The organism is Pseudodonghicola xiamenensis DSM 18339, from assembly GCF_000429365.1.
Taxonomy (GTDB): domain Bacteria; phylum Pseudomonadota; class Alphaproteobacteria; order Rhodobacterales; family Rhodobacteraceae; genus Pseudodonghicola; species Pseudodonghicola xiamenensis.
In genome coordinates this window covers 1-54,172 of the sequence record NZ_AUBS01000027.1, presented here as the reverse complement: position 1 = coordinate 54,172, position 54,172 = coordinate 1, and the positions used below count along the sequence as shown (strand labels likewise).

General features: G+C 62.7%; 56 protein-coding genes (1 of these 56 cut by a window edge). 29 read left to right on the top strand and 27 right to left on the bottom strand.

Annotated features, from left to right (window positions below; all coding sequences use genetic code 11):
* Positions 1 to 383: the 3' end of a lytic murein transglycosylase gene (locus G455_RS0116965; protein WP_028094787.1), read on the top strand. The gene continues 847 nt to the left of window position 1, outside the view; the window shows 383 of its 1,230 coding nt (coding positions 848-1,230); its start codon lies off the left edge, out of view; the stop codon is at positions 381 to 383.
* Positions 384 to 478: 95 nt separating this feature from the next.
* Here G455_RS0116965 and G455_RS0116960 read toward each other — a convergent pair whose 3' ends face one another.
* Together G455_RS0116960 and G455_RS0116955 are read right to left on the bottom strand one after the other, a co-directional pair.
* Entirely contained in the window at positions 479 to 1,441 is a 963-nt protein-coding gene (locus G455_RS0116960) for an acetyl-CoA carboxylase carboxyltransferase subunit alpha (protein ID WP_028094786.1), read from the bottom strand.
* 188 nt (positions 1,442 to 1,629) lie between these two features.
* Complete coding sequence (locus tag G455_RS0116955; RefSeq protein WP_028094785.1) at positions 1,630 to 2,226, bottom strand: LysE family translocator; 597 nt, start codon at positions 2,224 to 2,226, stop codon at positions 1,630 to 1,632.
* Between the two features lie 73 nt (positions 2,227 to 2,299).
* Between G455_RS0116955 and G455_RS0116950 the strand changes: the two genes are divergently transcribed.
* Positions 2,300 to 2,752, top strand: a complete 453-nt coding sequence (locus G455_RS0116950) for an Lrp/AsnC family transcriptional regulator (RefSeq protein WP_028094784.1) — start codon at positions 2,300 to 2,302, stop codon at positions 2,750 to 2,752.
* 94 nt (positions 2,753 to 2,846) lie between these two features.
* Positions 2,847 to 3,428 (top strand): PA14 domain-containing protein, encoded by a 582-nt coding sequence (locus G455_RS0116945; RefSeq protein WP_028094783.1) that lies wholly within the window; start codon positions 2,847 to 2,849, stop codon positions 3,426 to 3,428.
* A gap of 6 nt (positions 3,429 to 3,434) precedes the next feature.
* Here the strand turns inward: G455_RS0116945 and G455_RS0116940 are convergent, their stop codons facing one another.
* Together G455_RS0116940 and G455_RS0116935 are read right to left on the bottom strand one after the other, a co-directional pair.
* Positions 3,435 to 4,052: a hypothetical protein gene (locus G455_RS0116940; RefSeq protein ID WP_028094782.1), complete on the bottom strand. Its 618-nt coding sequence runs from the start codon at positions 4,050 to 4,052 to the stop codon at positions 3,435 to 3,437.
* A gap of 66 nt (positions 4,053 to 4,118) precedes the next feature.
* A complete protein-coding gene (locus tag G455_RS0116935) occupies positions 4,119 to 5,078 on the bottom strand; it encodes an L-malyl-CoA/beta-methylmalyl-CoA lyase (protein ID WP_028094781.1) in 960 nt (319 codons plus the stop codon).
* A gap of 278 nt (positions 5,079 to 5,356) precedes the next feature.
* Between G455_RS0116935 and dgcN the strand changes: the two genes are divergently transcribed.
* The 3 genes from dgcN to G455_RS0116920 all read left to right on the top strand — a co-directional run bounded on the left by dgcN (position 5,357) and on the right by G455_RS0116920 (position 8,448).
* Entirely contained in the window at positions 5,357 to 6,358 is a 1,002-nt protein-coding gene (dgcN, locus tag G455_RS0116930; RefSeq protein WP_028094780.1) for an N-acetyltransferase DgcN, read from the top strand.
* Between the two features lie 168 nt (positions 6,359 to 6,526).
* The gene (gene dgcA / locus G455_RS0116925) at positions 6,527 to 7,492 is read left to right on the top strand and encodes an N-acetyl-D-Glu racemase DgcA (RefSeq protein WP_028094779.1); all 966 of its coding nucleotides are present in this window, start codon (positions 6,527 to 6,529) and stop codon (positions 7,490 to 7,492) included.
* Positions 7,493 to 7,587: 95 nt separating this feature from the next.
* Positions 7,588 to 8,448: a D-amino-acid transaminase gene (locus G455_RS0116920; protein WP_028094778.1), complete on the top strand. Its 861-nt coding sequence runs from the start codon at positions 7,588 to 7,590 to the stop codon at positions 8,446 to 8,448.
* 62 nt (positions 8,449 to 8,510) lie between these two features.
* On the opposite strand, the gene G455_RS0116915 is transcribed toward G455_RS0116920, so the two are convergent.
* Positions 8,511 to 10,094 (bottom strand): ABC-F family ATP-binding cassette domain-containing protein, encoded by a 1,584-nt coding sequence (locus G455_RS0116915; RefSeq protein WP_028094777.1) that lies wholly within the window; start codon positions 10,092 to 10,094, stop codon positions 8,511 to 8,513.
* A 148-nt stretch (positions 10,095 to 10,242) separates the two neighbouring features.
* Positions 10,243 to 11,139, bottom strand: coding sequence for a LysR family transcriptional regulator (locus G455_RS0116910; RefSeq protein ID WP_028094776.1), 897 nt, complete (start codon positions 11,137 to 11,139; stop codon positions 10,243 to 10,245).
* 84 nt (positions 11,140 to 11,223) lie between these two features.
* Here G455_RS0116910 and G455_RS0116905 point away from each other — a divergent pair, with 84 nt between their 5' ends.
* On the top strand, positions 11,224 to 11,697 hold the full coding sequence (locus tag G455_RS0116905; RefSeq protein ID WP_028094775.1) for a DMT family transporter: 474 nt from the start codon (positions 11,224 to 11,226) through the stop codon (positions 11,695 to 11,697).
* A 109-nt stretch (positions 11,698 to 11,806) separates the two neighbouring features.
* On the opposite strand, the gene G455_RS0116900 is transcribed toward G455_RS0116905, so the two are convergent.
* On the bottom strand, positions 11,807 to 12,604 hold the full coding sequence (locus tag G455_RS0116900) for a DODA-type extradiol aromatic ring-opening family dioxygenase (RefSeq protein ID WP_028094774.1): 798 nt from the start codon (positions 12,602 to 12,604) through the stop codon (positions 11,807 to 11,809).
* Between the two features lie 139 nt (positions 12,605 to 12,743).
* On the bottom strand, positions 12,744 to 13,727 hold the full coding sequence (locus G455_RS0116895) for a zinc-dependent alcohol dehydrogenase family protein (RefSeq protein WP_028094773.1): 984 nt from the start codon (positions 13,725 to 13,727) through the stop codon (positions 12,744 to 12,746).
* Positions 13,728 to 14,011: 284 nt separating this feature from the next.
* Between G455_RS0116895 and G455_RS0116890 the strand changes: the two genes are divergently transcribed.
* Both G455_RS0116890 and G455_RS0116885 read left to right on the top strand, forming a co-directional pair.
* Positions 14,012 to 14,575: a bifunctional transcriptional activator/DNA repair enzyme AdaA gene (locus tag G455_RS0116890; protein WP_028094772.1), complete on the top strand. Its 564-nt coding sequence runs from the start codon at positions 14,012 to 14,014 to the stop codon at positions 14,573 to 14,575.
* The gene (locus G455_RS0116885; protein WP_028094771.1) at positions 14,572 to 15,078 is read left to right on the top strand and encodes a methylated-DNA--[protein]-cysteine S-methyltransferase; all 507 of its coding nucleotides are present in this window, start codon (positions 14,572 to 14,574) and stop codon (positions 15,076 to 15,078) included. The genes G455_RS0116890 and G455_RS0116885 overlap by 4 nt, the downstream gene beginning before the upstream one ends.
* A gap of 27 nt (positions 15,079 to 15,105) precedes the next feature.
* Here G455_RS0116885 and G455_RS0116880 read toward each other — a convergent pair whose 3' ends face one another.
* On the bottom strand, positions 15,106 to 15,417 hold the full coding sequence (locus G455_RS0116880; protein WP_028094770.1) for a DUF1244 domain-containing protein: 312 nt from the start codon (positions 15,415 to 15,417) through the stop codon (positions 15,106 to 15,108).
* A gap of 94 nt (positions 15,418 to 15,511) precedes the next feature.
* Positions 15,512 to 16,249, bottom strand: coding sequence for an N-formylglutamate amidohydrolase (locus G455_RS0116875; protein WP_028094769.1), 738 nt, complete (start codon positions 16,247 to 16,249; stop codon positions 15,512 to 15,514).
* 138 nt (positions 16,250 to 16,387) lie between these two features.
* On the opposite strand from G455_RS0116875, the gene pyk reads away from it, so the two are divergent.
* The 4 genes from pyk to rplT all read left to right on the top strand — a co-directional run bounded on the left by pyk (position 16,388) and on the right by rplT (position 18,827).
* Positions 16,388 to 17,833 (top strand): pyruvate kinase, encoded by a 1,446-nt coding sequence (pyk, locus tag G455_RS0116870; protein WP_028094768.1) that lies wholly within the window; start codon positions 16,388 to 16,390, stop codon positions 17,831 to 17,833.
* A 24-nt stretch (positions 17,834 to 17,857) separates the two neighbouring features.
* The gene (locus G455_RS0116865; RefSeq protein ID WP_028094767.1) at positions 17,858 to 18,082 is read left to right on the top strand and encodes a hypothetical protein; all 225 of its coding nucleotides are present in this window, start codon (positions 17,858 to 17,860) and stop codon (positions 18,080 to 18,082) included.
* A gap of 163 nt (positions 18,083 to 18,245) precedes the next feature.
* Positions 18,246 to 18,446, top strand: coding sequence for a 50S ribosomal protein L35 (gene rpmI, locus G455_RS0116860; RefSeq protein WP_028094766.1), 201 nt, complete (start codon positions 18,246 to 18,248; stop codon positions 18,444 to 18,446).
* 15 nt (positions 18,447 to 18,461) lie between these two features.
* The gene (gene rplT, locus G455_RS0116855; RefSeq protein ID WP_028094765.1) at positions 18,462 to 18,827 is read left to right on the top strand and encodes a 50S ribosomal protein L20; all 366 of its coding nucleotides are present in this window, start codon (positions 18,462 to 18,464) and stop codon (positions 18,825 to 18,827) included.
* Positions 18,828 to 18,897: 70 nt separating this feature from the next.
* On the opposite strand, the gene G455_RS0116850 is transcribed toward rplT, so the two are convergent.
* Positions 18,898 to 20,106: a YbfB/YjiJ family MFS transporter gene (locus G455_RS0116850; protein WP_051312589.1), complete on the bottom strand. Its 1,209-nt coding sequence runs from the start codon at positions 20,104 to 20,106 to the stop codon at positions 18,898 to 18,900.
* Complete coding sequence (locus tag G455_RS0116845; protein WP_035366930.1) at positions 20,093 to 21,238, bottom strand: serine hydrolase domain-containing protein; 1,146 nt, start codon at positions 21,236 to 21,238, stop codon at positions 20,093 to 20,095. The genes G455_RS0116850 and G455_RS0116845 overlap by 14 nt, the downstream gene beginning before the upstream one ends.
* A 132-nt stretch (positions 21,239 to 21,370) precedes the next feature.
* Between G455_RS0116845 and pheS the strand changes: the two genes are divergently transcribed.
* The gene (gene pheS / locus G455_RS0116840) at positions 21,371 to 22,444 is read left to right on the top strand and encodes a phenylalanine--tRNA ligase subunit alpha (RefSeq protein ID WP_028094762.1); all 1,074 of its coding nucleotides are present in this window, start codon (positions 21,371 to 21,373) and stop codon (positions 22,442 to 22,444) included.
* A gap of 198 nt (positions 22,445 to 22,642) precedes the next feature.
* On the opposite strand, the gene G455_RS0116835 is transcribed toward pheS, so the two are convergent.
* Both G455_RS0116835 and G455_RS0116830 read right to left on the bottom strand, forming a co-directional pair.
* Positions 22,643 to 22,849: a cold-shock protein gene (locus G455_RS0116835; RefSeq protein ID WP_028094761.1), complete on the bottom strand. Its 207-nt coding sequence runs from the start codon at positions 22,847 to 22,849 to the stop codon at positions 22,643 to 22,645.
* Between the two features lie 277 nt (positions 22,850 to 23,126).
* Positions 23,127 to 23,690 carry a L,D-transpeptidase gene (locus G455_RS0116830; protein WP_028094760.1) on the bottom strand — a complete coding sequence of 188 codons (564 nt, stop codon included), beginning with the start codon at positions 23,688 to 23,690 and terminating at the stop codon, positions 23,127 to 23,129.
* Between the two features lie 177 nt (positions 23,691 to 23,867).
* Here G455_RS0116830 and trxC point away from each other — a divergent pair, with 177 nt between their 5' ends.
* Positions 23,868 to 24,293 (top strand): thioredoxin TrxC, encoded by a 426-nt coding sequence (trxC, locus tag G455_RS0116825; protein WP_028094759.1) that lies wholly within the window; start codon positions 23,868 to 23,870, stop codon positions 24,291 to 24,293.
* A 55-nt stretch (positions 24,294 to 24,348) separates the two neighbouring features.
* Here trxC and G455_RS24470 read toward each other — a convergent pair whose 3' ends face one another.
* The 3 genes from G455_RS24470 to ettA all read right to left on the bottom strand — a co-directional run bounded on the left by G455_RS24470 (position 24,349) and on the right by ettA (position 27,679).
* Positions 24,349 to 25,038 carry a hypothetical protein gene (locus G455_RS24470; protein WP_051312588.1) on the bottom strand — a complete coding sequence of 230 codons (690 nt, stop codon included), beginning with the start codon at positions 25,036 to 25,038 and terminating at the stop codon, positions 24,349 to 24,351.
* Positions 25,039 to 25,205: 167 nt separating this feature from the next.
* Positions 25,206 to 26,027: a GIY-YIG nuclease family protein gene (locus G455_RS25715; RefSeq protein ID WP_051312587.1), complete on the bottom strand. Its 822-nt coding sequence runs from the start codon at positions 26,025 to 26,027 to the stop codon at positions 25,206 to 25,208.
* The gene (ettA, locus tag G455_RS0116810) at positions 26,024 to 27,679 is read right to left on the bottom strand and encodes an energy-dependent translational throttle protein EttA (RefSeq protein ID WP_028094758.1); all 1,656 of its coding nucleotides are present in this window, start codon (positions 27,677 to 27,679) and stop codon (positions 26,024 to 26,026) included. Before ettA ends, G455_RS25715 begins: the two co-directional genes overlap by 4 nt.
* Before the next feature lie 200 nt (positions 27,680 to 27,879).
* On the opposite strand from ettA, the gene G455_RS0116805 reads away from it, so the two are divergent.
* From G455_RS0116805 to dacB, 3 genes are all read left to right on the top strand, one after another.
* A complete protein-coding gene (locus tag G455_RS0116805) occupies positions 27,880 to 28,701 on the top strand; it encodes a siderophore-interacting protein (RefSeq protein ID WP_035366928.1) in 822 nt (273 codons plus the stop codon).
* A gap of 72 nt (positions 28,702 to 28,773) precedes the next feature.
* The gene (locus G455_RS0116800) at positions 28,774 to 29,367 is read left to right on the top strand and encodes a nicotinate-nucleotide adenylyltransferase (RefSeq protein WP_028094756.1); all 594 of its coding nucleotides are present in this window, start codon (positions 28,774 to 28,776) and stop codon (positions 29,365 to 29,367) included.
* A 117-nt stretch (positions 29,368 to 29,484) separates the two neighbouring features.
* Complete coding sequence (gene dacB, locus G455_RS0116795) at positions 29,485 to 30,978, top strand: D-alanyl-D-alanine carboxypeptidase/D-alanyl-D-alanine endopeptidase (RefSeq protein WP_028094755.1); 1,494 nt, start codon at positions 29,485 to 29,487, stop codon at positions 30,976 to 30,978.
* A 19-nt stretch (positions 30,979 to 30,997) separates the two neighbouring features.
* Here the strand turns inward: dacB and G455_RS0116790 are convergent, their stop codons facing one another.
* A complete protein-coding gene (locus tag G455_RS0116790; protein ID WP_051312591.1) occupies positions 30,998 to 31,366 on the bottom strand; it encodes a tellurite resistance TerB family protein in 369 nt (122 codons plus the stop codon).
* A 175-nt stretch (positions 31,367 to 31,541) separates the two neighbouring features.
* Between G455_RS0116790 and G455_RS0116785 the strand changes: the two genes are divergently transcribed.
* Both G455_RS0116785 and G455_RS0116780 read left to right on the top strand, forming a co-directional pair.
* A complete protein-coding gene (locus G455_RS0116785) occupies positions 31,542 to 33,116 on the top strand; it encodes a lysine--tRNA ligase (RefSeq protein ID WP_028094753.1) in 1,575 nt (524 codons plus the stop codon).
* A 189-nt stretch (positions 33,117 to 33,305) separates the two neighbouring features.
* A complete protein-coding gene (locus tag G455_RS0116780; protein ID WP_028094752.1) occupies positions 33,306 to 35,591 on the top strand; it encodes a glycosyl hydrolase family 28-related protein in 2,286 nt (761 codons plus the stop codon).
* On the opposite strand, the gene G455_RS0116775 is transcribed toward G455_RS0116780, so the two are convergent.
* Positions 35,588 to 36,082: a HugZ family pyridoxamine 5'-phosphate oxidase gene (locus tag G455_RS0116775; protein WP_028094751.1), complete on the bottom strand. Its 495-nt coding sequence runs from the start codon at positions 36,080 to 36,082 to the stop codon at positions 35,588 to 35,590. The genes G455_RS0116780 and G455_RS0116775 overlap by 4 nt on opposite strands.
* A 126-nt stretch (positions 36,083 to 36,208) precedes the next feature.
* Entirely contained in the window at positions 36,209 to 36,883 is a 675-nt protein-coding gene (locus tag G455_RS0116770; RefSeq protein ID WP_051312586.1) for a hypothetical protein, read from the bottom strand.
* Between the two features lie 150 nt (positions 36,884 to 37,033).
* On the opposite strand from G455_RS0116770, the gene parA reads away from it, so the two are divergent.
* From parA to G455_RS0116755, 3 genes are all read left to right on the top strand, one after another.
* Positions 37,034 to 37,669, top strand: a complete 636-nt coding sequence (gene parA / locus G455_RS0116765; RefSeq protein ID WP_028094749.1) for a ParA family partition ATPase — start codon at positions 37,034 to 37,036, stop codon at positions 37,667 to 37,669.
* A gap of 37 nt (positions 37,670 to 37,706) precedes the next feature.
* A complete protein-coding gene (locus tag G455_RS0116760; RefSeq protein ID WP_028094748.1) occupies positions 37,707 to 38,027 on the top strand; it encodes an antibiotic biosynthesis monooxygenase family protein in 321 nt (106 codons plus the stop codon).
* A gap of 206 nt (positions 38,028 to 38,233) precedes the next feature.
* A complete protein-coding gene (locus G455_RS0116755; RefSeq protein WP_028094747.1) occupies positions 38,234 to 38,641 on the top strand; it encodes a universal stress protein in 408 nt (135 codons plus the stop codon).
* Between the two features lie 72 nt (positions 38,642 to 38,713).
* Here G455_RS0116755 and adh read toward each other — a convergent pair whose 3' ends face one another.
* Both adh and G455_RS0116745 read right to left on the bottom strand, forming a co-directional pair.
* The gene (gene adh, locus G455_RS0116750; protein WP_028094746.1) at positions 38,714 to 40,234 is read right to left on the bottom strand and encodes an aldehyde dehydrogenase; all 1,521 of its coding nucleotides are present in this window, start codon (positions 40,232 to 40,234) and stop codon (positions 38,714 to 38,716) included.
* Between the two features lie 134 nt (positions 40,235 to 40,368).
* Positions 40,369 to 41,226 (bottom strand): helix-turn-helix domain-containing protein, encoded by an 858-nt coding sequence (locus G455_RS0116745; RefSeq protein ID WP_035366934.1) that lies wholly within the window; start codon positions 41,224 to 41,226, stop codon positions 40,369 to 40,371.
* 693 nt (positions 41,227 to 41,919) lie between these two features.
* Between G455_RS0116745 and G455_RS0116740 the strand changes: the two genes are divergently transcribed.
* From G455_RS0116740 to G455_RS26455, 4 genes are read left to right on the top strand one after another with little or no spacing between them, the layout of a single operon-like run.
* Complete coding sequence (locus G455_RS0116740; protein WP_028094744.1) at positions 41,920 to 42,324, top strand: hypothetical protein; 405 nt, start codon at positions 41,920 to 41,922, stop codon at positions 42,322 to 42,324.
* Entirely contained in the window at positions 42,321 to 42,695 is a 375-nt protein-coding gene (tnpB, locus tag G455_RS0116735; RefSeq protein WP_028094743.1) for an IS66 family insertion sequence element accessory protein TnpB, read from the top strand. Before G455_RS0116740 ends, tnpB begins: the two co-directional genes overlap by 4 nt.
* Position 42,696: 1 nt before the next feature.
* Positions 42,697 to 43,785, top strand: coding sequence for an AAA family ATPase (locus G455_RS0116730; RefSeq protein WP_028094742.1), 1,089 nt, complete (start codon positions 42,697 to 42,699; stop codon positions 43,783 to 43,785).
* Between the two features lie 39 nt (positions 43,786 to 43,824).
* A complete protein-coding gene (locus G455_RS26455) occupies positions 43,825 to 44,082 on the top strand; it encodes a hypothetical protein (RefSeq protein ID WP_154664415.1) in 258 nt (85 codons plus the stop codon).
* Here the strand turns inward: G455_RS26455 and G455_RS0116725 are convergent.
* From G455_RS0116725 to G455_RS0116710, 4 genes are read right to left on the bottom strand one after another with little or no spacing between them, the layout of a single operon-like run.
* Complete coding sequence (locus G455_RS0116725) at positions 44,030 to 44,770, bottom strand: M48 family metallopeptidase (protein ID WP_028094741.1); 741 nt, start codon at positions 44,768 to 44,770, stop codon at positions 44,030 to 44,032. The two genes, G455_RS26455 and G455_RS0116725, sit on opposite strands and share 53 nt — an antisense overlap.
* Complete coding sequence (locus G455_RS0116720; RefSeq protein WP_028094740.1) at positions 44,757 to 47,825, bottom strand: type I restriction endonuclease subunit R; 3,069 nt, start codon at positions 47,823 to 47,825, stop codon at positions 44,757 to 44,759. Before G455_RS0116720 ends, G455_RS0116725 begins: the two co-directional genes overlap by 14 nt.
* A 41-nt stretch (positions 47,826 to 47,866) precedes the next feature.
* Complete coding sequence (locus G455_RS25710; RefSeq protein WP_084437112.1) at positions 47,867 to 49,096, bottom strand: restriction endonuclease subunit S; 1,230 nt, start codon at positions 49,094 to 49,096, stop codon at positions 47,867 to 47,869.
* Positions 49,093 to 51,546 carry a type I restriction-modification system subunit M gene (locus G455_RS0116710; protein ID WP_028094739.1) on the bottom strand — a complete coding sequence of 818 codons (2,454 nt, stop codon included), beginning with the start codon at positions 51,544 to 51,546 and terminating at the stop codon, positions 49,093 to 49,095. Before G455_RS0116710 ends, G455_RS25710 begins: the two co-directional genes overlap by 4 nt.
* A gap of 446 nt (positions 51,547 to 51,992) precedes the next feature.
* Here G455_RS0116710 and G455_RS26110 point away from each other — a divergent pair, with 446 nt between their 5' ends.
* Both G455_RS26110 and tnpC read left to right on the top strand, forming a co-directional pair.
* A complete protein-coding gene (locus G455_RS26110; RefSeq protein ID WP_229861823.1) occupies positions 51,993 to 52,247 on the top strand; it encodes a helix-turn-helix domain-containing protein in 255 nt (84 codons plus the stop codon).
* A gap of 203 nt (positions 52,248 to 52,450) precedes the next feature.
* Complete coding sequence (gene tnpC / locus G455_RS26105; RefSeq protein ID WP_161629406.1) at positions 52,451 to 53,911, top strand: IS66 family transposase; 1,461 nt, start codon at positions 52,451 to 52,453, stop codon at positions 53,909 to 53,911.
* Here the strand turns inward: tnpC and G455_RS24455 are convergent.
* Positions 53,880 to 54,172 (bottom strand): IS256 family transposase (locus tag G455_RS24455; RefSeq protein WP_028095545.1); only part of this gene is annotated, 293 nt, incomplete at its 5' end. The two genes, tnpC and G455_RS24455, sit on opposite strands and share 32 nt — an antisense overlap.

The following is a 54,172-nucleotide window of genomic DNA, read 5'->3' as shown; positions in this document are numbered from 1 at the left end:
GGATTCTGCCCGATCATGGCTCCGCATCGGTGCTGGCCCCTGCCGGGCTGAATGCGCCGGCCTTTCTGGTCTATCGCAACTTCCAGGTGATCCTGCGCTATAACAATTCCGAGAAATACGGGCTGGGGATCGGCCATCTGTCCGATCGGATCGCCGGGGGCAGGCGTCTGCGCGGAACCTTCCCTCCGGATGCCAATGGGTTGACTCTGGCGGATCGCAAGGCGTTGCAACAGCGGTTGACCCGGGCGGGCTTCGATACGGAAGGGGCCGATGGGGTGATCGGCGACAAGACCCGTGCCGCGATTGCCGGTTATCAGCGACGGCAGGGACTTGGCGTGACGGGAGAGCCCTCGGTGGCGTTGTTGCGGCGACTGGGCGGATAGCGGCAGGGGCTGAGCGCCCCCTGCGCCGGCGGCCTTGGCAAGGCGCGGCGTGCGGCCTCGCTGTCGGAGTGTCGCGTGGGGCCTGAGCCGCGGGCTTAGGCCGCCAGCCCCTTGCTGCCGATGTCGAGGAATTTCTGCCGACGCTCTTTGATCAGCTCTTTGGGCTTCTTGTCGGCCATCTCGGTCAGCATGGCGCGCAGGGTGTCGCCTACCGCGGCGATAGCGGCCTCGCGGGCGCGATGGGCGCCGCCGAGGGGCTCGGGGATCACCCGGTCCACCACCTTGAGCTTGAGCAGATCTTGCGCGGTGATGCGCATCGCCTCGGCCGCCTCACGCATCTTTTCGGCGTTCTTCCAGAGAATCGAGGCGCAGCCTTCCGGCGTGATCACCGAATAGACCGAATGTTCCAGCATCGCCACGCGGTCGGCGGAGGCCAGCGCCACGGCGCCGCCCGAGCCGCCCTCTCCGACGATGACCGAGATCAGCGGCACGCCGATCTGCAGGCATTTCTCGGTCGAGCGCGCGATCGCCTCGGATTGGCCGCGCTCCTCTGCGCCCTTGCCGGGGTAGGCGCCGGGGGTGTCGACCAGGGTGATCACCGGCAGGCCGAACTTGTCGGCCATTTCCATCAGGCGGACCGCCTTGCGATAACCTTCAGGGCGGGCCATGCCGAAGTTGTGCAGGATGCGCCCCTTGGTGTCGTCGCCCTTTTCCTGGCCGATCACCATCACCGGCTTGTCGTCGAAACGGGCAAGCCCCCCCATCACCGCGTGATCGTCGGCAAAGTTCCGATCGCCGGCCAGCGGGGTGAATTCGGTGAACAGCGCTTCGATGTAATCACGGCAATGCGGTCGCTGAGGATGGCGTGCCACCTGACATTTTCGCCAGGGTGTCAGGGTCTGATAGAGGTCGGCCAGCATCTTTTCAGCCTTGGCGTCGAGGGCGCTTGCCTCTTCCTCGACATCCATCTCTTCGTTGGCACGGGCGAGCGCACGCAGCTCTTCGGCCTTGCCTTCGATTTCGGCCAGGGGTTTTTCGAAATCCAGATATTGGGTCATCGGGCCTCTCGCTGCGGAACCACATGCGCGTTGTTGCAGGCGCTATATGACCCTGCGACCGCGCAGATGCAACTCGGCAAGAGTTGTTTGGGGGCTATGGCGACGACTTCGCGGCGGTCCCGGGGCGGATCAGTGGTGTCTGAACGCCACGGCAACCGGATTTTGCGGGGGCGTGGTCTTGCACGGTTTCAACCGGCCCGCAGCACCGGATAGAGCGAGGCCACCAGCAGTGCCGCCATGGTCCAGTTAAAGGCCGTCAGCCGGCGCGGATTGGTCAGCAGCCGGGCCATCTGCTGGCCCAGAACAGTCCAAGTGCTGACCGAAGGCAGGTTGATCGCCCCGAAGGTCAGTGCGACCAGAGCGACTGCGGCGGTCGAATGATCCGGCGTATAGGCGCTGATCGCGGTCAGCGCCATCGCCCAGGCCTTTGGGTTGACCCACTGAAAGGCGGCCGCCTGCAGAAAGGTGAAGGGGCGGCCGGCGGCCTCTCCGGTCTGGATCGGGGCAGCATGGGCGATCTTCCAGGCGAGCCAGAGCAGATAGACGACCGAGACAATCTTGAGGCCCGTATAGCTGTAGGGCACGGCGTCGAACACCTGCGCCAGTCCGGCGCCGACCAGCAGCACCATGAAGGTGAAGCCCAGCCCGATCCCCAGCATATGCGGCAGGGTGCGGCGAAAGCCGAAATTGGCACCCGAGGCCATCAGCATCAGGTTGTTGGGCCCCGGGGTGATCGAAGAGGCGAGGGCGAAGAGCGCCAGGGCAAGGAAGAGATCGTAAGTCATGGTGCGAAATCTTGCGGATGAATGCCGGAATTAAATTGCGTTTTGTCGAATGATTACAGAAGTTGCGCAACTAATGGCGAAGATGGATCAGATAAACCGCCGGATATTGCGAGAGCTGACGCGCGATGGGCGGATCAGCAATCTCGATCTGGCTGAGCGGGTGGGGTTGTCGCCCTCGGCCTGTCTGCGCCGTGTGCAGGAGCTGGAACGGGCCGGTGTCATCGCTGGCTATCGTGCGGTGCTGCAACCGGCGGCGATGGGGATCGGCTTTGTCGCCTATCTGGCGGTCGGGCTGGGCGAGCATAGCAAGGCGGCGCAAGAGGCGTTTGAACGCGCGGTGGCGCAGGCGCCGGAGGTGGTCGAGTGCCACAATGTCACCGGCACCATCGAATATCTGCTGCGCGTCGAATGTGCCGATCTCCCGTCTTACAAGCGGTTCCACACTGATGTGCTGGGCACTCTGCCGCATGTCACCTCGATCACCTCCTATGTGGTGATGGAGTCACCCAAGGACTTACGCGCCTGAGCGTGGTGCAAGGGGCTTGTCCGACAGCTTTGGTCTGCCTAGGCTCCAAGGATCGTCAGACCCGGGGTGGCCGGGTGCGAGGAGAGGTGTTTTGATGAAAATCGCGAGTGTCGCGGCGTTGGCCGCTTGGGGCCTGGGGGCGGCGGGAGCCGTCGCCGCGCCGTTGAAACTGACCCCGGCGGAGCCGCAGCCCACTGGATTGAAGGCGGGGCTGGCGGTGAAATATGCTTATCTCGGCCCGCCGCCGCAGAAGATTCAGAGCATGTCGATGGCGATGCAGATGCTGAATTCGGCCAAGCCGGGCCAGCCGCTGCGGGGGCTTGATTACCGGGACACGGATGAAGGCGATCCGGTGCTGACCCATAAGTATCCCTATAATGTCGCTGCCGACATTACCGGTTTCATTCGTTTCGACGCTCCCGGTGTCTATGAGATCGAAACCTGGTCAAACGACGGGATCAATGCGCAGATCGGCGGGGCCCTGGTGGGCGATTTCGACGGGCGCCAGGGTTGCGAGGCCAACCAGCGGGTCGAGGTGCAAGTGCCCAAGGCGGGCTGGTATCCGCTGAAATTCGCCTATTTCCAGAAATACGGCAGCTCCTGCCTGATGATGAAATGGGGCAAGTCGGGGCAAAAGCTGAAATGGGTGCCGAACGAGGTGCTCGGCTGGAAATAGGTCAGGCTATTCCAGGCCCAATGCGTGGAGCAGGGCGGTTTCGGGCGAGCTGAGCACCGGAACCGTTGTTTCCAGATGGGGCGCGGCCCCGGCCATCGAAGCTTGTGCCAGCACCGCGCAGGCAATGTCGGGGGCCGCTTCCAGCGCCATGCTCACCTGCCTTGCGATCTCCTGCGTGAAACGCCGGGTCTCTCCGTTTTCGAACAGCGGCCAGAGCTGGCGCAGGTCCAGCAGCCGGATATCGGCAGCCTTGCCTTCGGCCGCAAAGGCTGCCTCCAGCAGCGCCACCGAGGGCGCGCGGGTGCTGTTCAGGCAGTAGGCCAGCAGGACCGGCCCGCGGATCCGTGCCGCCCGCGCCATCATCGGCGCGTCGATGCGCAGTGCGCCGGCTTCGGCGGCGAGCGGCCCCAGCGTGGAGCAGCTGCACAGCACAGGGCCAGAGGCGGAGCGGATGGCCTCGGTGACCTCTGCCTCAAGATCTGCGTCGATGCCGGTCTGCGCGCGGACGAGCCAGTCGGGCCGCAGGATATGGGCCAGCCGTGCCCTGGGCACGAGCCGGGCGGCCAGATCGTCGAAGGTGGTGCGATGCACCTCGGCGGTATGGATCAGTGTGAGATCGGTCATGCAGCCCCCAATGGAAAGGGGGCGCCGGCTGGGCGCCCCCTGACAATACTTGCGGTTCGGTTGCGCCTATTTCCCGGCGATCAGCTCGGCCTGGGCGACGATCACCTCGGCTTGCTTGATGCTGGCGATATCGACCAGTCGGCCCTTGTAGACGGTGGCGCCTTCGCCGCGCGCCTTGGCGTCTTCCATCGCGGCGAGGATTTCGCGCGCCTCTGTCACGGCGGCCTCCGAAGGAGTGAAAACCTCGTTGGCGAGCGCCACCTGTTTCGGATGGATCGCCCATTTGCCGACCATGCCCAGCGTCGCCGAGCGCAGCGCCTGGGCGCGGAAACCGTCGTCATCCGAGAAATCGCCGAACGGCCCGTCGACCGGCAGCACCCCATGGGTGCGGCAGGCGGCGACGATGGCGGCCTGGGCCCAATGCCAGGGGTCGGACCAATGTTTTACGCCTTCGCGCAGCATGTAGTAGTTTTCTTGCGTCCCGCCGATGCCGGTAGTCTGCATGCCCATCGAGGCGGCGAAATCCGCGGCCCCGAGGCTCATCGCGACAAGGCGGGGCGAGCTGGCGGCGATCTCCTCGACATGGGCGATGCCGGCGGCCGACTCGATGATCACCTCGAAATTGATCTTCTTGGTCCGGCCCTTGGCTGTTTCCACTGCGGTGGCCAGCGCGTCGACGGCATAGACATCGGCGGCGCAGCCCACTTTGGGGATCATGATCTGATCGAGCCGCTCGCCCGCCTGTTCCAGCAGGTCGACGACGTCACGATACCAATAGGGGGTGTCGAGCCCGTTGATCCGTACGCTGAGGGTTTTGTTGCCCCAGTCGATTTCCGAAATCGCCTGAATGATATTCGCGCGTGCGGCATCCTTGTCGGAGGGGGCAACCGAATCCTCGAGATCAAGGTTGATCACGTCGGCGGCGCTGGCGGCCATCTTCGGGAAAAGCGCGGGGCGCGCGCCCGGGCCGAACAATTGGCAGCGGTTGGGGCGTGCCGGCGCGGCGGGCTGGATGCGGAAGCTCATGGGCCTATTTCTCCGGGTAAGGATGTTACCTATTTCATGTCTCTGGAAGTATTAAATTGCGCGCCATCCTGCAAGTAGATTGTGCTGGCGCAGCAATGCTGGCGCGGCATGGATGTGTGTCTTTTCTCGAAATGGTGGGATAGGCGCTTAGTTGTTCGTTTTGACTGTTGAATTGTGGGAGAAATTTGCGTGAATTTGTGATTTGTGTGTGGAAAACGCGATACAATCCATCTGTGTTTTCGATAGCGTAACGGGGAATCAGGATGGAGACACATGCGATGATCGAGACCCCATATCTCTTGTTCCTTGGCGACGCCCCCGATCAATTGGCGGCCAAGGTGGCGCAAGGTATCAAGGACTGGCGTCCGGAGAATGCCGTGGGCCAGTTCCGCATGGACGGCTGCAAGGCTGATCTGGGCCTGACCGACATGACCTTGGCCGAAGCCAAGGCTGCCGGCGCCAAGACGCTGGTGATCGGTGTTGCCAACCGTGGTGGCCTGATCAGCCAGGAATGGAAAAAGGTTCTGGTGGCGGCGCTGGAAGAGGGCTTCGATCTGGCCTCTGGCCTGCACAACCTGCTGCGCGACGAGGCTGACCTGGTCGCCGTGGCCGAAGCTACCGGCCGCACCCTGCACGATGTGCGGATCCCGTCGGTGCAATATCCGATCGCCAATGGCGTGAAACGGACCGGCAAGCGCTGTCTGGCGGTGGGGACCGACTGTTCGGTGGGCAAGATGTACACCGCCCTGGCGATGGACGCCGAGATGCGCGCGCGCGGCATGCAGTCGACCTTCCGCGCCACCGGTCAGACCGGTATTCTGATCACCGGCAACGGCGTGCCGCTGGATGCGGTCATCGCCGATTTCATGGCCGGGTCGATCGAATATCTGACCCCGAATAACGATGCCGATCACTGGGACCTGATCGAAGGCCAGGGCTCGTTGTTCCACGTGTCCTATTCCGGCGTCACCATGGCGCTGGTGCATGGCGGTCAGCCCGATGCGCTGATCCTGTGCCACGAACCGACCCGCCCGCATATGCGCGGCTTGCCGGGCTATACCCTGCCGTCGCTGGAAGATCTGCGCGACGTGGCGCTGAAACTGGCGCAGGTCGGCAACCCCGCTTGCGTCGTGGCCGGGATTTCGGTCAACACCCAGCACATGGGGGAAGACGAGGCGCAGGCCTACCTGGCCAAGCTGGAAACCGAAATGGGCCTGCCGGCAACCGATCCGTTCCGCTATGGTGCGGGCAAGTTGGTGGACGCGCTGGCGGCGATCTGAGCTCTCGGGGAACGGTCTGATCCTGCCGGGGGCGTCTCTGGCAGGGTCTTCTGGCCCAGAAGAAGGCAAAGGCGGCGTGCCGCGATCGGTGGCGCGCCAGCATCCCTTCGGGGGATTGAATTCCAAGTAAAGAGGGGGCGCCTGCAGGTGCCCCGACAGGGGGACCGGATGACCATTGATGTGACGCGCGACGTCTTCAAGCTGGCGCAGGTATTCACCATCAGCCGCGGCTCGCGCACCGAAGCCAAGGTGCTGACGGTGCGGGTGACCCGGAACGGCGTCACCGGCTGGGGGGAATGCGTGCCCTATGCCCGTTACGACGAGACGCTGGAAAGCGTCGAGGCGGAAATCCGCGGTCTGCCGACGGACGTGACCCGCGCGGCGCTCTATGATCTGTTGCCGGCAGGTGCTGCGCGCAACGCGGTCGATTGCGCGCTGTGGGACTGGGAAGCCAAGAGCGCCGGCAAGCGGGTCTGGGACCTTGCCGGGCTGGCCGCGCCGGGGCCTGAGATCACCGCCTATACGCTGTCGCTGGATACGCCTGAGGCGATGCAGGCGCAGGCCGCAAAAAACGCGTTTCGTCCGTTGTTGAAGATCAAGCTCGGCACGCCGGACGACATGCCGCGGCTTGAGGCAGTGCGCGCCGGCGCGCCGAAATCGCGGATCATCGTTGACGCCAACGAAGGCTGGTCAGCCGAGGTCTATGCCGATCTGGCGCCGCATCTGGTGCGGCTGGGGGTGCAGCTTGTCGAACAGCCACTGCCGGCGTCGCAGGACGAGGCTTTGATCGGGATGGAGCGTCCGGTGCCGGTCTGTGCGGATGAGAGCTGCCATGACCGTGCCTCGCTGCCCGGGTTGAAGGGCAAGTACGATGTAATCAACATCAAGCTGGATAAGACCGGCGGGTTGACCGAGGCCCTGGCGCTGCGCCAGGCGGCATTGGCCGAGGGCTATGACATCATGGTCGGCTGCATGGTGGGCAGCTCGCTCGCCATGGCGCCGGCGACGCTGGTGGCGCAGGGCGCGACGGTGGTGGATCTTGACGGGCCGCTCCTGTTGGCAGAAGACCGCGATCATGCGCTGTGTTTCGACGACAAGGGTGTGCATCCGCCGGATGCAGCGCTTTGGGGCTGAGAGCAGCCTCATTCGGGATTTTAAACAGCCCCCGCCTTGACCCTTCTCCTGTCAGGGAGAGGGGAGAGCGAAGGACCAAAGGTTAGGAACGCGAAATGAGCCGGACCATCTATCTGAACGGAACCTATATGCCCGAGGAAGAGGCCACCGTGTCGATCTTCGATCGGGGCTTTGTCATGGGCGATGCGGTCTATGAGGTCACCTGTGTGCTCGACGGCAAGCTGACCGAATTCGACGGCCATATGGCGCGTCTGGAGCGGTCGCTGAAAGAGCTGGAGATCGTCTGTGACATCACCCGCGAGGAATGGCTGGAAATCCACCGCAAGCTGATCGAGCTGAACGGGGTCGAAGAGGGCGGCGTTTATCTGCAGGTGTCGCGGGGAACCGCCGGCGATCGCGATTTCCACTATCCGCCCGCCGGCACGCCGCCGACCGTGGTGCTTTATACCCAGTCTAAGCCGGGGCTGGTCAACGACCCCAAGGCCGACAAGGGCATCAAGGTGATCTCGGTTCCCGATCTGCGCTGGCACCGTCGCGACATCAAGACCGTGCAACTGCTTTATGCGTCGATGGCGAAGATGGCCGCCGAAAAGGCAGGCAAGGACGACGCATGGTTCGTCGAGGACGGCTATGTCACAGAAGGCTCGTCGAACAACTGCTATATCGTCAAGGGTGGCAAGATCATCACCCGAGATCTGTCGCATGACATTCTGCACGGCATCACCCGCGGATCGGTCCTGAAGATGGCCAAGGAAGCACAGATGGAGATCGAGGAACGCCCCTTCACCATCGACGAGGCGCAGGCCGCGGATGAGGCTTTCTATACCTCCGCCTCGGCCTTCGTGATGCCGATCGTCGAAGTCGATGGCGTGGTTCTGGGCGATGGCAAGCCGGGCCCTGTCTCCAAGCGGCTGCGCGAGATCTACATTGACGAAAGCCGCAAGTCGGCGATCTGATCCGATCCGGTCTGAACGCGGAAAGGGCAGGCGGTTCGCCTGCCCTTTTGCATGTCTGGCGGTCAGCCTGTCAGGTCGATGCTCCGGTGGAGGCCGAGGCTTTGCAGAAACGCCGTGTCGTGACTGACCGCCAGCACCGCCCCGTCATAGGCCGAAAGCGCGGTCTCGAGGGCGGCGATACCGTCCAGGTCAAGGTGGTTGGTGGGTTCGTCCAGGATCAGCAGCATCGGCGGCGGGGCCGCGCCGAGAGTGCAGGCGAGGCCGGCGCGCAGGCGTTCGCCGCCGCTCAGATCGGCCGCCCGGCGCAGGGCGTCACCGGCGCGAAAGCCGAAGCGGGCAAGCGCGGCATGGGCGGCTCTGGTCTCGGCCGCAGGATGCAGCCGGCGGAAATTCTCGTGCAGCGACTGGGCGGGGTCGAGCAACCCCACGTGTTGATCCAGAAATGCCGTGGGAACCCGCCGCTCCACCTGACCCCGTTGCGGCGCCATCTCTCCGGCGATCATCTTGAGAAGCGTTGTCTTGCCGCTGCCGTTGGGGCCGGCGATGACGAGACGCTCGGGGCCGGTGACGATCAGTGACAGCCCCTTGATCACAGGGGCCTCGGCATCGTGGCCGCCAGTTACATCGTCTAGCCGCAGCACCAGCTTGCCGGGCGGCAGACCGGTGGGGGAGATATCCATCTGGATCGGGGTCAGAACCTCGATTCGGTCGCGGGCAGCGCCATGGGCGGTTTCGGCAGCCTCGTGCCGGGCCGCGCGCAGGCGGGCGTTGCCGGCGTCCGAGGCCTGGGCCCGGTCCTTTGCCGCATCCATCACGATCTTCGGTTGATCGCCCTTGGTGCGCGTCTTCTGCCCGGCGCGATCCTTGCGTGCCTTACGTTCGGCAGCCTGCTGGGCGCGGCGGGCGGTCTCGGTCCGGGTCTTCTCCGCTTGGGCCAGATCTCGGTGGGCTGCCTCCAGCTCGATCGCCTTCTGCTGGCGGAAGGCGCTGTAGGGGCCGCCGTATCGCGTCACGCCAAGCGCGGTCAGCTCGACGATGGCGTCCATCTCCTCCAGCAATTCGCGATCATGGCTGACGACGATGGCGCCGCCCGTCCAGCCCTGGATGAGGTCGATCACCGCCTGGCGCCCGGCGCGGTCGAGGGTGTTGGTGGGTTCGTCGAGCAGCAGAAGTTTCGGCTGGGAAAGAAGGGCCGCGGCAAGGCCCGCGCGGGTGCGCTGCCCGCCGGAGAGCTGCGCCAGTGGTGTCTCCGGGGGCAGCGACAGGCCTGCACGCAGCAAGGCGGCCTCGATCCGGGCAGGTAGCGTCCAGTCCGCCCTGGTCAGCTCCTCGACATCGGCAAGGCCCGCCTCCGCCCGGTCGAGCAGGTCAAGTGCGGATCGCAGGCCGAAGAGATCGGCGAGGGTGTCATCGGGGTGGCCGGCCACATCCTGCCGCAGCATGGCGACCGAGGCGGGGGCGATGATCCGGCCGGTCACTGGCCGCAGCTCCCCCGCGATCAGCTTCAGAAGGGTGGATTTGCCGGTTCCGTTGCGCCCGACGATGCCGGTGCGCTCGGCGCCGAAACTCAGGGTCAGGTCGTGGAAAAGCGGGCTGCCGTCAGGCTTGGTCCAGGTGAGGTTGGAAAGGCAAACAGATGCAGGCATGGGTCAGAACGTCTCGCAGCGATACCGAAGGGGTGAGGGCGGCGAGGGTCTGGTCCATGTCGAAATGTCTCCTTGGTAAGTCTCCGTCGGAACATAGGGGGCGCCAGCCGAGTTGCAAGTGGAGCGCCGGTGTCGCGGTCCGGCCGTGTCAGCCGGGAAGGTCGATCCTGATCTGTTCCAGAAGCCACCGCAGCGCCGGGTCGGCGCGACGCCGACGGTGGTGGATCGCCACGAAGGAGATCGGGGGGAGCGTGAAGGGCGGCGGCAGCAGCGCCAGATCATCAGCGGCGGCCTCGAGGCTGCTGCGGGCCGCAGTCAGGATCAGATCGGTGCCGGCAATGACCCGCGGTGCGACGCTCCAATGCGGCAGGATCAGGGCGATGCGCCGGGCCCGGCGGTGGTGGCGCAGATGCAGGTCGATCTCGGTCGCGGCCTCGCCATGGACGGCGACCAGCACATGTGGAGCCGACCAGTAGAGATCCTGGGTCAGGCCCCGGAAGGGATGCGGCTGGCTTCCGGGGTCGAGCAGGCAGGCATAGCTGTCTTGGAACAGGGGATGGCTTTGGATTTGCGGCGGAAGGGAGGGGAATACGCCAAGCGCCAGGTCGATCGCGCCATCCACGACTGCAGCGATCATCGCCTCGCGGCTGTGCTGCGTCACCGTCAGGTCGATCCCCGGCGCGATGCGCCGCAGCCGGGGCATGAGCTTTGGCAACAACAAGGTGGTGCCATAGTCCGAGGCCGCAATCCAGAACTGGTGACGCGCCGTCGGATCGAACTGGTCCGGCGTCAGAACCGTCCTGATCTGGCTGAGCGCTTCTGTCAGCGGCACGGTCAGTTCCAGCGCCCTCAGCGTCGGCTGCAGGCGCCCGCCCTCGCGGGTGAACAGAGGATCATCCAGCGTGCGCCGCAGCCGCGCCAGCGCATGGCTGACGGCGGGCTGGCTCATGTTCAGCCGTTCGGCCGCGCGGGACAGGTGCTGTTCGGCCAAAAGCGCGTCCAGAACCACCAGCAGATTCAGATCGACGGATCGAAGATTATTCATATCGTGCATGTTAGGCGATGAAATATGAATTTCAAATGCACAAGTCGGAAGCTTAGCAGGGCGGAAAACGAGAAAGGAAAGATCATGCAACTTTCGGTCGTTCTGCTGTTGTCTGCCGTTCTGGCTGGTGCCGTCGTTCCCTTTCAGGGCGGGGCGAATGCGGCGCTGGGGCGTGCGCTGGGCCATCCGCTGTGGGCGACGCTGGCGTCGCTGGCGATCAGCCTGCTCTGTGTCATTCCGGCCTTGATCGCGCTGCGGGTTCCGCTGCCGAACCTCAGTGCCCTGGCCGGGCAGCCCAAGTGGATCTGGTTTGGCGGTGTCGCGGGGGTGATCTATGTTACCGCCGCAATTTTGTTGGTGCCGCGGCTGGGGGCGGCGGGCTTCATGATGGCCGTGATCGCCGGGCAGGTCATCGCCTCGGTCGCCATCGACCATTTCGGAGCGGTCGGCCTGCCTGTTCGTCCGGTCGAGCCGGCGCGGCTGGTCGGGGTTGCTCTGGTGAGTCTTGGCGTGGTGCTGGTGCAGTGGCCGGCGCTGGCCCGGCTGTCTGGCGGCTGAGGTACGCTTGGGGCAAAATGGGGCGCGGTCTTGGCCCCGGTTTTTACCCCGGTGGCGCCCGTGGCGCCTGGCCCGGGGCCGCCCTAACGGCCCCGGGCAGTTTGCTCTCTCAGCCGAACCGGAAGCTCGACGCGGTGACGCCGCCGAAGATATTGGTCTGGTGATAGGTCCGGGTGACCGGCGCATCCTCCGCCGCACCGAGCGCGGTGAAGAGCGGCACCAGATGATCCTCCTGGGCGTGACACCTGCGGGCCGAGGGGGCCTGTTCCCAATTCAAGATGGCTTTGGTCCGCTCTTCCGGGGCCAGCGCCAGGGCCTGGTTCAGCCAGCTATCGAACTCGGCCGAGGGGATGCGGGCGCGGGGGCCGAACTCCCGCAGGTTATGATAGCTGAGGCCGGAGCCGACAATCAGCACGCCTTCCTCGCGCAGCGGTGCCAGGGCACGGCCCAGGGCCATATGCTGCGCCGGGTCGTAATTGTGCCGGATCGACACCTGAAACAGCGGCATATCCGCTTCGGGGTACATCAACGCCATTGGCACGAAGGTGCCGTGGTCATACCCCATTTCATTGTCCAGATGCGTGGGCAGACCGGCGCCGGCGATCAGATCGGCCGTCTTCTCCGCCAGTCCCGAGGCGCCGGGGGCAGAATACTTGATCTCGTAGGTATGCGGCGGGAAGTTGTAGTAATCATAGACCATCGGCGGATGGGCCGCATGCATCACCGCGAAATCGTCGGCCTCCCAATGGCCCGACACCATGAGCACCGCAGTGGGTTTGCGGGGCAGCTCGGCGGGGATATGGGCAAGCGATTTCGCCAGCGGGGCCAGATGTTCGGCCATATCCGGGATCCAGGGCCAGGGGCCGCCGCCGTGCGAGATGAAATAGGTGGGCATCAGGTTGGTCATGTCAGGCACTCCTCAGGGGGTTGCGTTGCATGGAATGTAGCGAGTGCCGACCGGGGGGATAAGGCGCTTGCGCGAACAGACCCTGTGCGGATCGCCGCAGAATACGCCCGGGGCGTGGCGGCGGCGCCTGACGGGCGGGTCATGGCACCAGCACGGCGGCGCCCTGCAGCCGGCCCGCGCGCAGATCGTCCAGCGCTTGGTTCGCCTGGTCCAGCGGATAGGGGACCGTTTCTGTTTTCACCTGAGCGGCTGCCGCCAGTGGAAAGAATTCCTCACCGTCCTGGCGGGTCAGATTGGCGACAGAACGGATCTCACGTTCCTCCCAGAGATCGGCGTAGGGAAAGCTTGGAATGTCGCTCATGTGGATGCCGCCGCAGATCACGCGACCGCCCTTGCGCACTGCCTTCAGTGCCAGCGGAACCAGCGCGCCGACCGGGGCGAAGAGGATCGCGGCATCCAGCGGCTCGGGCGAGGGGGCCGAGGAATTGCCGGCCCAGACCGCGCCCAGACGGCGTGCGAAGTCCTGTGCCGCGATATCGCCGTCGCGGGTGAAGGCCAGTACTCGGCGGCCCTGGTGAAGGGCGATCTGGCACAGGATATGCGCCGCAGCGCCGAAGCCGTAGAGACCCAGCACCTCGGCGTCGCCCGCCATCGACAGGCTGCGATAGCCGATCAACCCGGCGCAGAGCAGCGGGGCGAGTGCCACCGGGTCAGCCTCGTCGGGCAGGGGAAAGGTGAAATCGGTATGCGCCAGACAATATTCCGCATAGCCACCGTCAAAGGTGTAGCCGGTGAAGAGCGGCTCGTCGCAGAGGTTTTCCCGCCCCATGTCGCAATAGGGGCAATGGCCGCAGGCATGGCCCAGCCAGGGCACGCCGACGCGCTGGCCTTCGGTGAGCCCGACGACCCCGGGCCCGAGCGCGGCGATGCGGCCGACGACCTCATGTCCCGGCACCAGCGGCAGCTTGGGCTGGGTCAATTCGCCATCGACGATATGCAGATCGGTGCGGCAGACACCGCAGGCCTCGACCTTCAGCAGGATTTGCCCCGGCCCTGGTGTCGGGCGTGGCAGGTCCCGCAGCTCCAGAGGTGTACCGACCTGTTCGAAAACCATCGCGCGCATGATGTTGTCCCTGTTTCTGCCCCGGTTATGGTCAGCCTATCACGACTGCACGCGGGGCGTTTGAGATGAATCAAAGCTGCCGGGTGTCATCGCCTCCGGAGCGGCTGCGGCGCAATGTTCCGGCGATCCAGCGCAGCTTGGGGATGCAGGACCCGTCGTTGATCGGCAGGCAGGCTGATCACGATCGGCGTCGTGCCGGCAGCGGCGCGGGTTGGCTGGCCGTTTTCGGACCTCATACTCCGGGCGATATCGTCTTGAGGCAGCGGGTTTGCTAAATTGGCATCATGCTTGATTTCGACACATGCAATGCGGCGCGGCTGCGACGCGATCCCGAGTTCGATGGCAGGTTCTTCACTGCCGTCCGGACGACGATGATCTATTGCCGGCCGGTTTGTCCGGTCAAACAGCCGTTGACGAAGAACGTCAGCTATTTCCCGACCGCGGCGGCGGCGGAACGGGCCGGTTATCGCCCCTGCCTGCGCTGCCGGCCAGAGACCGCGCCCTTCTGTGCCGCCTGGAATGGCACCCGGACCACAGTGGAACGGGCGTTGCGGTTGATCGAGGCCGGCGCGCTCGATACCGGAACGGTGGAGGACCTCTCCGGGCGGCTTGGTGTCGGGGTGCGGCATCTGTCGCGGCTCTTTGCGAAACACGTCGGGGCATCGCCACTGCAGGTGGCGCAGACGCTGCGGATCGGGCGGGCCAAGCGGTTGCTGGACGAGACGGCGCTACCGATCTCCGAGGTCGCCTTTCGGGCCGGTTTCGGCAGTGTCAGGCGGTTCAACGCGGCCTTTTCCAAGCTTTACGATCGGTCGCCCTCGTCGATCCGCAGGGCGGTGCGGGGATGAGGCTCTGTTATACTCATATCGACAGTCCGATCGGGCGGCTTCTGGTCGCAGGCGACGGGCGCGCGCTGCATTTCCTGAGTTTTCCGTCGGGTAGCAAGGCCTTTGGTCCGCGCGCGGACTGGCGTCAGTCGGACAGCCCCTTTGCCGAGGTGCGGCGTCAGTTGATCGCCTATTTCGCCGGGGAGCTGCGCCGTTTCGATCTGCCGTTGCATCTGGCGGGCACTACGTTTCAGAATGATGTCTGGCGATATCTTGCGGATATCCCTTTCGGGGAAACGCGCACCTATGGCCAGATTGCCAACGCGCTCGGTCGCCCGAAGGCGAGCCGGGCGGTGGGAGCGGCGAATGGCAGCAACCCTTTGCCGATCATCCTGCCGTGTCATCGGGTCATCGGATCGAACGGGGCGCTGACCGGGTTCGGCGGTGGGGTGCCGGTCAAGGCCGGTCTTCTGCGTCTGGAAGGCGTGCTGCCCGCCGGGGTCGCGGCAGGCGGACAGGGCTGATCCGGCGGTCGGGGGCCGGAAGGCGCCTCAGCTCTTGCCCACGTTCTCGGCAAAGGCGGTCTTGAAGGCCTCTTGTTTCTCGGTGCTGGCCTCGGTCTGGTTGAGGGTCTTCCAGTCGTCATATGGCATGCCGTAGAAGGCTTCGCGCGCCTCTTCCTTGGTCATCTCGATGCCGCGCGCATTTGCGGCTTCCTGATACCAGCGGCTCAAACAGTTGCGGCAGAAACCGGCGAGGTTCATCAAGTCGATGTTCTGTACATCGGGCCGCTTTTCCATCAGGTGATCGCGCAACGCGCGGAAGGCGGCGGCCTCAAGTTCGGTTTCGGTCTGCTTGTCCATGACGAAGGAGCCTCCTGTTGCTGAAACAGATCTAGGGCGTACCGGTGGGTTTGTCACCGGCCGGTACTTTTGAAAAATTCCGGTCGGTGCAGGGTCAGAGACCGGAAATTTCCAGGGCGCGGGTCAGGATCGGGGCGAGCCGTCTGGCCCAGTCCTGCTGTCCCGTCTCTTCGGCAATCAGATCGTTGCGGATTTCGATCAGGACGTTGGGACGGCCCTGTTTCAGGGCATGTTGGTCGATCGAATCGCCAGGCAGATGGCCGCCATAGGGTTCATTCTCGCCCACCACCAGATCGGGCTCGGCGCGCAGCAGTTCCAGCAGCGGCGCGGCCAGCCGGGTATCGCCCGCATGCAGGACGCCGATATGCCAGGGCCGGGGATCGCGGCCACGCAATTGCCGGGTGAAGGAATGCATGGCCAGGATAGCCGTATGGGGCAGGGCGGCAAATCGTGCCAGTTCCCGGTGATAGGGCCGGTAGCAAAGCTCAAGCCGGCGCTCGACTTCGGTGGCGTCGGCGTCGCGGTTGGCCGGGATCACCGAGCCGTCGTAAAGCTTCATCACCAGCGTCGGGTCGTCCTCGCCCCGGTTGGGGTCGATCACCAGACGCGAGAAATTGCTGGCGATCACCGGACCGTCCAGCAGCGTGCCCAGATGGCGCGACACCCCCCAGGCGCCGACGTCATAGGCGATATGGCGTTCCATATCCGTGCGCGGCAGCCCCAGGTCGCCATTGCCCACCTGGGGAGGGACCGTATTGGTCGCATGGTCGCAGGTGATCAGCCAGCGGCCGGTGCGGGTTTCGCCTTCGAGGAAATACGGGATATATGTCATTGGCCTGTCATCGCTTTGCCCCCACATTTAGGGGAGTTGTGCCGGAATGGGAATTGGGCAAAGACAGTGGGGCCCGGAACATGCGCTCTTTGCCGCCGGATGCGGCAGGGCGGCGCGGAAGACTGCAAGGAGAGGCCGATGAGACGGCAGCGTAACGTGAAGATTGTCGCAACCCTGGGGCCGGCGTCTGAGACCTATGACACCATCCGCGCGCTGCACGAGGCCGGCGCCGATGTGTTCCGGTTGAACATGAGCCATGGAAGCCACGACGATATCCGCGCCAAGCACCATGTCATCCGCGAGGTGGAGCGCGATCTGGGCAGTCCGATCGCCATCCTGGCTGATCTTCAGGGGCCCAAGCTGCGCGTCGGCACCTTTGCCGATGGTCCCCACGCGCTGCAGGACGGGGCTGCCTTCCGCTTCGATCTCGACCCGACCGAGGGCGACATCAACCGCGTCTGCCTGCCGCATCCGGAAATCTTTCAGGCGCTGGAACCCGGTGCCACGCTGCTGGTCAATGACGGCAAGATCCGCCTGATGGTCGAGGCCTGCGGTGACGACTTCGCCGATTGCGCGGTGATCGCGGGCGGAGAGATTTCTAACCGCAAGGGGGTGAACGTTCCGGACGTGGTGTTGCCGTTGGCGGCGCTTTCGGAAAAGGACCGGGCCGATCTCGAATTCGTTTGCGCGCTGGGCGTCGATTGGTTGGCGCTGTCCTTCGTGCAGCGGGCCGAAGATGTGGCCGAGGCGCGCGCGCTTGCCAAGGGGCGCGCCGCAATCCTCGCCAAGATCGAAAAACCGGCGGCGGTCGAACATTTCAACGATATCCTTGCGGTCTCGGACGGGATCATGGTGGCGCGTGGCGATCTGGGGGTGGAGCTGCCGGTGCAGAAAGTGCCGCCGATCCAGAAACGGCTGATCCGCCAATGTCGCGCCGCCGCCAAGCCGGTGATCGTGGCGACCCAGATGCTGGAAAGCATGATCGAAAGCCCGATGCCGACCCGGGCCGAGGTCTCGGACGTGGCCGCTGCCATCTATGAGGGCACTGATGCGATCATGCTCAGCGCCGAATCCGCCGCGGGCCATTATCCGGTGGAGGCGGTGAGGACGATGGACAACGTCGCCATCGAGGTCGAGGCCGATCCGAATTACCCCACGATCCTGGCGGCCTCGCGCCGGGCAGACGGGCATTCGGTGGCCGATGCCATCGTCGCCGCCGCCCGTGAGATCGCCGAAACCACCGATATCAAGGCGATCTGCTGTTTCACCCAGTCGGGGACGACGGCGCTTTTGACTGCGCGAGAACGCCCCGGCGTGCCGATTTTCGCCATGACCAGCCTTCTGGGCACCGCCCGGCGGCTGTGTCTGAGCTGGGGGTGTAACTGTGTGATGACCGGAGAACTGGAGCGGTTCCGGGGGGCGGTGGTCAGCGCGGTGCGCGCGGCGCGCGATGGTGGCTTTGCCGCGCCCACGGATCAGATCGTGGTGATCGCCGGGGTGCCCTTCAATATGCCGGGCACCACCAATATCCTGCGGATCGCGCCCTGTGACGAACGGTTGATCTATACCACGGATCCCGGCTAGGCCTAGGGCAGCAGGGAGCGCGGCATGGATACCGATCTTATTCTGGTTCTGGGGCTGATCGTGGTCTTCTTCGCGATCCCGGCCCTGGTTTCGGCCTTTAGCGACAACCGCCGGCTGACCGCGCCGGCGATCAGCCTGCTGATCGGAGTGTGCATTGCGGCCTATGCCTATGTCTCGCATCCTGGCGGCTATGCGCTGGCGCAGATACCGGATGTCCTTTTCGGGGTGGTGGGGCGCTATTTGCCTTGAAAGGGCGGCTCGGGGCGGGGAAATGGCCAAAAATCCGAAAAACCCGGCCTGAGGCTCTTGCCAGATTTATCGCTTTTGCCTAAACGGCTCTCCTGATCGCGCGACCGGCCGGAGTGGCATGCCGAGTCGCGTTTGTAACCGACCCGTAAGACAGGAGACGGAAATGCCCAAGATGAAGACCAAGTCGAGCGCTAAAAAGCGCTTCAAGGTGAGCGCGACCGGAAAGGTCATCACCGCCCAGGCCGGCAAGCGCCACGGCATGATCAAGCGCCACAAGAAATTCATCCGCAACGCCCGCGGCACCACCACCATGTCCGCCCCCGACGCCAAGATCGTCAAGGGCTTCATGCCCTACGACCGCTAATAGGAGGTTCGAGAGATGTCCCGCGTTAAAGGTGGTACCACGACCCACGCCCGCCACAAGAAAGTCATCAAGGCCGCAAAAGGCTATTACGGCCGTCGCAAGAACACCTTTAAGGTGGCGCGTCAGGCTGTTGACAAGGCGAACCAATATGCAACCCGCGACCGGAAGGCGCGTAAGCGCAATTTCCGCGCTCTGTGGATCCAGCGCATCAATGCCGCCGTGCGTGCGCATGACGAATCGCTGACCTATTCGAGCTTTATCAACGGTCTGTCGAAAGCCGGGATCGAAGTGGACCGTAAGGTTCTGGCCGATCTGGCCGTGCACGAGCCGGCCGCTTTCGCCGCGATCGTCGATCAGGCCAAGGGCGCTCTGGCTGCCTGAGCCAGCGTCTGAGAGGTTACGGAAAGGCCGCCCTGAGGGCGGCCTTTTTGTTTTATGGTGGCCTGCGGGGTCAGAGCAAATCCCCGCCGATCCGCCGCTGTGCCAGCGCAACAAACGCGCCCGCGCTGAGGATACCGGCGGCGCCGAGCAGCCCGTTGCCAATGTTTCCAGTCGCATCCCCAAGCCAGCCGGCGGCCACCGGCCCCACGGTCTGCGTGATGGCGAAGACCACGGTATAAAGGCTGATCGCGGCGCCCCAGCTTTCCGGTGTCAGGTTCTGGCGGGTGAAATTGGTCACCGCCCCTGGCGCCATGAAAACCGACAAACCGAAGATCACCGCCGAAACGGCGAGCCCCGGGCCGGCCGGAAACACCACCGCCAGGGCCGACCCCGCAGCGATGCAGATCAGGATCAGCGCCAGCGGCAGGCCGGTGGCGAAACGGGCGAAGACGGGGCGCCAGACGAAGGGTGACAGGCACAGGCAAGCCCCCAGCAGCGCCCAGACCGAGGCGATCAGCCCGGCGCCCGATCCCTGTTCGGTCATCCAGGCGCTGAGGAAGGTCAGATAGACGATATAGCCCATGCCGAATGAGGCATAGCCGGCGATTTCGGGCAGCATGCGCCCGACCGGTAGTGGTGTCCTTGCCGGTCGGGCGGCGGTTCTGGGTGGTCGCAGGCTTTCGCCCGCCCAGAGTGACAGCGGCGCGAATGCGGTGCAGGTGAGCCCCACGAGGACCCAGCCCATCGGCCAGCTTCCCGGGCCGTAGTGATCCAGCATCAGCGGCAGCACGCCGCCAGCCAGCATGATCCCGAAGCCGCCGCCGAAGCCGAACAGAAAGGCGATCGCCAGCGCGTTCTTTCTGGGGCTCTCGGGGAAGAGCTGCGCCGCCAGTGCCCCACCTGAGGAGAAAGACAGCGCCCCGAAGGCTCCGGCCAGAACCCGCCACAGTGTTTGCCACCAAAGCGCTGGTTCCAGCCCCGTGGCTAGCAGGGCCAGCGTGGTGGTGACAAGGCCGATGCTGAACAGCCGGGCGGCGCTGATCCGGCCGATCAGGATCATCGTCGCCACCGCGCCGGCCAGATACCCCAGCGCGTTGGCGGTGTTGAGCCAGCCCGCCTGGGCATAGCTCCAGCCCATTTCGGCCTTCATCGCCGGCAGCAGCAGGCCATAGGAAAAGCGCGCGAAGCCGTTGGTGATGCAAAGCCCCAGCGCCAGCCCCAGCAGAACCAGCCAGGGGTGACGCTCTGCCGCGCTGCCGCGCCACTCAATGCCCGGCATAGACCGCCCGTTCGAAGGCCTCATAAGTCGCGGCCATCGCCGGATCGAGGAAGGGCAGGGATTGCGTCATCAGCACGGCGCAGAGGTCGCGCGCCGGGTCGATCCAGTAATGGGTGTTGCAGACCCCCGCCCAGCCAAGCGATCCGGCACTGCGGCGACCGGGAATATCGGCCTCGTTGCGCAGGAAGGCCATCGAATGGGTGACCCGGTTGCCGGGGAAAAGATCGACATCGGCGCTGACCGACGGCGCCGCCGTGATCATCTTCTGAAACGCCAGTCCCTGCATCTGGTCCTGCATCATCAGCGCCATGGCCTCGGGCGAGAGGATGCGGGTGCCGTCCAACTCGCCACCGTTCAGCACCATGCGCAGGAACCGCATGTAATCAGGCGCGGTGGAATAGAGCGCATGACCCATACCATAGGCTTCCGGCTGTGCCGGCGGCGACAGGCGGGTGGGGCGGAAGGTGCCGTCTTCCGTGCGCATCTTGACATCGGCCAGCCGGTGTTCGCGGCCCTCGGGTTCGAACACCGTGTCTGTCATGCCGAGCGGTTCGAAGATCTCTTCGCGGCAGAACCTGTCGATCCTCCGACCGTCGGCGGCCTCGACCATGCGGCCCAGCCAGTCGATCGACAGCCCATAGCCCCAGCGGGTGCCGGGATCGGAGGTCAGCGGATAGCGCAGCCCCTCCAGTTGGCCCGACAGCGCCGGCGGCCGGGTCTGGCTGGCCAGGTATTTCGCCACATCGGCATTCCAGAATTCGTATTCGATGCCGCTGGTGTGGGTCACTAGATGCCTGAGCGTCGCGACGCCGCGTTGCGGGCGCAGGATCGGCTCATCTCCGTTCCAGCCGTCAAGCACCGGAAGATCGGCCCAGTCGGGCAGCAGGTCGGCCACCGGGGTCTCAGGGGTCAGGGTGCCGCGGTCGATTAGGATCAGCGCGGCGAGCGAGCCGATCGCCTTCGTCATCGAAAAGATGCGAAACAGCGTATCCTCTGCCGCCGGTTGCCCATCGGCGGCCTCGCCGATGCTGGCACTGAAGTTGATCCCCTTGGAGCCTCCCACCATGGCCACCGCAAAGGGCAACGCAGCCGTCTCCACCGCGTGACACAGCACGCGTTTTGCCTCTTCCATGCGCTCCTCCCTCGCATTTCGTTGCGTCGAAGCCTAGGTGCGGTCCCGGGGGCTGTCCATCGCGCCGTCGCGTGACTTGCATTCGCGGAGCAGCGGGGCTAGCAGGACCTGAGCAAGCAGCAGAGGGCCGTCATGGACGATCTTAAGGCAAAATATCTGACGCAGATCGCAGATGCCGGCGACGAGGCCGCGCTTGAGGCGATCCGTCTGGCCGCAGTGGGCAAAAAGGGCGAAGTCAGCCTGAAGATGCGCGAACTGGGCAAGATGTCGCCAGAAGAGCGCCAGGTCGCGGGCCCGGCGCTGAATGCGTTGAAAGACGAAATCAACAGCGCGCTGTCCGCGAAGAAATCGGCGCTGGCCGACAAGGCGCTGGACGAGCGGCTGCGCAGCGAGTGGCTGGATGTCACCCTGCCGTCGCGTCCCGCGCGTCATGGTACGCTTCATCCGGTCAATCAGGTCACCGAAGAGGTCACCGCGATCTTCGCCGAGATGGGCTTTTCCGTCGCCGAAGGCCCGCGGGTGGAAACCGATTGGCACAACTTCGATGCGTTGAACATTCCCGGCCATCACCCCGCCCGGGCCGAGATGGACACGTTCTACATGCATCGCGCGCCGGGCGATACCCGACCGGCACATGTGCTGCGCACCCATACGTCGCCGGTGCAGATCCGGTCGATGGAGGCGCAGGGTGCGCCGTTGCGCATCATTTGCCCGGGCGGCGTCTATCGCGCCGACTACGACCAGACCCATACGCCGATGTTCCATCAGGTCGAGGGGCTGGCGATCGACACCGATATCTCCATGGCCAACCTCAAGTGGGTGCTGGAAGAGTTCGTGAAGGCCTTCTTCGAGGTCGACGATGTGGAGTTGCGCTTCCGCGCCTCGCACTTCCCCTTCACCGAACCTTCGGCCGAGGTCGACATTCGCTGTTCCTGGGAAGGCGGTACGCTGAAGGTGGGCGAGGGCGACGACTGGCTGGAAATCCTCGGTTCCGGCATGGTGCACCCGAAGGTCCTGCAGGCCGGAGGCATCGACCCCGATCGCTATCAGGGCTTCGCCTTCGGCATGGGGATCGACCGCATCGCGATGCTGAAATACGGCATCCCCGACCTGCGCGCCTTCTTCGACAGTGATCTGCGCTGGTTGCGGCACTATGGCTTTGCCAGCCTCGATGTGCCGACACTGCACGGTGGTCTCAGCCGCTGAGGGGATGGCCGCCCGACACGTCGGGCGTGTGGGGCACAGACGAATGAATTCTGAGGGGCGCTTGGTGGCGCCCCTTGTTCTTCGTTGCGGGGCTGCATTTCGGGCTTGGGCACTGTCATGCCCGCGGGCAAAAGAAAACCCCCTCCCAGCAAGCCGGAAGGGGGCGAAATCTCGGGGTCGGGCGCGTGGCCCTGTGGCTTATGCCAGTGCCAGGTTGATCGCCGATTCACGACCGTCACGGCCGGATTGCAGATCGTAGGTCACTTTTTGGTTGTCGGCCAAGCCGGTCAGGCCCGAGCGCTCGACAGCGGAAATGTGCACGAACACATCTTTGCCGCCATCTTCGGGCGCAATGAAGCCGTAGCCTTTGGTGGAATTGAACCATTTGACGGTGCCGTTGGCCATCGTCGTTTCTCCTGTTTTACATCTCTGCCCGCGGAATGCGGCAGATAGGCTCGGTCGTAGCAAGATCGAAGGCTGAGCCTGTTTGTAGAAGCAGCAGAGTCGATAGCGTAACGTTGCGGGGAATAGATAGGAGTGGCGCAGGCCACTTGGCAAGGGGGCAAAATATTGAATTTTTGTGTCGTGGTCATTCCGACCCACCCCGGCGCATGTGCCGGGGCCCTGCCCTGGAAGGGCGGGCAGGGGATGCGGGGGGAGAAACCGGAGCGGTCAGGCGTTGTCAGAGCACGGTGACCACGGTGCCCAGGGGCACCCGCTGATAGAGGTCGATCACATGGTCGTTCAGCATCCGGATGCAGCCATTCGACCAGCTTTGACCGATGCTGTCGGGCTGATTGGTGCCATGGATGCGGAAATAGGTGTCGACCCCGTTCTGGAACAGATAGAGCGCCCGTGCCCCGAGCGGATTGTCCGGTCCGCCGGGTTGGACGTATTTGTTGCCGGCGAACCGGGCATAGGTGTGGGGCGCGCGTTCGATCATCTCGTCGGTCGGGCGCCAGGTGGGCCATTCCCGTTTGGCGTCTATGGTGGCGGTGCCGGTGAATTCCAGCCCGGCCTTGCCGACGCCAACACCATAGCGGATTGCCTGTTTCGGTTCGGTCACCCAATACAGATAGTAAGAACGCGGCAGGATCAGCATCTGGCCAGGCAGGAACTCTTTCCGGATGCGCACATATTGCGGGGTCGGGTCGAAATCCTGGGGTTGCGCCGGGCTGACCTCGGGCCAGATCAGCGGCAGGCCAGCAGCGGCGGCGGTGGTGAGAAAGGAGCGGCGTGTCAGCATGGAGCTCATCGCAGGTTGAGGGGTGAGCCCCATTTTGACCGCTTGTCGGAAGAGGTCAATGATGGGCTGGGCAGAGTGGCTCACAATCCTGCGGAGCTGTCTTCTGGATGGCTTGTGGTGCCGCAATGGCTTCCTATATGATTTGTTGAATGTGATGCTTTGCGAAAGGAACCGAGCATGGCGGGCAAGAAACTGACCTGTCTGGACTGCGGTCAACTCAACCGGGTGCCAGAGGAAAAACTGCTGGCGGGCGCAAAATGCGGCACCTGTGGGGCGCCGCTGCTGCCGGCGAAGGCGGTCGAGGTTGATCCCGAGACCTTGGCGAAGGCGGCGAAGAACGACGATCTGCCGCTGGTGGCGGATTTCTGGGCGCCTTGGTGCGGGCCGTGCCGTATGATGGCGCCAGAGTTCACCAAGGCGGCGGCGAGCCTGCAGGGCAAGGCGCGTCTGGTGAAACTGAATACCGAGGATCATCAGGCCGCTGGCATGAAGTACGGCATCCGCGGTATTCCGACGATGGTGGAATTCGCAGGTGGGCGCGAGGTGAAGCGCCAGTCGGGCGCCATGCAGGAACGCCAGATCCTGAGCTGGATCGGGGTGTAGGCACCTGCTGCATCCTGACACGTCCCCAACCTTCTTCTGACAGGGGGGGCGGGGGTCAGAAGCTGAGGGTGGTGATGATCCGCGCGGGCGCCAGTGGTGCACCCTTGGCGTCGGTCATTGCCCGCAGCTTGCGTTGGCCGGCGCCTGGGATCGCGGCCTCGACCTGGGCGCGATGCACATCGCTGACCCGGTCGGCGGCGCAGGCCCCTTCCGCCCGCCAGCGACTGTAGGAGATCGGCCCGGCCACGGCGCCGGCGATCACATGCGGCGCCACATCGTTCGCCGAGACCTGGCCCGAGGCGATCAGGGCCTTGATCGCCTCGCCGATGATCTCGGCGCTTTCGTGAAATTCCATCTTGGCTATGACGCGCTCGGTTTCGGTCGGGGTGTCGTCGGTCAGGCAATGGCGCGCCACGAACAGCCAGTCGTGGATCATATAGGCCGGCGCATAGCCCCAGGGTGAGAACCCCTTGAACATCTGCGCCGGTTTCGGGATCGAACCTCCATCGGTATAGATCATCTCGGGCCGGATTTCCGTCGGGGACGCCCCGCCGCCCCGGATCAGCCGCAGCGGATCGCGCGGATTGGGGACATAGACGAATTTCCCGTCCCCCTCGGTGGCCGATCCTTCCCCCACCCACATGACGAAGACGGTGCCCTTGATCCGGCCTTCGGGCAGCGCGTCGTAGTCCACCCAGCCGCAGGCGGCGAGGAGGAAGGGGAGAAGGAGGGCAAGGCGTGGCATTCGGGGGCTCCGGTGATTGGTGGAACTGTGCCGGAGTTGGGAAAGCTTGGGAAGGTTTTTCGCGTATGGGTTGAAACGAGGGGGGCTGTGCCTGGTCCAGGCGAACAAGGGTCAATTGCTCGAGACGATCAAAGCTCGCCTGCTGCGATCCCTGCGAAGGCGCTGGTTCAGGCGGTGAAGGGGGATTTCATGATTTCCCGAACCGCGTTCGAGTTATGATGTCGCGCGTGCAAACTGACGGCTCCGTTCTCCCTCGAGCGGATAAGATGATCCATCCAATAGGCGACAATCGCTCGCCTGACATCCTCTTGTGCCAAATAGTTGGCGGCCCTCTCGGTTGAGGACCTGAAACTAATCATCTTCAATCTCTCCGAGGCGCTGGTGTAGAGAAGCCCCGATGGAATGAGGTCAGCCCAATGCCTTGGCAACCGCAGGCCGATCAGCTTGTCGACACCCAAAACGAAGGTCGTTTTCTCTTCGCCCCTAGGATCGACGGCATAGGCGACTTCATGTTTTCCGATGTTCAATGTGAACAGGCGCCCTCCGGCAGTGGAGGGGTAGAGTGAAAGTGTCCAGTATCCCTGCAAGTCCAGCATCAGATCCAGGCCGGATACATGGAAGAGACGGCGGAGATAAGCCTTCAGACCAAGGTCGAGCGACAGCCTTTGCAGTTTGGCGGCCCCGACGAAAAACTCCGATGGGCTATCTTCAAACAGTTGAGTTGCCTGCGACGCGGTGATGCGAAACAGTTCCTTGGTGTTGGGAATATCCCGCACCAGAAACTCACGAAGGCTGCGATGAAAATACGTCTCCGAGGTGCGGATATCGTTGACGTGAATAAAGTCGTGAATGTGCCAAGGCGCGAATTGGCCGTAGGCGATGCTTTTGTTTATTTCTGACAGTCTGAGCGGTGGGAGCCGCTCAGACATGCCGATCTTGATATGTGGCGTCTTGGGGGAAGTCAGAGCATAGATATAGCCCTTCGTCACCTGGTAAACTTCTTGTATTTCAGCCGTTTGGGCTCCAGCGCGTCCGGTCCCAGCCGGCGCTTCTTGTCCTCTTCATAGGCACTGAAGTCACCTTCGAACCATTCCACATGGGCCTCGCCCTCGAAGGCGAGGATATGGGTACAGATGCGGTCGAGGAAGAAACGATCGTGCGAGATCACCACGGCGCAGCCGGCGAAATCGACCAGCGCGTCTTCCAGCGCCCGCAGGGTTTCCACGTCGAGGTCGTTGGTCGGTTCGTCGAGGAGGATGACGTTGCCGCCTTCCTTCAGCAGCCGCGCCATATGGACCCGGTTGCGTTCCCCACCCGACAGCAGACCGACCTTCTTCTGTTGATCTCCGCCCTTGAAGTTGAAGGCCGAGCAATAGGCGCGGGAGTTCATCTGCGCATCGCCCAGCTCGATCAGCTCGGCGCCGCCAGAGATGGCTTCCCACACGGTGTCGTCGGCGTTCAGGTCGTCACGGGATTGATCGACATAGGCCAGTTTCACGGTATCGCCGCATTCGACGGTGCCGGCATCGGGCTGTTCCTGCCCGGTCAGCATCTTGAACAGGGTCGATTTACCGGCACCGTTGGGGCCGATGACACCGACGATGCCACCTGGCGGCAGGCTGAAGGACAGATCCTCGATCAGCTGCTTGTCACCCATGTGTTTGGACAGGTGTTCGACCTCGATCACCTTGTTGCCCAGGCGCGGGCCGTTGGGGATGACGATCTGGGCGCGGGAGATCTTTTCGCGTTCGGACTGGCTGGCCAGATCGTTATAGGCGTTGATCCGCGCCTTCTGCTTGGCCTGACGCGCCTTGGCGCCCTGCCGCATCCAGTCGAGTTCACGTTCCAGCGTCTTCTGGCGGGCCTTGTCTTCCTTGGCCTCATGCTCCAGCCGTTTGGCCTTCTGTTCCAGCCAGGCGGAATAGTTGCCCTCATAGGGGATGCCGCGGCCACGATCGAGTTCGAGGATCCAGGAGGTGATGTCATCCAGGAAGTAGCGGTCGTGGGTGACGATCAGAATGGTGCCCTTGTACTCGATCAGGTGCTGTTGCAGCCAGGCGATGGTCTCGGCGTCGAGGTGGTTGGTCGGTTCGTCGAGCAGCAGCATGTCGGGCGCTTCGAGCAGCAGCTTGCACAGCGCCACCCGGCGGCGCTCGCCGCCCGAGAGAGTGGCTACATCGGCGTCGTCCGGCGGGCAGCGCAGCGCCTCCATCGACACGTCGACCTGGCTGTCCAGATCCCAGAGGTTCTGGCTGTCGATCTCGTCCTGAAGCCGCGCCATTTCGTCCGCGGTCTCGTCCGAGTAGTTCATGGCGAGTTCGTTATAGCGGTCGAGGATGTCTTTCTTGGCCTTGACCCCCAGCATGACGTTTTCACGCACGCTCAGGTTTTCGTCGAGCTGCGGCTCCTGCGGCAGATAGCCGACCTTGGCGCCTTCGGCCGCCCATGCCTCGCCCGAGAAATCCTTGTCGATCCCGGCCATGATGCGCATCAGGGTGGATTTACCGGCGCCGTTGACGCCGACCACACCGATCTTCACCCCGGGCAGGAAGTTCAGGTGAATGTTCTCAAAGCATTTCTTGCCACCTGGGTAGGTCTTGGAGACACCCTGCATGTGGTAGACGTATTGATAGGCGGCCATCTGGTCAGCTCCGGCTTTGGGACATGGGCGTTGGTTGGCCTTGGTGTCTAGCCAAGCTGGGGGGCAAGGGCAATATCGCAAGGGCAATATCGGTGGATGCCGGTCGGGCGGGGAGGCGGCAGAAGCGATGCCTCTTGTATCTTGAGTGAAATTATCGGAAATAAGGGCGTCGCGCCTTGCCGCGCAAAAGGAGAGATGTCATGCCCGCAACGCCCCCGCCTGTCCCCGATCTGAAACGCCCAGCCCAGAAGCGCCCTGGCGCGCGCGTGGTCACGGTGCTGGCTCGGCGGCGGCTGACGCCCAACATGATCCGGCTGACCGTGACCGCGCCGGAGTTGGCCAATGTGGCACCGGGGTGCGAGGGGGCGAATTGCAAGATCCTGCTGCCCGAGGTGGGGGAAAGCAGGGAAGCCTTTTCCGGGCGGCTGACCGAGGGGCAGCGGCCGGTGACACGGACCTATACCGTGCGCCATTGGCGGCCCGAGGTGCTGGAGATGGACATCGACTTTGTCGATCATGGCGACGGCGGCCCGGCCAGTGCTTTCGCGTTGCGGGCGCAGCCGGGGGATTTCTTTGGTCTGGCCGGCCCCGGCCCGGTGAAGATGAGCGATTTTTACGCCGATTGGTATCTGATCGCTGCCGATATGTCGGCCCTACCGGTGGCCGCCGCCGCGCTGGAGGCAATGCCGCGTGATGCCAAAGGCGTGGCTGTCTTTGAGATCACCGTACCGGAGGACCGGCAGGAGATCGACGCGCCCGAGGGAATCGAACAGCATTGGCTGATCCAGTCAGATCCGCATGAGCCGTCGACCGCGCAGGAAGAATTGATCCGGGCGCTGCCCTGGCCTGAAGGGCGGGTGCAGACCTGTATTGCCGGCGAAAGCGGGGTCATCAAGGCATTGCGCGGGTTCCTGCATCAGGAAAAGGCGTTGGATCGCAAGGACACCTATATCTCCGGCTATTGGAAGATCGGGCTGGTCGAGGACGAGCATCAGAAGATGAAGCGGGCCGAACAGAGCTGATCGGGGAACGAGGGTTTCGGCTGGATCCTCTGGCGTGCCCGCCTTAGGGTCGCGCGCCAGAGGAGACGGGGCATGAGATGTGGTTACCCCCCCGCCGGGTGCGGGCAGTCTGTTGGCTTGCTGGGGGGATCCTTCGATCCGCCCCATGAAGGTCACGTGCATATCACGCTTGAGGCGTTGAAGCGGTTCGGGCTGGATCGGGTCTGGTGGCTGGTCAGCCCCGGCAATCCATTGAAAACACGCGGTCCCGCGCCCTTGTCCGAGCGGTTGGAACGGGCCCGGGCGATTATGCGCCATCCCCGCGTCAGCGTCACCGATATCGAGGCACGGCTGGGCACCCGGGCGACGGCGGATACTCTGGCGGCGCTTCGGGCGTGCTATCCGGGGGTGCGGTTCGTCTGGCTGATGGGGGCCGACAATCTGGCGCAATTGCACCGCTGGCAAAATTGGCGCGACATTGCCGATAGCGTTCCGGTGGGGGTCCTGGCGCGACCGGGTGACAGGATTTCGGCGCGGATGTCGCCGGCGGCGCGGATTTATGGCGCCAGCCGGATCGCCGGCGGGGCGAGCCATCTTCTGGGGCGGGCCGGGGCTCCGGCCTGGTGTTTCGTCAATGTGCCGATGCTGGATATCAGCTCGACCCAGATCCGCGAGGGAGCTGGTTGATCCTTCTGCTACAGACAGGCGGTGTGGTGCGAATTTTGCGATCTTCGTCTTGTTCGGCGCGGAAAGCTGCGATTTTATGGACACGTTGGAAACCGGATTTTACAGCGTGATCTTGCAATGAATGATGGGGTTTCGCGGCGCCGGGCGCTGGGATTGCTGGCAGCGGCGATGACCGCGCCGGGCGCGGCCATGGCGGGGGCGCCGGCAGTGTCGGTACGGCCGCATTTGCGCGGTGGCGAAATTGCCACCCGGGCGGTCGGTGGCGCAAAAGGCGTGATCGCCCGTTTCGGGTTGCCGGGCGAGGTGGTCTGTGCGGTGGCCGATGTGAGATCGGGGCGCCCGCTGGAGGCCGTGCAGGATCAGGACGCCTTGCCGCCGGCGAGTGTGGCGAAAATTCTGACGACGCTTTACGCGCTGGACCGGCTGGGGCCGGGCTATCGGTTCCGGACCCGGCTGATCGGCACGGGGCCGGTGGAGGGCGGGGTTCTGAAAGGCGACCTGGTGCTGGCGGGGGGAGGAGACCCGACGCTCGACACCAATGACCTTGCGGCCCTGGCGGCAGAGCTGAAACAGAAAGGTTTGCGCGAGGTGCGCGGGCGGTTTCTCGTCTATGACGGTGCCTTGCCCTATGTCCACAGCATCGACGAAACTCAGCACGAACATCTGGGCTATAGTCCCGCAGTGTCGGGCATCGCGCTGAATTTCAACCGGGTGCATTTCCAGTGGGCACAGGGCGCCAAGGGTTATGCGGTGGCGATGGATGCGCGCAGCGATCGCTATCGCCCCGAGGTGGCCATGGCCCGGATGCGGGTCGTGAACCGGGCGGTGCCGATCTATACCTATGCCGATCGCAAGGGGATCGACGATTGGACCGTGGCGAGCGGCGCCTTGGGGAAGGAGGGGTCGCGCTGGTTGCCGGTGCGGCGGCCGGCCGAATATGCTGGTGATGTCTTCCGCACCATGGCCGCCGCATATGGGATCACCTTGAAACCGGCCGATGTTACCCGCAACCTGCCCGGCGGTACGGTTCTGGTCAGCCATGACAGCGAGCCGCTGCACGAGATTCTGCACGACATGCTGAAGTATTCGAACAATCTGACCGCCGAGATGGTGGGCATGACCGCCAGCGCGAGCAGCGGGCAGAGGCCGGAAAATCTGAGGGATTCGGCGGCGGCGATGAATGGTTGGGCGGCGGCCAATCTGGGAATGCGCCACACCCGGATGGTGGATCATTCGGGCTTGGGCGATGCCTCTCGCATGACGGCAGGGGATCTTGTTACCGCGTTGGTGCAAGTGCGCCGGACTGGCACGCTGCGCCCGTTGTTGAAGCCCTTTCCGATGCGCGACGCCAAGGGGCGCGTGGTCAAGAAACATCCGATCAAGGTGGATGCAAAGACCGGGACGCTGAATTTCGTGTCCGGGTTGGGCGGGTTTCTGACTGCGCCCAACGGCACTGAACTGGCCTTTGCCATCTTCGCCTCCGACCCTGGGAAACGGGCGCGCTCAAAGGGAGCTGAGGGGGATATCCCGAAGGGAGCCCGCGCCTGGAACCGCAAGGCCAAGCAATTGCAGCAAAGGCTGATAGAGCATTGGAGCGCGGCCTATAGCTGAGGCCGCGCCGGGGCTTTGATCAGGTCAGGTGACGGGCGCGGGCGCCGCGTTCGATGGCGGCGGCATGAAGCCGGTCGATATTCAGCTCATAGCGGATTTCTTCCAGCAAGCGCAGCTCGGGTTCGGCTAGGGTGCCGTCAGCGGCGGCCACATCGCAGGCCAGCGCATAGGCGGTTTCGAACAGCCGTTCCGGCAGGTCGCCGCGAATCAGGCCGAATAGCGCATCCAGCCCGTCCTCTTGTTCGAGCAGGTCGAACACGGTTTGCGAGATCTGCTTGATCCGGTCGATGTCGTAATCGGCGAAGACTGGCAGATGGTTTACGGCGGATTGGATCTTGACCAGTTCCGCGGTTCGGATGTTTTCGTCAGAGGCGGAAACGGCGACCATCAGCGCGATAAGGCAGTCCTGGGCGCTGAGCACATGCTGTTCGGGGTTCGACACGGGGGTGTTCCTCAGGTTTTTAAGGCGTCGCAGCTCAAAATATTGACGCCGCAGCGCCAGCACAATAGGTAGCGGCCTCAGGTCGCGCGGGGTGCGCGGCCCTTCTTTTTCGGAGTTTGAAATGTCCCATCTGCGCGAAGCCGCCCTGGAGTCGAAAGCCTGGCCTTTTGAAGAAGCGCGCCGGGTCCTCAAACGCTATGAAAAGAAGCCGCCCGAGAAGGGCTATGTGCTGTTCGAAACCGGCTATGGCCCCTCGGGTCTGCCGCATATCGGCACCTTCGGCGAAGTTCTGCGCACCACGATGATCCGCCGCGCCTTTGAGGTGATTTCCGACATTCCCACCCGGTTGATCTGCTTTTCCGACGACATGGACGGGATGCGCAAGGTTCCGGGTAATGTGCCCAATCAGGAAATGCTGCGCGAGCATCTGCAAAAGCCGCTGACCAGCGTGCCCGATCCTTTCGGCGAATTCGAGAGCTTCGGTCATCACAACAACGCCATGCTGCGCCGGTTCCTCGATACCTTCGGGTTCGAGTATGAATTCTATTCGGCCACCGAGTTCTACAAGTCCGGCCAGTTCGATCAGACGCTGTTGCTGGCCGCCGAACGGTATGACGACATCATGAAGATCATGCTGAAGTCGCTGCGCGAGGAACGGCGCCAGACCTATTCGATCTTCCTGCCGATCCATCCGGAGACCGGACGGGTGCTCTATGTCCCGATGAAGGAGGTGAATGCCAAGGACGGCACCATCACCTTCGACGATGACGAGGGTAAGGAATGGACGCTGCCGATTACCGGCGGTCAGGTCAAGCTGCAGTGGAAACCCGACTTCGGTGCCCGCTGGGCGGCGTTGGGTGTCGATTTCGAGATGTACGGCAAGGACCACTCGACCAATACCCCGATCTATGACGGCATCTGCCGCGCGCTCAGCGCGCCGGCGCCGGAGCATTTCACCTATGAGCTGTTCCTGGACGACAAGGGACAGAAGATCTCGAAGAGTTCGGGCAACGGGATTTCGATCGACGAATGGCTGACCTATGCCTCGACCGAATCGCTGTCCTACTTCATGTATCTCAAGCCGAAGACCGCCAAGCGGCTGTATTTCGATGTGATCCCGAAGGCGGTGGACGAATATCACCAGCAACTGCGCGCCTATCCGGGGCAGGACGTCAAGGCGCAATTGAACAACCCGGTCTATCACATCCACAACGGGAATGTTCCGGCGTCGACCTTGGTGGTGCCGTTCGGGATGCTCTTGAACCTGGCTTCGGTCTCCGGGGCCGAGGACAAGGCCCAGCTTTGGGGGTTCATCAACCGCTATGCGCCGGAAGCTTCGGCCGAAACCCATCCCGATCTGGATCAGGCGGCGGGCTTCGCGGTGCGCTACTTCAACGATTTCGTCAAGCCGCACCGGGTCTATCGCGCCCCGACCGAGGCCGAGCGCGAGGCGCTGGTGCTGCTGCGCGACGCATTGGCAGGCTATGACGGCGCGGTCGAGGACGAGGCGCTGCAAGCGGTGGTCTATGACGTGGGCCGCGACCGTTTCGATCCGCTGCGCGACTGGTTCAAGGCGCTGTACGAGGTGCTGCTGGGCGCCAGCCAAGGGCCGCGCTTCGGGGGCTTCATCGCGCTTTACGGCGTGCAGGAGACCATCGCGCTGATCGACAAGGCACTGGCGGGCGAATTGGCCTGAGGCCAGCGAAATCCCTGAGAGTTAGACGCGCGTCGGCTGAAGGGCCGGCGCGCTTTTCTTTTTTTGCTACGCTCGTTGTTAACCCGGGCGCGCGCAGGTCTGAGCCGCTGTTAACCCGGCCTGCCTATCCCTTTCGCCGGCGTTCGGGCGGCGATCCCGGACATTGGCGGATCTGGGAAAGGGATTTCGATGAACGTGGCAATCACCGAGGGTCTGGTCCTGATGCCGACCCCTTTCGCCGACGGGCTGGATGTCTGGTCGAGTGGGGACGGAACCTCTGGCTCGGATACCTATGACGGGGCGCTCAATGCGGCCTATGTGGCGGCGGATCAGGATTTCGGCGGTTGTTTTGAGCTGCAAAAGACCGATGCCACCCAGAAGCTGCGCTATATGGGGCGAACCCCGATAGAGCCCGGCGTCTATCTGCAGATCTCCGTGCGGCTCAAGGCGATCAGTGGCAACCTGCCTTCGGTCCGGATCGCCGGCTGGGCGGGCTATGGCAGTGATGTCCATGTCGGCGGGCTGACCGAGGCGGCGGCGGAGGTCACGCTGACCACCTATGGAGAGATTGTCGAACTGAGCGCGATTGTCGGCACCGGCAATCGTGGTGGGGTCGATATGGTTTGGGGGATGCAGCCGGAATTCGGCCATTTCGGTCTGGATCTGACCGGGGCCAATGGCGGCATTGTGCGCATCGACGATATCGAGATCGTCGATATCACCAACGTCTTTCTGCGCGACATGTTGGGGCAGGTGGATGTGCGCGACTTCGGCGCGTTGGGGGATGGCACCACTGACGACAGTGCCGCCTTCGATGCGGCGGATGCCATTGCCGATGGTCGCCGGGTCTTCGTGCCGGAAGGAAACTATTATCTGGCCGACAGCGTGACGATGGGCGCGGAGGTGCTGTTTGAAGGTACGGTCACCATGCCCGATGACAAGATGCTGCTGCTGACCAAGGGGTTCGATCTGCCGCATTACATCGAGGCTTTCGGGAATGAGGAGCTGGCGTTCAGAAAGGCGTTTCAGGCGCTATTGAACAATGCCGATCACGAAAGTCTGGATCTGGGCGGGCGCAAGATTTCCGTCACCGGACCGATCGACATGGCGGCGGCGGTGCCGAACAAGACCAGCTATTCCACCCGCCGGGTGATCCGCAACGGCCAGTTCGAGGCGGTGGAGGGGGCTGCCTGGGAGACTGAGGTTGTAACCTCTCAGGCGACCTATAGTCCGGGGGTGGCCAAGAAGCTGACCAATGTCACCAATGTGGCCAATATCCCCATCGGTGCTCTGGTCGAACGCAATGGTGTCGGCCGCGAGGTCTATGTGACCGACAAGAAGATCGGCGCGCAGGAATTGACCCTGAGTGGTGCGCTTTACGGGGCAGCCGGCACCCGGACTTTTACTTTCCGCACCTTCAAGTACATGCTGGATTTCAGCGGTTTCGAGAGCTTCAGCAAGTTCGCGATCTCGGATATCGAGTTCCAGTGCGAGGGGGTCTGCAGCGGCATCCGACTGGCCCCCAGTGGATCGACCTTTCACCTGCGTGACTGTTTCATCACCCGGCCCAAGGACCGCGGCATCACCTCGATCGGCAATGGCTGCCAGGGGATGCTGATCGACCGCTGCCAGTTCCTGTCTTCCGAGGCGTCGAAGAGCGTGGAGGATCGCAGTTCCATCGCCCTGAACGCCAATGCCAACGATGTGAAGCTGCGCAATAACCGGGCCGAGAAATTTCGCCATTTCGCCTTTCTCGCTGGCAACAACAGCATGGTGATCGGCAATCACTTTTTTCAGGGCGACAGCGAAACCGATGGGGTGCGTTCGGCTGGGATCATCTTTGCCCAGACCTATTGCAGCGCGACGGTGACCGGGAATTACATCGACAATTGCCACATCGAATGGACCAATGAGCTGGATCCGGCGCCGGATTACAGCAGCGGGTTCTCGTTCAGCGCGATGAGCATTACCAACAACATCTGTCTGTCGGGCAATGTCGCGGACTGGTTCAGTTATTTCGTGGTGAAACCCTATGGTAGTGGCCATTACCTGAACGCGGTGACGGTGACCGGGAATGTGTTTCGTGCCATCAACGGTGCCATCGACCGGGTGGAACGGGTGGACACCACCTTTGCCGATCTGGATTTCAGCAAGACCAAGAACGTGACATTCCAGGGCAATACTTATCATTCGGTGAGTGCTCAGGTGGCGAACCCGCTCAGGGTGCGGCACGATCAGTCGACCTTCGCGGGCACCTGGACGATTGACCCGGCGGGAGAGCTGCCGTTCGGAGGCCAGGCGCGCGGTGTCGATGGGATCGTGGCGCTGGATCACATCCGGGCCAGCGGCGGGGTGGGGGTTTTCGAGATGCCCTATGTGCTGCTGCAGCAGGGCGGCAATCAGGACAAGGTCAGGCTGCTCTGGTCGCAGGAGGTTCGCGGCGAGGTGGCGGTGAACATCCGCATCGACACCTAGTTCGGCAGGCCCAGGTCGGCGGGTGTCAGGCGGAAGGCCCGGCCGAAGCCGCCATTCAGCAGGCCTTGGCTGACGGAGAAAAGGGCAAAGCTGAAGTCGGAAAAGCCGATGTAGAGCTTGGCCTTGGGGTGGTCGCGCAGGTAATGCGCGGCCATTTTCCCATAGCCGGGGTCCTCATGGGCGATGAAGTTGGCGTGGGCTTGCAGGGTCAGCCGCGGATGGGTCAGCGGATCCCCCTTCGCCCCGGGCTCTCCTATGAGCAGCGAACAGGCGGGGTTGGTCTGGAGTGCTGCGGTATGGGCTGCGAGGCTTGAAACCAGGGTCAGCGGTGCCCCTTCGGGCGAGAGGCCGAAAGCCACCCGCGTTACCATTGGCGCCCCCCCGGGCAGGACCACCGCGAGCGCGGCTGACCGGGCGCCGGTCAGCAGATCGTGGGCGAGCGTGCGGGCTTCGTCATCGGTGGGGCGGATCGGATCGGTTTTTTCGGCCATGGGATCTCTCTAGCGCTGGCGCCGGCGGGGGGCCAGCCCCCCGCCCCCCGGGCTATTTACAGCCAGAAAAAGGCAGGGTGGCGGTTCCAGGCCGGCCTTGGCGGTGAGGGGTGAGAGCCGGGGGAGTCAGAACAGTTGCCAGAGGCCGAATTTGATCCCGAGAGTGTCTTGGCCGGCGGATTTACGTTCGATGCCGACATGCCAGTTGCGGTTGCCCTTGGTTTCGATCAGCAGGCCCGGAATGACTGCCCAGAAGAACGGCTGCCCTGGGCTGTAGGAGGTTTCCACCTGCAGGATCGGGCGAAGCCGCGCGGGCCCCGACAGGCCGATAGTGCCGTCGAGCTTGTAGGCGGGGTCGCTATTGCCGAGCCGGCGTTCATAGCTGGCGTCGAGCGCGATCCAGCCATTCGCCCCCTGGCTGGTGGTGAACCCGCGTCCGGCGGAGAGGGTGATGCGGTACATCGGCGACCAGTCGTCCAGCCAGTGGTGGCCGCCCAGTGCTGTTTCTAGAGCGAAGGTGTTGCGCGCCGCAGGCCGGCTCAGCGGCAGGCGCGCGAAGGCGACCGCATGGCCGGAGTACCCGGGCCGCTCATTGAGATCGAGGCCGAGGGTCAGCCGGGGCGCAATCCCGTATTCACCATAGAGCGAAAGTTCGTGCGCCGCCTGCGGGTCACCGTGTCGCAGGATTGCCCCTGATGACAGAAAGCCGGTTCCCTCGTCGCGCAGCCAGGCCCCGGCGCTGGCGGGGCGCGCCGGACAGGCGATCAACCAGATACTCATCAACCAAATCAGGTAGCGCATCGCGGGCTCCTTCGGTTCGAGCCTGCGGGAGGATGGTTAATGAACTATTTACTTTGATCGTTCCGTGCCGATTTTGCCTCGGGGTCGATTTCCATTGCGCTCCCAAGGGAGCCGATTAAGCTGCGATGCGGCATTATCGCGGGGGTCGGTATGGGATATGTGATTACTGTCGCGCAGCAGAAGGGCGGCTCGGGAAAGACCACTCTGGCGGTCAATCTGGCGGTGGGCTTTGCCAAGGCGGGCAAATCCGTGGCGCTGATGGACACCGATCCGCAGGGCAGCGCCGGGCGCTGGTTCATGGCGCGGCTGGAAGCGCAGGGCGGGGAACCGGATATCGACTTCTCGACCGCCTCGGCCTGGGGGGTCACCTATGAGGTGCGCAAGCTCGCCGATGCCCATGACATCGTGATCATCGACACGCCGCCCAAGGCCGACAGCGATCTGCGCCCGGCGTTGCGGGCGTCCGATCTGGTGCTGGTGCCGGTGGCGACCTCGCATCTCGATCTCTGGGCGGTTGAGGTGGTGCTGTATCTCGCCGGGCGGGAACGCAAGCCGGCGCAGATCGTGATGACGCGCAATCGCCCCGGCACCCGGCTGGCGGCTGAAGTGGCGGAGAAGGCGCGGGAGCTGGAGGCGGAGGTTGCCGAGGCCTCGCTTGCCAACCGGGTGGTTTATGCCGAGACCCTGGGGCAGGGGCGCGCCGCGCTGGAGGCGCCGAAGGGACCGGCCCATGCCGAGGTGACGGCGCTGGTTGCGGAAGTGCAGGCGATCCTCGATCAGTTGTGATACTCTGAAAGCAATCCCGCATCAGGAGGAGGAGCCGATGCCGACGATTGCCACGGAGACCGGTCTGCAGACCGTTTTGACCACCTTCGAGACCACCCCGGGCACCTGCCAGGATCTGCTGGAGGCGCTGACCGAGGCCTATGCTGAGTTCATCTCGAAACAGCCCGGGTTTATCGCGGCGGGGTTGCATGTGAACGATGCGCAGACCCGGATTGCCAATTATTCCCAATGGGCGCGGCGAGAGGATTTCCAGGCGATGTTGCGCACACCGGAGATGCGGCAGCGCAACCGGGCGATCAACGACCTGTGCAAGAGTTTTGAGCCGGTGATGTACGAGGTCGCGGCGACGTTCGGATAGGGGTGCGGGGTGGGGGAGGTGACGCAAGACGCCCTGCCGGGGTGGGGCTTGAAAAAGTCATTCCCTTTTGGGGGGCGCGGGATAAGCTGTGCCTCGGTGGCCTGGCTCTGTGATCCCGTCTCGTGATCACGCCGGGCTGATATGGATCAAGGCCATGGCACCGGCTGTCGCGGCACAGTGGCACGGATCGAAAGAGGAGGGTCCCGATGTATCACAATATTCTAATTCCGATCGCCTTCGACGCGGAGCGCGATATCAGCGCGCCGCTTAAATTGGCGGAGCTTTTGGGGACGCCAGGTGGCAAGGTGACGCTGTTGCATGTGATGGAGCATGTGCCCTCCTATGCGATCTCCTACATGCCGACGGATTATCTGATCGCGGCGCGTCAGGCGCTGCAGGACGAATTGGATGCGATGGCGGCAAAGCTGCCCGATGCGACGGGGGTTGTGATCGAGGGGCATTCCGGGCGGTCGATCCTGGAATGGGCCGAGACCAATGAGCCCGATCTGATCATCATCGCTTCGCACCGGCCGGGGGTGCAGGATTTGCTGCTGGGATCGACCGCGGCGCAGGTGGTGCGCCATGCCCGTTGTGCGGTGCATGTGGTGCGCTGAAGCAAGGCAGAAGGGGCGCGCATCGCGGCGCGCCCCTGATTTCCGAAGCACTTCAGGAGGGGGTTCCGTGCCTCAGAAGAACCCCAGCTTGTTGGGGTTGTAGCTGACCAGCATGTTCTTGGTCTGCTGGTAGTGATCGAGCATCATCTTGTGGGTTTCGCGCCCGATGCCGGACTGCTTGTAGCCGCCGAAGGCCGCATGGGCCGGATAGGCGTGATAGTTGTTCACCCAGACGCGACCGGCCTCGATCTCGCGGCCGAAGCGATAGGCGCGGGTGCCGTCGCGGGTCCAGACCCCGGCGCCCAGCCCGTACATGGTGTCATTGGCGATCGCCAGCGCCTCGGCCTCGTCCTTGAAGGTGGTGACAGAGACAACTGGCCCGAAGATTTCTTCCTGGAAGACGCGCATCTTGTTGTGGCCCTTCAGGATCGTCGGTTGGATGTAGAATCCGTTCGCGATATCGCCATTGAACCGCGCCGCGTCACCGCCGACCAGCACCTCGGCGCCTTCTTCGACACCGATGGTCAGATAGGACATGATCTTGTCCTGCTGTTCCTGGCTGGCCTGGGCGCCGACCATGGTTTCGATGTCGCGCGGGTCACCTTGCTTGATCGCCTTCACCCGGGCGATGCAGCGGGCGATGAACTCTTCATAGATGTCTTCCTGGATCAGAGCGCGCGACGGGCAGGTGCACACTTCGCCCTGGTTGAAGGCGAAAAGAACGAAGCCCTCGACCGCCTTGTCGAGGAAGGCATCATCCTGCGCCATCACGTCCGAGAAGAAGATGTTCGGCGATTTGCCGCCCAGTTCCAGCGTGATCGGGATCAGGTTCACGGTGGCCGCTTCCATGATCTTGCGTCCGGTCGCGGTGGAGCCGGTAAAGGCGATCTTGGCGATGCGGGGCGAGCGGGCCAGCGGCGCGCCGACTTCGGCGCCATAGCCGTTGACGATGTTCAGAACGCCTGCCGGCAGCAGATCGGCGATGCATTCCATCAGCACCATGATCGCCGCCGGGGTCTGTTCGGCGGGCTTCAGCACGATGCAGTTGCCGGCAGCCAGTGCCGGGGCCAGTTTCCAGGCCGCCATCAGGATCGAGAAGTTCCAGGGAATGATCTGGCCGACCACGCCGAGGGGTTCGTGGAAGTGATAGGCGACGGTGTCGGCGTCGATCTCCGACATGGTGCCTTCCTGACTGCGCAGCACGCCGGCGAAATAGCGGAAGTGGTCGACAGCAAGGGGAATGTCGGCGGCCATCGTCTCGCGGATCGGCTTGCCGTTGTCCCAGGTCTCTGCCTGGGCGATCAGTTCGAGGTTTTCCTCGATCCGATCGGCGATCTTCAGCAGGGTGTTCGACCGTTCAGCGGCCGAGGTCTTGCCCCAGGCCTCCTTGGCGGCATGGGCGGCGTCCAGCGCCAGCTCGATATCGGCGGCGTCGGAGCGGGCCACTTCACACACCTTGGCCCCGGTGATCGGGGTGATGTTATCGAAATACTGCCCGTTGACCGGGGCCACGAAGGTGCCTCCGATGAAGTTGTCATAGCGGGTCTTGAAGGGAGAGGCATAGCGGCCTTCCACCTGGGTCATCTCATTCATTGATCGTCCTCCTGTGCGCCCACATCCTCCATGCGGGCGTCAGGGAAAGACTGGGGCGAGCGACGGGGTTTGTCAGCCAGGCCGGAAAGGGCGGTTGCGGTGTCCTGTCTCAGAACTGAGACAGTCGCGTGGGGCTATTCCCCGATGCCGAGCCGCTTCATTCGACGGTAGAGCGTGGCGCGACCGATTCCCAGCGCGCGGGCGGCTTTCGACACGTTGCCCTCGGCCCGGGTCAGCGCCCGCAGCACAGCGGCGCGTTCGGCCTTTTCAAAGCCGGTCGGCCCGTCTTCGCGCCCGAAGAGATCCGAGGCCGGGCGCGGTTTCAGATCGCCGCTCGTCTCCAGCCCGAAGGCGCGGCGGGCGGCCCGGGTGGCGCCGATCACGATGTCATGGGAATCGATTGCCAGCAGCAAGGAGGCATCGCTTTCCTCTGCTTCGGTGACGACGATGCGAGCCTTGGGGAAATGGGCGCGAAACACCTCGGCCTCGATGGCGCGGGCGGTCTGGGCGACGGTGGCGGCAATCAGCCGGTTGAAGCCTTCGGTCTGGTCGGCGCGCGCTGACGAGACGTCGAGCGCACCGATCAGCTCGCCGTCGGGGCCGAAGATTGGCGCATCCATGCAGCTCATGCCGATGTTGCGCAGAAAGAAATGTTCGTCCCTGTGGATGGTGACCTGGCGGCGTTCGGTCAGGCAGGTGCCGATGCCATTGGTGCCCTCGGCGGCCTCGCTCCAGTTGGCACCGGCCCAGAGGCCCCAGTCCTGAAATACCGCCGCATCGGCGGCGGCGCAGCGCTGGTTCAGGATCAGCCCGTTGGCGTCAGTCAGCGCCACGCCGCAGCCCGAGGCGCCGACAAGGCCGAACAACTGGTCGATCTTGGGTTCGGCGATGCGCAAAAACGCCTCCAGCGCGCCACGCTGCTGACCCAGCGCGACCTGATCCAGCCGTTCGACCGGGCGGGCTTCGGCGGGATCGAGCCCGTGCCGCTCCATTGACCGGCGCCAAGAGGCTGCCAGCGGCGAACGTGCCGCTGCTGAGCGCGACTGTGCCGCCTCGATCACGCGGTCGATATGCTGGTGCCTGTGAATGTTCGGTCCTCCCGGAGGCAGAGTTTAGTCGGGCAGGGCGGTTGTGGCAAATCAAGATTACGCTGCGGAAGAACGGTCAGTCCGGCCCTGCGCGCGACAATGGCGTGGGACGGTCTTTCGAGGGAGACCGAGGCGCAAGGGACGACAGGATTTCTGGATGGCAAAGGGCGGATTGCTTTGCCTCCCATCGGCACCGCTTCGCTCGCCGACACCCGAAGCAGCCCTTCAGACAGGGCGCAGCTAAGGTCCGGTTCGAGCCCAAACTGTCGAATGCTGCGCTTGGCCCGCAAAGGCAGCGATGCGAAGGTGGCGGACGGTCGAGTTGGCGCCCGGGCCAGCCGCAAGGCACAGCGAAAAGACAAGACAACGAACTCTGATAGCAAGGCTCGACATGGGTCCTGACCGCCATGCGATGCGCATGGCGGTCCAGGTTGATCAGTTGACAGGCTCGAACTGGAAGGGGGCCGCAGGAGTAAACTCAGCGGAAACCTCACCCGACCTCAGCTTGTAAGCGTTGCATCTGACCCCCTGATTGCCCTCTAAACCTGACCACCTCTCGTCCGCTAGTCTGCGTCCGAACTACGATCGGAGGCGACTATGGCGGAACGTGAAGTCTGGGGGTTCAAGATCCGGACCTCCCCGTCGGGCAAAAGGATTTGGCCGAGCGAGCTCAAACGCGAGGCGACAAGGCGCCTTCGGGAAGATGGCATGTCACCTGGAGATGTCGCCGCCGAGCTGGATGCCCACGAATGCCTGGTGAGAAAGTGGTGGGTCGCTGATCGGCGAGAGCGAGGCGAAAAGATCTCCGTCGATGAGCCAGCCTTCGCGCAGATATCAGTCGAACCGGCTGTCGCGCCGGCGGCGCCCCAAACGACCACTGCAGGTAATGGCTCAGCCGACTCTGCTCATCTGTACGTGGGCGGGATCTGCCTACAATTTCCTTTGTCCATCGACGAAGCAGACCTTCTGAAGCTGATCCGTGTTGCGGGGCAGTGTCAGTGATCGCGCCGTCCAGCAGCTATCGTATCTATCTGGCAACTCACCCTGTCGACTTCCGGAAGGGGATGGATGGGTTGGCCAATTACGTCATGACCAATTTCGAACTCGATCCCTTCTCCGGTGCGTTCTTCGTGTTCCGCTCGAAGGGTCGTGACAAGATCAAGGTTCTGATGTGGGACGGCACCGGCCTCGTACTGATCTACAAGCGTATCGAAGGCGCAGGCTTCGTCTGGCCCAAACTTTCCGACGGGACGATGACCCTGACGAAGGCACAGTTTGAAGCGCTCTTTGAAGGGATCGATTGGCGCCGCGTCGTTTCGGCCGCCTATCACCACCCATCCATTTTCAACAAAACAAGAGCGGAGGTCGAGTGAGATGGCGACGATCCCATTCATTCAGTGCAAGATCTTTCCCGTCGAGCAGACCGCGGACTACCTCGAAAAGCGCTTCATCAAGCACCTACGGCTATTGCGAAGTGGCCCGGTCGGCCAGCCGGCGCATGAAGTCGAACTGCTTGGAGTCGACAATCAGGAACTGCATGAGGTGAGGATAACCCATCTCGAGAAGAGCAGGATCCAGAAACGCGTCAAGAAGCTTATTGCACGCCGCCAGGAAGCGTCAGGGATGGGCCATTTGCAGAGGGATGAACGGGAGCGATTGACCGCCTTGGCAGGCGGCGTTCGGCTTGCGACGGTGAAGACCGAACACCAAGCGGACGAAATCGCGGCGGCCCTTCACGATGAAATGCCCTGGATGGGGCCCGCGACCGAACAGATCTGGAAGGCCATGCGCAGGTCGGTGAGAGAAGGTTCCGTAGGTCTTCGCCTGCCGCCCATCCTGCTCGATGGCCCTCCCGGGATTGGCAAGAGCTTTTGGGCGCGGCGCCTTGGCCGCCTCTTGACCGTACCCACGACCGTCATCGAGGCAACGAATGAAAATGCTTCATTCGGTGTCGTCGGGTCCCAGCGTGGATGGGGTAGCGCCGGCCCCGGGCGTCTCATTTCCACGATCCTTATGGAACATGTCGGCAATCCGGTCATGGTCGTTGATGAGGTCGAGAAGTCTGGGACTGCGACCTCCATGTCAGGCCGCGCATTCGGACTGTCGGAGGCGCTGCTACCCCTGTTGGAGCCCTTGACCGCAAGAAGCTGGAGTTGCCCATTCTATCAGGTCAAGTTCGACATGAGCTGGGTCATCTGGGTCCTGACATCCAACAACTACCACGCGTTGCCCGAGCCGCTCTTGAGCAGATGCCCACCGATATCCCTACGAGCGTTAACGACTGACGAACTGGTCATGTTCATCTGGCGCGAAGGGCGCAGGCAGGGCACCAGCGACGTGGCCCTGGACGCCGCTGTCGAAGCTTTCAAGCGTGCCGGCCAGGCAAGCCAACCGAGTCTGAGAACTGCGGCACGGGTGCTGCAAAGGGCAGCTGATCTCGAATGTCACCCCACGTTGCATTGAACCGATTTCACGCGCTCATCACATCAGGGAGGCGGCTTCGTGACTGAATTCGAGATCATCTTCGTCGTGTTTGGTATCGGCGCATGCATCGTTGGCGCCATCCAGGTCACCATCGCCTACCGCTCTTCGATACGAGATGTCGAACCAGATCCGGAACGTGTTCGGCGATTTGTGGAACGGGGAATGGAGCTGCGGCGGCAGGCCCTGGAAAAATCGCGCGTAACCGACAGGCCGAGCGACGACGTCACCGAGCCAAAGTCTGCAGATCTTCCCACGCAGCAAGCGGATACTGATTGAGCTCGTCGCGTATGCTGCGCCACTTCGGCATATTGTCGTCAAGGACCTTGATGAAACGCTCATCATGGCGCGGCGATATCAGGTGGGCGAGCTCATGCAGCAGTACGTACTCAATCGCCCCAACGGGTTTCTTGGCGAGCTCGAGATTAAGCCAGACGATTTTCTTGTCCGGATTGCAGCTGCCCCATTTCGTTTTCATGGGCCGGATGCCCCAGGTTTCGGTGGCAACGCCTAAATGCGATGACCAATGCTCGAGCCGTGGAGCCACGTGCTCCCTCAGGCGAGCCTTGTACCAATTCTCCAGCCAACGCCTGCGTACTGCAGGCGTTGTGTCTACAGGCACCGAATAGCGGAGCCGGTCACTGCCGATGAGTTCGATCCGGTGGACCTTCTTGTCCCAATGGATCACATCCAGTCGAAGAGGCCGGCCAAAAACGAAGTGTGTCTCGCCGGAGACGTACTGCCGTTGCGTCTGGCGCTCCTGAGCGAGGAAACGGGCTTGCTTGCGACGAACCCAATCCATTCTCGTGAGGACAGCCAGCTTGACGGCATCGAGACTGATGCTCAGCGGGGCGGCAACTCTGACTTGGCCGTCAGGCGGATAGACACCGACATGGAGGTTCTTGATCGCCTTCCAGCGGACCTCGACCGGCGTTCCTCCGATGATGTGGTGTTCAGTATTCACCATGGTTCTTCAGTATCTGCAGTAGCGTATCCACAGTGTCGGGATCCGAAATCTCAGCTTCCAGGCAGCGTCTGACTTTCTTTTCTTTCATCGTATGACCGCGCCACCCGTGGGGGGCGGTCGCCCGTACAGCCTGGTCGACCCGGCGCGCCAGGGCCTCATCTTGTCCCAGGTTGTCGAACAACGCCTTCTGCCCGGGCGATTTCATGCTCTCAGGATAGGTATTGCCATGCCCGGATTTCGCGGCCCTTACCAGCTCCGCGATCTTCTCCAAATACTCGGCGTACTCGATCGCGCCGCTCCGGCGCTGCGCCACCAAGTCAGTCAGCAGCTCCGACATCTTCTCGTAGAACTTAGGGTTCACGGGTGTCTCGTCGATGATCAGCTTCCTGACGTTGTTCTCGATCGCCTCGGCAACATTCTCACGCTTCCCCTTGGACGGCGCCGGAAGATCATCCTCGGCTTTGGCCCCTTTGCTCTCGACCAGGTCAATCAGGCTGATGTCATCCAGGTGAGAGATGACCTGAGAGTCGTCGGCCCTGATGTAATTGTCGATCAGGTGGCGCATGGCCGGCTCGTAGAGCTTCATGTCAACGGCATCGCCGCTGTGGAGCCGCACGGCATCGCGGATGCCGATGGCATGCTCGACCTCCTTGCGCATTTCCGCCAGCTCCAGCTCATTGAAATCCGATTCATCCGGCTCGGCGGCGACGTTCGTGTAGGCACGCGCATAGTGTCCCGCCAACTTGTAAAGCGCTTGACGGCGGCGAGCTTTCTCTTCCGCGTCTGGATCGCTTTCGATGCCTTCGGGGCTGGAGAAATACGCGAAGAGCTCATCATCGCCCTTGGGCTGCTCAACCGCATCGAGAAGCCCCAGCCAGGCATCGCGCGCCGTCCGCAGATCCGTGTCGGCCTGCTCGGCGCGGTCCGTGATCAGGCCTTCGACATCCTCCTTGTCAAAGGCATCGAAAGCCTCGGACGTGTAGTCATCCACCGCGCTCTCGATGTTCCGGAACAGGTCCTTGTAGTCGACGATATAGCCGAAATCCTTGTCATCGCCGTCCAGGCGGTTCACCCGGCAGATCGCCTGGAACAGCCCATGATCCTGCATTTTCTTGTCGATGTAGATATAGGTCGCCGTCGGCGCGTCAAAGCCGGTCAGGAGGCGGCTGACCACGATCAGCAGCTTCATCCGCCCCGGTTCTTTCCTGAACAGCCGCAGCGCCTCTTCTTCGTAGTCTTCCTCCGAAGTGTCACCCAGGAGGTCGGTATAGACCCGGTGGACGTACTGCTTTTCCGTCTCGCCCATCCCGGTCTCTTCACCGGTGATCTCGGGGGCGGCACGCTTGTAGGAGGTCACAATCGCGCACTTATCAGCCAGGACTGACCCGGACTTGCGGAAGATTTCGAAGAACTTGCACGCCTCGGGGATCGAGCCCGCGACCAGCATGGCGTTCCCCATGCCCGCGTTCAGGCGCGGCTTCATCTCCATGTCCAGGATGATATCGTTGGCGATCTGCTCCAGCCGGTCACGGCTCGACAGCACTCGTTGAAGCGTACCCCATCGTTGCTTGAGCGTCGCCTTCGCGATCGGGGTCAGCCCCTTCGTCTTGGCCTCGAACCAGGCGTCGATTTTGTCCGGCGCACTGATCCTCTGGTCGATGTCGCGGGCTTCATAGCGCAGGTCTAGCACCACGCCGTCCTCGACGGCCTCATCAAATCGGTAAGGCTTGCCGATGTAGGGGCCGAAGGTTTCGAGCGATGTCCCCTTGTCCGACCGCAGCAGGGGTGTGCCAGTAAAGCCGATGAACATGGCCTTCGGCAGCACCTTGCGCATCGCCTTGGCCAGCTTGCCGGACTGGGTGCGGTGTGCCTCATCGATGAAGACGAAGAACTCCCCCTTGGGCGCACCGATGTTGGCGTTCTGGATATCAGAAATCAGGCTTTCCAGTTCCCCATCTTCCTTCTTGCCGAACTTGTGGACGAGGGAGCAGATGATGCGATCTGTCGGATCGGCGAGTGCGGCCATCAGATCGTTGCCCGATCGCGCGCGCCGCACCTTGTCGCCGGTATTGCCGAAAACGTCTTCGATCTGGCTGTCCAGCTCCTTGCGGTCGGTGACCACCAGGATGCGGCCGTCCGGGAACGCCTCCCGGATCCAGCGCGCCAGCATCACCATGATGAGACTCTTGCCCGAGCCCTGGGTCTGCCAGATGATCCCGCCCTCGCGCGTGCCGACGCGCTCTTGTGCCGCCTTCACGGCGAAATACTGGTTCGGGCGGGCGATCTTCTTGATGCCCGCGTCGAACAGGGTGAAGTCGTGGATCAGTTCCAGGAACCGATCCGGCGCCATCATCTGGGCCACGTCGCGGTCGAGCCGGGCCGAGATCTCGCTCTCTTCCTTCCAGGCCAGCCAATAGGGCTGCGGCGTCTTGATCGGTGCATAACGCAGACCCTCGCTGTCATTGCCCGCAAAGGTGATCTGCACCGTGGTGAAGAAGTGCTGGATGAACTCGGGCCGCTGGTTGTCGAGCGTCTGACGGATGCCGGTCCCCACGCCCACGGTGGATTTCTTCAGCTCCACTACGCCAAGCGCGATACCGTTGACATAGAGCACCAGGTCGGGCCGCTTGTTCCACGCCTTGGCATCGCGGCCCTTGATCGAGACCTCTTCGGCCACGCCGAGGTCATTGGCGCCCGCATCGCCCCAGTCGACGAAGCGCACGGTGACGGGGGCCTCGCCCGGGCCGGGGGCGACGGCCACGCCGTAGCGGAGCATGTCGTAGAAGGTCTGGTTGGCGTCGTAGAGCTTGGTGCCCTCCATCCGCGCCTCTCGCTCAAGACGGGTGATGGCTTGGGTAATGACCTCGGGCGCATAGCCGCGCGCCTCCAGCCAGGGGCGTAGCAGCGAGGGCTCGATATTGGCGTTGCCCTCACGCTTTTGCCAGTCGCCAAGGTAGCGCCAGCCGAGGCCGCCCGGGGTGCCGGAGGTGTCCCCACAGAGCAGGTCGATGACCCGGTTCTGGGCCTTGCGTTCCGCCTCGCCGATCTTGCTCATGGGGCCCTCTCCGTTCTGGAAATCACTCGTTGAAAACGTCGTCAGACCAGCCTGATCCGTCCGGTCAAAAGGTTCTGCATCATGCCTTCCTTCACTTGCCGCGCCTTTTCGAGGCGGGTTTCGAGGGCCTGGATTTCGGCGTCCATGTCCTCCAGGACTGTGGCAATTTCAGCCTGCTCCTCCTGACTTGGAAGCTCCAGATCAAGATCGCCGAGTGCCGTCGCGCTTATGTGGACCACGGCATCACCTTGGCCTTTGCGCGCCTTTTGCTTTTGTGCTCCGGGAGAATTGAGCAGGTAGGAAAGGAAAACCGGATCATCGCCTGAAGGACGGAATGCAATAATGTCGCCCCCAGCATACATCTCGCCTTCGAATGTCACGACCGCGCATTTCCCGATCTCTTCCTTGGTCTCGCCTGAACCTGCAAAGAGAATGTCGCCGGACTTGATGGACCGAGCGGTCTTGGCGACGCCTGCAGAGATGAAGCTGTCGAAATGACGAACAACGTCATGGTGCAGGGTGTAGAGCTCGCCGTATCGCACACAGGGCAGTAAGCCGGACTTTGCTTCGTCTTTGCGGACGCCAGAACCTTTGAAGAACTGTCCGCGCTCACCCAGCTTGTAGGGCATCCACTCCCCCGAGAACCCTGGAAGGCGACGCTTGGCGGTCAGGAGGTCCTGCATCGCGCCCTGCTTGATGAGCCGCTTCTTGGCGATCAGCCGCTCCAGCCCCTCGATCAGCGAATCCGCACCCGAGAGCGCCTCGGCGATGGCCTCCTGTTCGGGCTTGTCCGGAAGCGCAATCTTTATCTGTGAAAGGCTTTTCTGGCCAATGTTGGCCCGAATGCCACCTTGGCCCGCCGCCATGATCTGTTGGCGGACGATCTTCGAACGAAGTCCATATCCCGCGAAAACAGGATCTATGGCATCAGAGATGGGTTTCCCGCGAAGAACGAAGCCGCCAAATAGAATTGGCTCGTCATCAAGATAGACCGACGCCAAGCCGACCTCTTCTTGGGTTTCAGAGGTTCGGTTGAACAGCACATCTCCCCGTTGCACGAGGTAACGAGCGCTTTCTGCCGCTGAGGTGGCCACGCGGCCTGGGATCATTTGGGCAGAAAGATGGGTGTTTGTAATGACTTCCAGCACATTCGCGAACCGCAAGCCCCGTCCATATGCGGTCTTGTCCGTATTGAACCCATTTTGGAACTTCATCAACTGGCCCAGCGAAACAAGGGACCAGCCTTCTGGAACTCTCGCAATATCGTTCATTGCTCAAATCCCATAGCCACGAGATGCTTTGATACCCTCAGGGAAAGCTCTTCAATGGTGCCGACCATCTCCAACAGAGTGTGTCCATAGCGCTCCGTCAGCACCCGCACCCGGGCTGTCATCTGCTCGGTCCGGGCCTCGATCTCGGCCTCGATCAGATTGGCGATGTCGGTCAGCCATTTGTCGTCCACCACCAAGGATCGGATCTCTTCCTCGGTCAGCTCGGGGTATTTCTTCAGCGTGGCCTCGGTCAGCACCTCCTCGGCTTCCTTGGCAGCCTTCTTAGCCGCCGCCTCGGCCGTCATCAGCTTGGCCACCTGCTTCAGCAGCTTGGCCTCTTCCGGCTCGGCCTCGCCGGATTTCTGGCGTGCCTTGACGGAGGCCGCGGTCAGCTTGCCCGTCTCGGTCAGCGCATCGGCCAGCAGGCCGCCCTCGGCCCCGTGTTCCTCGACCAGCTCCTCGATCTCGCGGCCCAGTTCCTCGGCCTTGGCCTGCGCGTCATCGACGGCCTGCTGCAATTCAGGGAAGAAGCGCGCGACGATCAGCCGGGGCGGAATGACATCGGCCACAAGGCGCACCTTGTTCACGGTGAGGTCGGCTTCTTCCAGCCATTTGATGTTATCTTTCTTGCCGTCTTTTGACTTTACGTACTCATGCCGTGCAGTGCGAAGTTCTTTCGCCGCCTCCCAGCCGTCATGAGCGATGATGAAGACATCGTCCTGCATGGTCTCGGCCCAGTAGGACATGAGCCGCTGATACGCCTCGTAGCGGTCGATCAGGGGCGCCTCGGCAAAGCGGTCGAGCATGTCCTCGGCGATGGAATGGATCAGCTCCTTGGGCTTGTCGCCCACCTGGATGCCATCCATCGGCGACGCATTCTGCCCGGCCCAGCCGTCGAGGATGGCATGAACGCGATCCCGGAAGGCGCTGAATTCGGGGTGGTTGCGGATCGTGCTGCGCACCTCCTCCGGCTCGACCAGCGGATCGGAATAGCCCGGGCGCGGGTTCGGCCCGAAGAGCGTGGCGCGGATGCCGGGCATGACCTCCCAGAACGCGGCCAGCCCGTCGATGTCGCGGTTCGGCACGCCGCCCTTCAGGTGCGCCTCGATGTCCTGCAGGTCCTCGGGGTCGGAGCCGTCGATGTAGCGCGGGATGTTCAGGTTGAAGTCATTGCGCGTGATCTCGGCGTAGGGGACGAGGCGGGAGTAGCCCGCGATCTCGGCCTGGCGGGTATAGGCGTCGGTGATCTTGTGGATGTCCCGCTCGCGCAGGCGGTTCTTGTTGCCGTCCTTGATGAAGCCGCGCGAGGCGTCGATCATGAAGACGGGGCGCTCGGCCTGGGCCTGGGATTTGTCGAGCACGATGATCGAGGCCGGGATGCCGGTGCCGTAAAATAGGTTCGCGGGCAGGCCGATGATCGCCTTGATGTAGCCGCGCTTGAGGATCTTTTCGCGCAGCTCGGCTTCCTTGTTTCCGCGGAAGAGCACGCCATGGGGCAGGATGACTGCGCCGGAGCCGGTGGCCTTCATCGAACCCAAGATGTGCAGCAGGAAGGCGAAGTCGCCGTTCTTGTCGGGCGGCATACCGAGGTCAAAGCGGCCAAAACGGGTTTCGCTGGTCAGGCCAGAGCCCCAGGCCTTGGCCGAAAACGGCGGGTTGGCGACGACGAAGTCGAAGGTGAGAAGTTCGGTCTCAGACGCCTTGAACTGGGGCTCCGCGATGACATCGCCTTGGGCGACATCTGCATCCTCGCGCCCATGCATGATCATGTTCATCTTGGCCAGGCCGCGGGTGGTGATGTCGAATTCCTGCCCATAGATGGTGAGCGGGACGTCGGCGGCGTCAGCGGCCTTCAAGAGCAGCGATCCGGAGCCACAGGTGGGGTCATAAACGGTCTGCTTCGGGCTCGTGGCGCGACTGACGCCCGCAACGGCGGCGACGACACGCGAAACCTCCGCTGGCGTATAGAACTGTCCTTTGCTCTTGCCGGACTCGGTGGCGAAGTTGCGCATCAGGTATTCGTAGGCGTCGCCCAGGATGTCGTCGCCATCGGCCCGGTTGCGGCTGAAATTCAGCTCTTCCCGGCTGAAGATGTTGATGAGCGCGGTCAGCGTCGTGACCATCTTGGCGCCACGCCCGAACTTCTCGGAATCGTTGAAGTAGGCACGGTCGATGACGTTCTTGAGGTCGTTGGCTTCGGCAATCCCCGCGATGGCCGTGTCGATACCTTCGCCAATGTCCTTGGTGCCGCGGAGCTTCTTAAGGTCCTCGAAAGAGCAGCCCTCGGGAACCTCGATCAACGCGTCGGGCTTGCCCACGCGGTCAGAGACGTACTTCACGAACAGAAGCGTGAGGATGTAGTCCTTGTAAAGGGAAGCATCCATGCCACCCCGCAGCTGGTCACAGCTGTCCCACAGGGATCTGTAGATATCGCTCTTCTTGATAGCCATCGTGTTCTGCCCTTCGCCAAGTCGCCCGCGTTCTCTTCGCGCGAGTTGATTTCAGGTCTAGCGCCTCTTGGCCCCGAGGAACAGATACACCTTGCCTGACCAGGTCGATCCAAGACCTTGAAACTGCCGACCCTGAATGGGCTACAGGCCGGCAACGTCAAAAAAGGTGCAGAAAAAAAATTACGCCAAGCAGGCATGCGCAAGACTTGCGAAAAAAGGAATTAAGGCCTTGCGAAAAATAACTCCATTTCAGAGCGAAGCGCTTATGAATAACCAACTTCAGCCGGGATGACAGTTTGCGAAAAAATCTATATTGCCTCTGCGAAAAATTCCGATTAGGAGATTATTAGCGGCGTTTGGAAAACAGCCGTCAATCACTCATGTCAACTTCACTGTTGATCTTCACCATTCAGTGCATCATTTCTTTCTTGAAGTGATTCGCAAAGGTGAAAGGCGATCCATTGGATTTGGTCATAGATAGAGAAAGACATGCTCGGATCCGATACGAGCTTTCCCTGCGCGGCCTGACCTTTGCGGAGATCGCGAGACGCGCTGAGGTTAGCGTTTCTTCCGTCAGTGCGGTTTCACTTGGAAAAAGCAGATCCTCGCGCATAGAGCTGATCTTGGCGCAGGCATTGGCTACTCGCCCGGAAACTCTTTTCCCGGACCGCTACCCTGCTAACAGCGGAGAAGGCACATGAGCTAGAATTCAAGGGCTCTGGAAGAGTTGAGGCCCCGGGACTGCAATCCCAAGGGCCTCGGAAAATCGCTCGGCGCGACACCTCATCTATCCCCGACACGAACGAAGAAGTCAAGCCTCATGCCCGTCACCCCACGGGCATGCACACTCGGGTCTTGCTTGCGTTTTGGAGCCAAAACCCTGTTTGGCCACTGGGATGATGGGATGGATACTATACAAGCGGCCTGCGCCCAACTCGCAGGCCACCAGGACAGGTATGTTCAAAAACTCTCGGAAGTGATTGAGCAAGCAGACCGTCAGCGCGACATCGAATGCGGAAAAATCCAAGCAAGGCTTTCCAAGGCAACTTCGGAAATCAAGACATTGCGCTCAGAGCTCAAGCGCACAAGACGTCAAGTTGAAGACTTGAAGGCTGAAGTGGCGGAACAAACGGCGCGCACTGCAGAATTGCTGCATGAACAGTACAGCCCGAAATCTGAAACGGCAAAAGCAAAAAGACGTCAAGGGGCTATGCGCGCTGATGATCAACGAGAGGGAAGCGACCCCGCCTTGTCCAGGCAATTCAAGAGTTATGCCGCCGTTCTGCCGCCGAGGCCACGCAACAGAAACGGTCGTGGCGCGAAGAATTGGGATAGCCTGGAGCGCATCGAAGTCCCGATGGAGTTTCCTGAGACGTGCCCATGCGGCTGCGGCGGCACAATTAGAAATTACGATATTGACGAAAAACGTGAGGTAATACCCGCAAAGTTCTATATCGCAGTTCGCAAGTATCCTCGCTATCGCTGCCGAAAAGACGATGTCACTGTCGGAACTCTGTTCAAGCCCACGCTAATGCCAGGAGTGACCAGCGGAACAAGTATGCTGGCTTACTTGGTGACCATGCGCTACGGGTGGGGGATGCCCATGTATAGGATTGAAAACATGCTCAATCATAGTGGCATCACCTATCATCGCGCGACCATGTGCAAGCAGATAGGCCGACTTGCCGCCGAGCTTTGGCATGTAACATCTGAACTCCAACGCCACACTTTGGATGATGCCTCCCGCATCTTCTTCGACGAGACGGTGCTAAAAATACTGCGCCCGGGTGAAGGAAAGACCGGGCATTCCTATATGTATGCGGCGCATCGCGACGATAGCTCCTTTGGCGGCAATGCCCCGCGCTCAACGATGTTCTTCCATCGAACCTCTCGGTCGATGGCACATATACACGGGATCCTTGGCGGCAAGTCGTTGATCGTACAGCACGACGGCTATGCGGGTTATGGTCGCTTGGGTCAACTGGGCACTGAAGTCGAGAACATTGTGTCAGTTGAATGTTGGGTGCATGCCCGGCGTAATTTCATAAAGGCAGCGCAAAGGATGAAATCGATCCTGCCAAATGAAGTGGTAGAGATAATGTCTCAGATCTTTGAAATTGAAAGTGTGCTTAGAGGCCGAACGCCGGATGCGAGACTAGCATACCGAAAAGAACGATCTGAGGAAGTTATTCAAAGGTTGTATTTCAGATTGAGGGAGCTTTCTTCTAGTACTCTGAAACAGGACAGGCTTCGCAAGGCCATTAATTACACACTTGAGCGATGGGATTCTCTAACCCTGAGACTGTGCCGAATTTTGTGCCTGACGCGTTTTTTTACGCCATTGGGAAGCGGTCTTCGAACATGATGGCAAGCTGACTTCTGACAGCGTGCCATTCGCGCACCGAACGCTTCCATTCGGTGGATGTAGCATTGAGCGCCAGATAGATCAATTTCGCTGCTGCCTCATCGCTTGGGAAGTGACCGCGGGTTCGGACGGCGCGCCGGATCTTCGAATTCAATGCCTCAATGGAATTCGTGGTGTAGATCAGCCTGCGCACCTCGGGCGGGTAGTCGAGGAACGGGATCACCTCGTTCCAGGCCCGGCGCCAGCTCGGTGCGATGGCCG

Excerpts from the sequence above, each read along its gene's own strand:
- G455_RS0116960 (WP_028094786.1), bottom strand. The coding sequence starts at position 1,441 with ATGACCCAATATCTGGATTTCGAAAAACCCCTGGCCGAAATCGAAGGC.
- G455_RS0116955 (WP_028094785.1), bottom strand. The coding sequence starts at position 2,226 with ATGACTTACGATCTCTTCCTTGCCCTGGCGCTCTTCGCCCTCGCCTCT.
- G455_RS0116950 (WP_028094784.1), top strand. The coding sequence starts at position 2,300 with ATGGCGAAGATGGATCAGATAAACCGCCGGATATTGCGAGAGCTGACG.
- G455_RS0116945 (WP_028094783.1), top strand. The coding sequence starts at position 2,847 with ATGAAAATCGCGAGTGTCGCGGCGTTGGCCGCTTGGGGCCTGGGGGCG.
- G455_RS0116940 (WP_028094782.1), bottom strand. The coding sequence starts at position 4,052 with ATGACCGATCTCACACTGATCCATACCGCCGAGGTGCATCGCACCACC.
- G455_RS0116935 (WP_028094781.1), bottom strand. The coding sequence starts at position 5,078 with ATGAGCTTCCGCATCCAGCCCGCCGCGCCGGCACGCCCCAACCGCTGC.
- dgcN (WP_028094780.1), top strand. The coding sequence starts at position 5,357 with ATGATCGAGACCCCATATCTCTTGTTCCTTGGCGACGCCCCCGATCAA.
- dgcA (WP_028094779.1), top strand. The coding sequence starts at position 6,527 with ATGACCATTGATGTGACGCGCGACGTCTTCAAGCTGGCGCAGGTATTC.
- G455_RS0116920 (WP_028094778.1), top strand. The coding sequence starts at position 7,588 with ATGAGCCGGACCATCTATCTGAACGGAACCTATATGCCCGAGGAAGAG.
- G455_RS0116915 (WP_028094777.1), bottom strand. The coding sequence starts at position 10,094 with ATGCCTGCATCTGTTTGCCTTTCCAACCTCACCTGGACCAAGCCTGAC.
- G455_RS0116910 (WP_028094776.1), bottom strand. The coding sequence starts at position 11,139 with ATGAATAATCTTCGATCCGTCGATCTGAATCTGCTGGTGGTTCTGGAC.
- G455_RS0116905 (WP_028094775.1), top strand. The coding sequence starts at position 11,224 with ATGCAACTTTCGGTCGTTCTGCTGTTGTCTGCCGTTCTGGCTGGTGCC.
- G455_RS0116900 (WP_028094774.1), bottom strand. The coding sequence starts at position 12,604 with ATGACCAACCTGATGCCCACCTATTTCATCTCGCACGGCGGCGGCCCC.
- G455_RS0116895 (WP_028094773.1), bottom strand. The coding sequence starts at position 13,727 with ATGCGCGCGATGGTTTTCGAACAGGTCGGTACACCTCTGGAGCTGCGG.
- G455_RS0116890 (WP_028094772.1), top strand. The coding sequence starts at position 14,012 with ATGCTTGATTTCGACACATGCAATGCGGCGCGGCTGCGACGCGATCCC.
- G455_RS0116885 (WP_028094771.1), top strand. The coding sequence starts at position 14,572 with ATGAGGCTCTGTTATACTCATATCGACAGTCCGATCGGGCGGCTTCTG.
- G455_RS0116880 (WP_028094770.1), bottom strand. The coding sequence starts at position 15,417 with ATGGACAAGCAGACCGAAACCGAACTTGAGGCCGCCGCCTTCCGCGCG.
- G455_RS0116875 (WP_028094769.1), bottom strand. The coding sequence starts at position 16,249 with ATGACATATATCCCGTATTTCCTCGAAGGCGAAACCCGCACCGGCCGC.
- pyk (WP_028094768.1), top strand. The coding sequence starts at position 16,388 with ATGAGACGGCAGCGTAACGTGAAGATTGTCGCAACCCTGGGGCCGGCG.
- G455_RS0116865 (WP_028094767.1), top strand. The coding sequence starts at position 17,858 with ATGGATACCGATCTTATTCTGGTTCTGGGGCTGATCGTGGTCTTCTTC.
- rpmI (WP_028094766.1), top strand. The coding sequence starts at position 18,246 with ATGCCCAAGATGAAGACCAAGTCGAGCGCTAAAAAGCGCTTCAAGGTG.
- rplT (WP_028094765.1), top strand. The coding sequence starts at position 18,462 with ATGTCCCGCGTTAAAGGTGGTACCACGACCCACGCCCGCCACAAGAAA.
- G455_RS0116850 (WP_051312589.1), bottom strand. The coding sequence starts at position 20,106 with ATGCCGGGCATTGAGTGGCGCGGCAGCGCGGCAGAGCGTCACCCCTGG.
- G455_RS0116845 (WP_035366930.1), bottom strand. The coding sequence starts at position 21,238 with ATGGAAGAGGCAAAACGCGTGCTGTGTCACGCGGTGGAGACGGCTGCG.
- pheS (WP_028094762.1), top strand. The coding sequence starts at position 21,371 with ATGGACGATCTTAAGGCAAAATATCTGACGCAGATCGCAGATGCCGGC.
- G455_RS0116835 (WP_028094761.1), bottom strand. The coding sequence starts at position 22,849 with ATGGCCAACGGCACCGTCAAATGGTTCAATTCCACCAAAGGCTACGGC.
- G455_RS0116830 (WP_028094760.1), bottom strand. The coding sequence starts at position 23,690 with ATGCTGACACGCCGCTCCTTTCTCACCACCGCCGCCGCTGCTGGCCTG.
- trxC (WP_028094759.1), top strand. The coding sequence starts at position 23,868 with ATGGCGGGCAAGAAACTGACCTGTCTGGACTGCGGTCAACTCAACCGG.
- G455_RS24470 (WP_051312588.1), bottom strand. The coding sequence starts at position 25,038 with ATGCCACGCCTTGCCCTCCTTCTCCCCTTCCTCCTCGCCGCCTGCGGC.
- ettA (WP_028094758.1), bottom strand. The coding sequence starts at position 27,679 with ATGGCCGCCTATCAATACGTCTACCACATGCAGGGTGTCTCCAAGACC.
- G455_RS0116805 (WP_035366928.1), top strand. The coding sequence starts at position 27,880 with ATGCCCGCAACGCCCCCGCCTGTCCCCGATCTGAAACGCCCAGCCCAG.
- G455_RS0116800 (WP_028094756.1), top strand. The coding sequence starts at position 28,774 with ATGAGATGTGGTTACCCCCCCGCCGGGTGCGGGCAGTCTGTTGGCTTG.
- dacB (WP_028094755.1), top strand. The coding sequence starts at position 29,485 with ATGAATGATGGGGTTTCGCGGCGCCGGGCGCTGGGATTGCTGGCAGCG.
- G455_RS0116790 (WP_051312591.1), bottom strand. The coding sequence starts at position 31,366 with ATGGTCGCCGTTTCCGCCTCTGACGAAAACATCCGAACCGCGGAACTG.
- G455_RS0116785 (WP_028094753.1), top strand. The coding sequence starts at position 31,542 with ATGTCCCATCTGCGCGAAGCCGCCCTGGAGTCGAAAGCCTGGCCTTTT.
- G455_RS0116780 (WP_028094752.1), top strand. The coding sequence starts at position 33,306 with ATGAACGTGGCAATCACCGAGGGTCTGGTCCTGATGCCGACCCCTTTC.
- G455_RS0116775 (WP_028094751.1), bottom strand. The coding sequence starts at position 36,082 with ATGGCCGAAAAAACCGATCCGATCCGCCCCACCGATGACGAAGCCCGC.
- G455_RS0116770 (WP_051312586.1), bottom strand. The coding sequence starts at position 36,883 with ATGCGCTACCTGATTTGGTTGATGAGTATCTGGTTGATCGCCTGTCCG.
- parA (WP_028094749.1), top strand. The coding sequence starts at position 37,034 with ATGGGATATGTGATTACTGTCGCGCAGCAGAAGGGCGGCTCGGGAAAG.
- G455_RS0116760 (WP_028094748.1), top strand. The coding sequence starts at position 37,707 with ATGCCGACGATTGCCACGGAGACCGGTCTGCAGACCGTTTTGACCACC.
- G455_RS0116755 (WP_028094747.1), top strand. The coding sequence starts at position 38,234 with ATGTATCACAATATTCTAATTCCGATCGCCTTCGACGCGGAGCGCGAT.
- adh (WP_028094746.1), bottom strand. The coding sequence starts at position 40,234 with ATGAATGAGATGACCCAGGTGGAAGGCCGCTATGCCTCTCCCTTCAAG.
- G455_RS0116745 (WP_035366934.1), bottom strand. The coding sequence starts at position 41,226 with ATGGAGCGGCACGGGCTCGATCCCGCCGAAGCCCGCCCGGTCGAACGG.
- G455_RS0116740 (WP_028094744.1), top strand. The coding sequence starts at position 41,920 with ATGGCGGAACGTGAAGTCTGGGGGTTCAAGATCCGGACCTCCCCGTCG.
- G455_RS0116730 (WP_028094742.1), top strand. The coding sequence starts at position 42,697 with ATGGCGACGATCCCATTCATTCAGTGCAAGATCTTTCCCGTCGAGCAG.
- G455_RS0116725 (WP_028094741.1), bottom strand. The coding sequence starts at position 44,770 with ATGGTGAATACTGAACACCACATCATCGGAGGAACGCCGGTCGAGGTC.
- G455_RS0116720 (WP_028094740.1), bottom strand. The coding sequence starts at position 47,825 with ATGAGCAAGATCGGCGAGGCGGAACGCAAGGCCCAGAACCGGGTCATC.
- G455_RS25710 (WP_084437112.1), bottom strand. The coding sequence starts at position 49,096 with ATGAACGATATTGCGAGAGTTCCAGAAGGCTGGTCCCTTGTTTCGCTG.
- G455_RS0116710 (WP_028094739.1), bottom strand. The coding sequence starts at position 51,546 with ATGGCTATCAAGAAGAGCGATATCTACAGATCCCTGTGGGACAGCTGT.
- tnpC (WP_161629406.1), top strand. The coding sequence starts at position 52,451 with ATGGATACTATACAAGCGGCCTGCGCCCAACTCGCAGGCCACCAGGAC.